Source organism: Streptomyces prunicolor (assembly GCF_045162825.1).
Taxonomy (GTDB): Bacteria; Actinomycetota; Actinomycetes; order Streptomycetales; family Streptomycetaceae; genus Streptomyces; species Streptomyces prunicolor.
Window position 1 is genome coordinate 1,840,211 of sequence record NZ_CP108676.1, and the last position, 55,640, is coordinate 1,895,850.

56 protein-coding genes and 1 riboswitch (2 of these 57 running past the window's edge) are annotated in these 55,640 nt (G+C 70.5%); of the genes, 15 read left to right on the forward strand and 41 right to left on the reverse strand.

Translation table 11 applies throughout. The annotated features are described in order from the left end of the window. A protein-coding gene (locus tag OG588_RS08175; RefSeq protein ID WP_405946707.1) for a PLP-dependent aminotransferase family protein crosses the window boundary here: on the reverse strand, positions 1-1,330 show its 5' portion. The gene continues 173 nt to the left of window position 1, outside the view; only the first 1,330 of its 1,503 coding nucleotides appear in the window; it begins with the start codon at positions 1,328-1,330; its stop codon lies off the left edge, out of view. Positions 1,331-1,394: 64 nt separating this feature from the next. On the opposite strand from OG588_RS08175, the gene OG588_RS08180 reads away from it, so the two are divergent. The 4 genes from OG588_RS08180 to OG588_RS08195 all read left to right on the forward strand — a co-directional run bounded on the left by OG588_RS08180 (position 1,395) and on the right by OG588_RS08195 (position 4,868). Continuing rightward, positions 1,395-2,084, forward strand: coding sequence for a YitT family protein (locus tag OG588_RS08180; protein ID WP_405946708.1), 690 nt, complete (start codon positions 1,395-1,397; stop codon positions 2,082-2,084). Then, positions 2,081-2,848 (forward strand): glycerophosphodiester phosphodiesterase, encoded by a 768-nt coding sequence (locus OG588_RS08185; RefSeq protein ID WP_405946709.1) that lies wholly within the window; start codon positions 2,081-2,083, stop codon positions 2,846-2,848. The genes OG588_RS08180 and OG588_RS08185 overlap by 4 nt, the downstream gene beginning before the upstream one ends. Before the next feature lie 40 nt (positions 2,849-2,888). Continuing rightward, positions 2,889-4,238, forward strand: coding sequence for an MFS transporter (locus tag OG588_RS08190; RefSeq protein WP_405946710.1), 1,350 nt, complete (start codon positions 2,889-2,891; stop codon positions 4,236-4,238). A gap of 255 nt (positions 4,239-4,493) precedes the next feature. Continuing rightward, a complete protein-coding gene (locus OG588_RS08195; RefSeq protein ID WP_003977404.1) occupies positions 4,494-4,868 on the forward strand; it encodes an RNA polymerase-binding protein RbpA in 375 nt (124 codons plus the stop codon). Between the two features lie 116 nt (positions 4,869-4,984). Here the strand turns inward: OG588_RS08195 and fxsA are convergent, their stop codons facing one another. From fxsA to OG588_RS08215, 4 genes are all read right to left on the reverse strand, one after another. Beyond that, positions 4,985-5,542: an FxsA family membrane protein gene (gene fxsA / locus OG588_RS08200; RefSeq protein ID WP_393049405.1), complete on the reverse strand. Its 558-nt coding sequence runs from the start codon at positions 5,540-5,542 to the stop codon at positions 4,985-4,987. A 72-nt stretch (positions 5,543-5,614) separates the two neighbouring features. Beyond that, a complete protein-coding gene (locus OG588_RS08205; protein WP_405946711.1) occupies positions 5,615-6,427 on the reverse strand; it encodes a polyprenol monophosphomannose synthase in 813 nt (270 codons plus the stop codon). Positions 6,428-6,959: 532 nt separating this feature from the next. Next, on the reverse strand, positions 6,960-8,561 hold the full coding sequence (locus tag OG588_RS08210) for an amidohydrolase (RefSeq protein WP_405946712.1): 1,602 nt from the start codon (positions 8,559-8,561) through the stop codon (positions 6,960-6,962). A gap of 47 nt (positions 8,562-8,608) precedes the next feature. After that, on the reverse strand, positions 8,609-9,049 hold the full coding sequence (locus OG588_RS08215) for an Lrp/AsnC family transcriptional regulator (protein ID WP_026150833.1): 441 nt from the start codon (positions 9,047-9,049) through the stop codon (positions 8,609-8,611). Positions 9,050-9,318: 269 nt separating this feature from the next. On the opposite strand from OG588_RS08215, the gene OG588_RS08220 reads away from it, so the two are divergent. Beyond that, a complete protein-coding gene (locus OG588_RS08220; protein WP_405946713.1) occupies positions 9,319-9,753 on the forward strand; it encodes a hypothetical protein in 435 nt (144 codons plus the stop codon). A 10-nt stretch (positions 9,754-9,763) separates the two neighbouring features. Here OG588_RS08220 and OG588_RS08225 read toward each other — a convergent pair whose 3' ends face one another. Together OG588_RS08225 and OG588_RS08230 are read right to left on the reverse strand one after the other, a co-directional pair. After that, a complete protein-coding gene (locus tag OG588_RS08225; protein ID WP_405946714.1) occupies positions 9,764-10,858 on the reverse strand; it encodes a phosphotransferase family protein in 1,095 nt (364 codons plus the stop codon). A gap of 78 nt (positions 10,859-10,936) precedes the next feature. After that, a complete protein-coding gene (locus OG588_RS08230) occupies positions 10,937-12,037 on the reverse strand; it encodes a hypothetical protein (RefSeq protein WP_405946715.1) in 1,101 nt (366 codons plus the stop codon). 141 nt (positions 12,038-12,178) lie between these two features. Here OG588_RS08230 and OG588_RS08235 point away from each other — a divergent pair, with 141 nt between their 5' ends. Continuing rightward, entirely contained in the window at positions 12,179-12,421 is a 243-nt protein-coding gene (locus OG588_RS08235) for a hypothetical protein (RefSeq protein ID WP_405946716.1), read from the forward strand. 74 nt (positions 12,422-12,495) lie between these two features. Here the strand turns inward: OG588_RS08235 and OG588_RS08240 are convergent, their stop codons facing one another. The 4 genes from OG588_RS08240 to OG588_RS08255 form a co-directional block, all read right to left on the reverse strand. Further along, positions 12,496-13,677: an acyl-CoA dehydrogenase family protein gene (locus OG588_RS08240; RefSeq protein WP_405946717.1), complete on the reverse strand. Its 1,182-nt coding sequence runs from the start codon at positions 13,675-13,677 to the stop codon at positions 12,496-12,498. Between the two features lie 230 nt (positions 13,678-13,907). Continuing rightward, positions 13,908-14,567 (reverse strand): TetR/AcrR family transcriptional regulator, encoded by a 660-nt coding sequence (locus OG588_RS08245; protein WP_405946718.1) that lies wholly within the window; start codon positions 14,565-14,567, stop codon positions 13,908-13,910. A gap of 65 nt (positions 14,568-14,632) precedes the next feature. Next, the gene (locus OG588_RS08250) at positions 14,633-14,779 is read right to left on the reverse strand and encodes an SCO1431 family membrane protein (protein WP_405946719.1); all 147 of its coding nucleotides are present in this window, start codon (positions 14,777-14,779) and stop codon (positions 14,633-14,635) included. Between the two features lie 116 nt (positions 14,780-14,895). Then, positions 14,896-16,263 (reverse strand): peptidase C39 family protein, encoded by a 1,368-nt coding sequence (locus tag OG588_RS08255; RefSeq protein WP_405946720.1) that lies wholly within the window; start codon positions 16,261-16,263, stop codon positions 14,896-14,898. A gap of 236 nt (positions 16,264-16,499) precedes the next feature. Between OG588_RS08255 and OG588_RS08260 the strand changes: the two genes are divergently transcribed. Together OG588_RS08260 and OG588_RS08265 are read left to right on the forward strand one after the other, a co-directional pair. Beyond that, complete coding sequence (locus OG588_RS08260) at positions 16,500-17,120, forward strand: uridine kinase (protein WP_405946721.1); 621 nt, start codon at positions 16,500-16,502, stop codon at positions 17,118-17,120. Positions 17,121-17,554: 434 nt separating this feature from the next. After that, positions 17,555-19,420, forward strand: a complete 1,866-nt coding sequence (locus tag OG588_RS08265) for an AAA family ATPase (protein ID WP_393049373.1) — start codon at positions 17,555-17,557, stop codon at positions 19,418-19,420. A gap of 373 nt (positions 19,421-19,793) precedes the next feature. Here OG588_RS08265 and OG588_RS08270 read toward each other — a convergent pair whose 3' ends face one another. From OG588_RS08270 to OG588_RS08315, 10 genes are all read right to left on the reverse strand, one after another. Then, on the reverse strand, positions 19,794-20,870 hold the full coding sequence (locus OG588_RS08270; RefSeq protein WP_405946722.1) for a hemolysin family protein: 1,077 nt from the start codon (positions 20,868-20,870) through the stop codon (positions 19,794-19,796). After that, positions 20,867-22,201, reverse strand: a complete 1,335-nt coding sequence (locus OG588_RS08275) for a hemolysin family protein (protein WP_366097376.1) — start codon at positions 22,199-22,201, stop codon at positions 20,867-20,869. Before OG588_RS08275 ends, OG588_RS08270 begins: the two co-directional genes overlap by 4 nt. Before the next feature lie 175 nt (positions 22,202-22,376). Next, a complete protein-coding gene (locus OG588_RS08280; protein ID WP_405946723.1) occupies positions 22,377-22,820 on the reverse strand; it encodes a PH domain-containing protein in 444 nt (147 codons plus the stop codon). Positions 22,821-22,846: 26 nt separating this feature from the next. Next, positions 22,847-23,704: an ATP phosphoribosyltransferase gene (gene hisG / locus OG588_RS08285; RefSeq protein ID WP_019059679.1), complete on the reverse strand. Its 858-nt coding sequence runs from the start codon at positions 23,702-23,704 to the stop codon at positions 22,847-22,849. 71 nt (positions 23,705-23,775) lie between these two features. Next, the gene (locus OG588_RS08290; protein ID WP_018534786.1) at positions 23,776-24,048 is read right to left on the reverse strand and encodes a phosphoribosyl-ATP diphosphatase; all 273 of its coding nucleotides are present in this window, start codon (positions 24,046-24,048) and stop codon (positions 23,776-23,778) included. 33 nt (positions 24,049-24,081) lie between these two features. Beyond that, positions 24,082-24,567 carry a 6,7-dimethyl-8-ribityllumazine synthase gene (gene ribH, locus OG588_RS08295; protein WP_019059681.1) on the reverse strand — a complete coding sequence of 162 codons (486 nt, stop codon included), beginning with the start codon at positions 24,565-24,567 and terminating at the stop codon, positions 24,082-24,084. 21 nt (positions 24,568-24,588) lie between these two features. Continuing rightward, on the reverse strand, positions 24,589-25,878 hold the full coding sequence (locus OG588_RS08300) for a bifunctional 3,4-dihydroxy-2-butanone-4-phosphate synthase/GTP cyclohydrolase II (RefSeq protein ID WP_405946724.1): 1,290 nt from the start codon (positions 25,876-25,878) through the stop codon (positions 24,589-24,591). Further along, entirely contained in the window at positions 25,875-26,519 is a 645-nt protein-coding gene (locus tag OG588_RS08305) for a nicotinamide riboside transporter PnuC (RefSeq protein ID WP_405946725.1), read from the reverse strand. Before OG588_RS08305 ends, OG588_RS08300 begins: the two co-directional genes overlap by 4 nt. After that, the gene (locus OG588_RS08310; RefSeq protein WP_405946726.1) at positions 26,516-27,118 is read right to left on the reverse strand and encodes a riboflavin synthase; all 603 of its coding nucleotides are present in this window, start codon (positions 27,116-27,118) and stop codon (positions 26,516-26,518) included. The genes OG588_RS08305 and OG588_RS08310 overlap by 4 nt, the downstream gene beginning before the upstream one ends. A gap of 149 nt (positions 27,119-27,267) precedes the next feature. Further along, positions 27,268-27,401, reverse strand: a riboswitch (FMN riboswitch). A gap of 237 nt (positions 27,402-27,638) precedes the next feature. Beyond that, complete coding sequence (locus tag OG588_RS08315) at positions 27,639-28,886, reverse strand: ROK family transcriptional regulator (RefSeq protein ID WP_405946727.1); 1,248 nt, start codon at positions 28,884-28,886, stop codon at positions 27,639-27,641. A gap of 159 nt (positions 28,887-29,045) precedes the next feature. On the opposite strand from OG588_RS08315, the gene OG588_RS08320 reads away from it, so the two are divergent. Then, positions 29,046-30,257 carry an MFS transporter gene (locus OG588_RS08320; RefSeq protein WP_405946728.1) on the forward strand — a complete coding sequence of 404 codons (1,212 nt, stop codon included), beginning with the start codon at positions 29,046-29,048 and terminating at the stop codon, positions 30,255-30,257. Here the strand turns inward: OG588_RS08320 and OG588_RS08325 are convergent. From OG588_RS08325 to OG588_RS08335, 3 genes are all read right to left on the reverse strand, one after another. Further along, complete coding sequence (locus tag OG588_RS08325) at positions 30,217-30,675, reverse strand: acyl-CoA thioesterase (protein WP_405946729.1); 459 nt, start codon at positions 30,673-30,675, stop codon at positions 30,217-30,219. The genes OG588_RS08320 and OG588_RS08325 overlap by 41 nt on opposite strands. A gap of 144 nt (positions 30,676-30,819) precedes the next feature. Next, positions 30,820-32,085 carry an alginate lyase family protein gene (locus tag OG588_RS08330; protein WP_405946730.1) on the reverse strand — a complete coding sequence of 422 codons (1,266 nt, stop codon included), beginning with the start codon at positions 32,083-32,085 and terminating at the stop codon, positions 30,820-30,822. A 134-nt stretch (positions 32,086-32,219) separates the two neighbouring features. Next, positions 32,220-33,338 (reverse strand): glycoside hydrolase family 6 protein, encoded by a 1,119-nt coding sequence (locus OG588_RS08335; RefSeq protein ID WP_405953072.1) that lies wholly within the window; start codon positions 33,336-33,338, stop codon positions 32,220-32,222. Positions 33,339-33,478: 140 nt separating this feature from the next. On the opposite strand from OG588_RS08335, the gene OG588_RS08340 reads away from it, so the two are divergent. After that, a complete protein-coding gene (locus tag OG588_RS08340) occupies positions 33,479-34,165 on the forward strand; it encodes a DUF5995 family protein (RefSeq protein ID WP_365987554.1) in 687 nt (228 codons plus the stop codon). 80 nt (positions 34,166-34,245) lie between these two features. After that, positions 34,246-35,175 (forward strand): LLM class F420-dependent oxidoreductase, encoded by a 930-nt coding sequence (locus tag OG588_RS08345; protein ID WP_405946731.1) that lies wholly within the window; start codon positions 34,246-34,248, stop codon positions 35,173-35,175. A 40-nt stretch (positions 35,176-35,215) separates the two neighbouring features. Here OG588_RS08345 and OG588_RS08350 read toward each other — a convergent pair whose 3' ends face one another. Further along, positions 35,216-36,913, reverse strand: coding sequence for a flavin monoamine oxidase family protein (locus OG588_RS08350; protein ID WP_405946732.1), 1,698 nt, complete (start codon positions 36,911-36,913; stop codon positions 35,216-35,218). Between the two features lie 65 nt (positions 36,914-36,978). Then, the gene (locus OG588_RS08355; protein WP_405946733.1) at positions 36,979-37,767 is read right to left on the reverse strand and encodes a carbon-nitrogen hydrolase family protein; all 789 of its coding nucleotides are present in this window, start codon (positions 37,765-37,767) and stop codon (positions 36,979-36,981) included. A 223-nt stretch (positions 37,768-37,990) separates the two neighbouring features. Between OG588_RS08355 and OG588_RS08360 the strand changes: the two genes are divergently transcribed. Further along, on the forward strand, positions 37,991-38,866 hold the full coding sequence (locus OG588_RS08360; protein ID WP_405946734.1) for a DUF1963 domain-containing protein: 876 nt from the start codon (positions 37,991-37,993) through the stop codon (positions 38,864-38,866). An 85-nt stretch (positions 38,867-38,951) separates the two neighbouring features. Here OG588_RS08360 and OG588_RS08365 read toward each other — a convergent pair whose 3' ends face one another. Genes OG588_RS08365 through OG588_RS08385 form a run of 5 tightly spaced genes read right to left on the reverse strand, consistent with a single transcriptional unit; the run spans position 38,952 to position 44,409 of the window. After that, positions 38,952-40,427: an HAD-IA family hydrolase gene (locus OG588_RS08365; RefSeq protein ID WP_405946735.1), complete on the reverse strand. Its 1,476-nt coding sequence runs from the start codon at positions 40,425-40,427 to the stop codon at positions 38,952-38,954. Positions 40,428-40,469: 42 nt separating this feature from the next. Beyond that, positions 40,470-41,549, reverse strand: a complete 1,080-nt coding sequence (locus tag OG588_RS08370; RefSeq protein WP_398852749.1) for an ABC transporter ATP-binding protein — start codon at positions 41,547-41,549, stop codon at positions 40,470-40,472. Positions 41,550-41,552: 3 nt separating this feature from the next. Beyond that, the gene (locus OG588_RS08375; protein ID WP_318015143.1) at positions 41,553-42,371 is read right to left on the reverse strand and encodes an ABC transporter permease subunit; all 819 of its coding nucleotides are present in this window, start codon (positions 42,369-42,371) and stop codon (positions 41,553-41,555) included. Then, entirely contained in the window at positions 42,356-43,255 is a 900-nt protein-coding gene (locus tag OG588_RS08380) for an ABC transporter permease subunit (RefSeq protein ID WP_019059702.1), read from the reverse strand. Before OG588_RS08380 ends, OG588_RS08375 begins: the two co-directional genes overlap by 16 nt. Then, a complete protein-coding gene (locus OG588_RS08385) occupies positions 43,252-44,409 on the reverse strand; it encodes an ABC transporter substrate-binding protein (RefSeq protein ID WP_405946736.1) in 1,158 nt (385 codons plus the stop codon). Before OG588_RS08385 ends, OG588_RS08380 begins: the two co-directional genes overlap by 4 nt. A gap of 212 nt (positions 44,410-44,621) precedes the next feature. On the opposite strand from OG588_RS08385, the gene OG588_RS08390 reads away from it, so the two are divergent. Together OG588_RS08390 and OG588_RS08395 are read left to right on the forward strand one after the other, a co-directional pair. Beyond that, complete coding sequence (locus OG588_RS08390) at positions 44,622-45,362, forward strand: GntR family transcriptional regulator (RefSeq protein ID WP_405946737.1); 741 nt, start codon at positions 44,622-44,624, stop codon at positions 45,360-45,362. 36 nt (positions 45,363-45,398) lie between these two features. Beyond that, the gene (locus OG588_RS08395; protein WP_405946738.1) at positions 45,399-45,893 is read left to right on the forward strand and encodes a hypothetical protein; all 495 of its coding nucleotides are present in this window, start codon (positions 45,399-45,401) and stop codon (positions 45,891-45,893) included. Positions 45,894-45,903: 10 nt separating this feature from the next. Here the strand turns inward: OG588_RS08395 and OG588_RS08400 are convergent, their stop codons facing one another. From OG588_RS08400 to OG588_RS08420, 5 genes are all read right to left on the reverse strand, one after another. Beyond that, on the reverse strand, positions 45,904-46,356 hold the full coding sequence (locus OG588_RS08400; RefSeq protein ID WP_019059706.1) for an Lrp/AsnC family transcriptional regulator: 453 nt from the start codon (positions 46,354-46,356) through the stop codon (positions 45,904-45,906). A gap of 10 nt (positions 46,357-46,366) precedes the next feature. Then, entirely contained in the window at positions 46,367-47,845 is a 1,479-nt protein-coding gene (locus OG588_RS08405) for an amino acid permease (protein WP_405946739.1), read from the reverse strand. A gap of 248 nt (positions 47,846-48,093) precedes the next feature. After that, positions 48,094-48,489 (reverse strand): hypothetical protein, encoded by a 396-nt coding sequence (locus OG588_RS08410; RefSeq protein WP_393049298.1) that lies wholly within the window; start codon positions 48,487-48,489, stop codon positions 48,094-48,096. Between the two features lie 15 nt (positions 48,490-48,504). Next, a complete protein-coding gene (locus OG588_RS08415; protein WP_405946740.1) occupies positions 48,505-49,029 on the reverse strand; it encodes a GNAT family N-acetyltransferase in 525 nt (174 codons plus the stop codon). Positions 49,030-49,238: 209 nt separating this feature from the next. After that, entirely contained in the window at positions 49,239-50,681 is a 1,443-nt protein-coding gene (locus tag OG588_RS08420) for a GuaB1 family IMP dehydrogenase-related protein (RefSeq protein WP_405953073.1), read from the reverse strand. Between the two features lie 206 nt (positions 50,682-50,887). Between OG588_RS08420 and OG588_RS08425 the strand changes: the two genes are divergently transcribed. Continuing rightward, on the forward strand, positions 50,888-52,465 hold the full coding sequence (locus OG588_RS08425) for a hypothetical protein (RefSeq protein WP_405946741.1): 1,578 nt from the start codon (positions 50,888-50,890) through the stop codon (positions 52,463-52,465). A 9-nt stretch (positions 52,466-52,474) separates the two neighbouring features. Here OG588_RS08425 and OG588_RS08430 read toward each other — a convergent pair whose 3' ends face one another. The 5 genes from OG588_RS08430 to rpe form a co-directional block, all read right to left on the reverse strand. Next, positions 52,475-53,086 (reverse strand): hypothetical protein, encoded by a 612-nt coding sequence (locus OG588_RS08430; RefSeq protein ID WP_405946742.1) that lies wholly within the window; start codon positions 53,084-53,086, stop codon positions 52,475-52,477. A gap of 35 nt (positions 53,087-53,121) precedes the next feature. After that, the gene (locus OG588_RS08435) at positions 53,122-53,439 is read right to left on the reverse strand and encodes a barstar family protein (RefSeq protein WP_405946743.1); all 318 of its coding nucleotides are present in this window, start codon (positions 53,437-53,439) and stop codon (positions 53,122-53,124) included. Next, positions 53,436-53,831 (reverse strand): ribonuclease domain-containing protein, encoded by a 396-nt coding sequence (locus OG588_RS08440; protein ID WP_405946744.1) that lies wholly within the window; start codon positions 53,829-53,831, stop codon positions 53,436-53,438. Before OG588_RS08440 ends, OG588_RS08435 begins: the two co-directional genes overlap by 4 nt. 82 nt (positions 53,832-53,913) lie before the next feature. Beyond that, complete coding sequence (locus OG588_RS08445; protein WP_405946745.1) at positions 53,914-54,960, reverse strand: sugar-binding transcriptional regulator; 1,047 nt, start codon at positions 54,958-54,960, stop codon at positions 53,914-53,916. Between the two features lie 78 nt (positions 54,961-55,038). Continuing rightward, positions 55,039-55,640, reverse strand: the 3' portion of a protein-coding gene (rpe, locus tag OG588_RS08450) for a ribulose-phosphate 3-epimerase (protein WP_393049284.1). 85 nt of this gene lie beyond the right edge of the window; the window shows 602 of its 687 coding nt (coding positions 86-687); its start codon lies beyond the right edge, outside the window; it ends in the stop codon at positions 55,039-55,041.

Below are 55,640 nucleotides of genomic sequence, written 5' to 3' on the forward strand. Positions count from 1 at the left end.
ACGGGACCCGCAGGCCCACCCGCTCCCCCATCTCGGCGAGCCGTGAGCCCGACAGTCCGCCGGTGCGCACCCACAGCGTGAGTCCGCCCTTGGGCACCTCGAACTCCCAGTCGGGCAGCTGCCGCCGGAGCGCCCCGACCAGCGCGTCCCGGTTCTCACGGGCCTGGCTACGACGGATCTCCACCGCTTGTTCCCAACCGCCGGTGCTGAACAGCCAGTTGACGGCAAGCTGTTCCAGCACGGGGGTGCCGAGGTCGGCGTAGGCGCGGGCGGCGACCAGGCTGCGGATCACGTCGGGGGCCGCGCGGACCCAGCCGATGCGCATGCCCGCCCAGAAGGCCTTGCTGGCGGAGCCGACGGTGATCACCGTCGAACCGGCCGGGTCGAAGCCACAGACCGGGCGCGGCATGTCGACGTCGTCGTCCAGCCACAGCTCGGTCATCGTCTCGTCGGCGACGAGCACGGTGCCGGCCGAGCGGGCCGCGTCCACGAGTTGACGCCGCTGGTCGTCGCCGGCCAGGGCGCCGGTCGGGTTGTGGAAGTCGGCGACGACGTACGCGATCCGGGGCGCGGCGTCGCGCAGCACCTGCCGCCAGCGGTCCATGTCCCAGCCGGAGAGCCCGTCGGCCATCGCCACGGGCACCAGCCGGGCACCCGCCTCCCGCATCAACTGGAGGATGTTGGCGTACGAGGGCGACTCGACGGCGACCCGCTCGCCGCGCCCCGCGAAGAGATGGCAGATGGCGTCGATGGCACCCATCGCACCGGTCGTCACCATGATCTGCTCGGGCATGGTCGGAATCCCGCGCAGGGTGTACCGCTCGGCGATCATCGCGCGCAGCGCGGGCAACCCCGCCGGATAGTCGCCGTGCGTGTGGGCGTACGGCGGCAGCTCCTCCAGGGCGCCCTGCACGGCCCGGGTGAGCCATGGCTCGGGCGCGGGCAGCGAGGCGCAGCCGAGGTCGATCACCGAACCGAGTGCCTCCGGGGGCAACGGCTCCAACCCGCGCGCGGGGAGTGGATTACCAGCCGGTACGGAGGTCCAGCTGCCGGCCCCGCGCCGCGACTCCAGGAACCCCTCGGTGCGCAACGCCTCGTAGGCGGCGGCAACGGTGGTGCGACTCACGGACAGCGCGAGCGCCAACTCCCGCTCGGCGGGCAGCCGGGCGGCCACCGGGACGCGCCCCTCCAGGACAAGCAGCCGGATGCCGTCCGCCAGCGCGCGATAGGCGGGCGGGCGGCGAGTACCTGGCCCTGCCGGCCGGTCCTGCTGGGAGTTGAGCAGCCGGGCGAGCTGTGCGGCGCCCATCGCCGAGGTCCACTGCGCCATGGAAACCAGTCCACCTTCCCGGAATTGGCCATGGATGGCATTCATTCTCAAGCCACAGAGTGTCATGTGTCAGGCCACTACCACCACCAGGGGGCACCTCTTGTCCACGCGGAACCGTCTCGGGCGACGGTTGGTCCAGCTGTATGTCGGACTCGCGCTCTACGGCGCCAGTTCCGCGCTCCTGGTGGTGTCGGGCCTGGGCCTGGAGCCCTGGAACGTGCTGCACCAGGGCCTCGCCGAACTCACCGGCCTGACGATCGGCGTCGTCTCGATCATCGTGGGCGCGGCGGTGCTGCTCCTGTGGATACCGCTGCGCCAGCGCCCGGGGCTGGGCACGGTCTCCAACGTGTTCATGGTGGGCCTCGCGATGGACGGCACGCTGGTCCTGGTCCCTGACGCACACGGTCTGGCCGCACGGATTCCGCTGCTGCTGGCGGGCATCGTGCTCAACGGGGCCGCCACCGGGCTCTACATCTCCGCGAACTTCGGTCCGGGGCCGCGCGACGGGCTGATGACCGGCTTGCACCGGCGCACGGGCCGCTCCATCCGCCTGATCCGGACGGCGATCGAGGTCGCGGTCGTGGCCACCGGCTTCGCGCTCGGCGGCACCGTCGGCATCGGCACCCTGCTGTACGCGCTGGCGATCGGACCGCTGGCCCAGCTGTTCCTGCGCGTGTTCGCCGCCCCGTCGGCATCCGGTGGCAGCACGGTCGTAGCCACCGGGTCACCAGAACGGGCGATACTGCCCCGGTGACCACGCTCATACGTCATCCGTACCTCGACCACCCCGGCCCGATCCCCTTCGCCCACCGGGGCGGGGCGGCGGACGGCCTGGAGAACACCGTGTTCCAGTTCCGCCGGGCGGTGGAGCTGGGCTACCGGTACATCGAGACCGACGTCCATGCCACGGCGGACGGGAAGCTCGTCGCCTTCCACGACGAGACCCTGGACCGGGTGACCGACGGCGCCGGCCGGATCGCGGACCTGTTCTGGTCGGACGTGAGCCACGCGCGCGTGGCGGGCAAGGAACCGGTGCCCCTCTTCGAGGAGTTGCTGGAGACCTTCCCCGAAGTGCGCTGGAACGTCGACATCAAGGCGGAGCCGGCGCTGCGCCCGCTCCTGGACCTCCTGGAGCGCACCGGCTCCTGGAACCGCGTCCTCGTCGGCTCCTTCTCCGAGAAGCGCGTGGTCCGCGCCCAGCACCTTGCAGGGCCGCGCCTGGCCACGTCGTTCGGCACGCGCGGGGTGCTGAACCTGCGGTTGCGGTCCTGGGGCGCCCCTCTCCCGGTGCGCCGCTCGGCGGTCGCCGCACAGGTGCCCGAGGAGCAGTCGGGCGTCCCCGTGGTTGACCGGCGCTTCGTCAGCGCCGCCCACGCGCGCGGGGTGCAGGTCCACGTGTGGACCATCAACGAGGCCGATCGCATGCACCGGCTCCTTGACCTGGGAGTCGATGGCATCATGACCGATCACATCGACACACTGCGCGAGGTCATGGTGGAGCGGGGCGTCTGGGCCTGAGCCCCCGGGGCGACGCGTGCACGGGGAAGCGAGGGCACGGGTGGGTACCGACACCCTGCGGTCACCGGCGGCCGACGAGGCAGCCGAGCGGCGGCGCGAACAGCGCGGCTGGTATTTCTACGACTGGGCCTGCTCCGTCTACTCGACGAGCGTGCTCACCGTGTTCCTGGGCCCCTACTTGACCTCGGTCGCGAAGTCGGCGGCGGACCCGGACGGGTTCGTGCATCCCCTGGGGATACCGATCCGAGCGGGATCCTTCTTCGCCTACACCGTCTCCGCGTCCGTCATCGTGTCGATCCTCGTCATGCCCCTCGCGGGCGCGGCGGCCGACCGCACAGGCCGCAAGAAGCCCCTCCTGGCACTCGCCGCCTACGTGGGCGCGACCGCCACCACGGGCCTGTTCTTCCTGGACGGCGACCGCTATCTGCTGGGCGGCTTCCTGCTGATCGTCGCCAACTCGTCGGTGGCCGTCTCGATGGTCGTGTACAACTCCTACCTTCCGCAGATCGCCCCTCCGGAGGAGCGCGACGCGGTCTCCTCCCGGGGTTGGGCCTTCGGCTACGCGGCCGGCTCCCTGGTCCTCGTCCTGAACCTGATCCTGTTCACCGCCCACGACTCCTTCGGCCTCTCCGAGTCGATGGCCGTCCGCATCTGTCTCGCCTCGGCAGGGATCTGGTGGGGCGCCTTCACCCTCGTACCGCTGAAACGGCTGCGCGACCGCGGCCGTACGACTTCCGAGGCGCCGACGGCGCAGGGCTGGCGGCAGCTCGCGGCGACCGTGCGGGACATGCGTGGCAAACCGCTCACGCTGTCCTTCCTGTTCGCCTATCTGATCTACAACGACGGCATCCAGACGGTGATCTCCCAGGCGTCCGTGTACGGCTCCGAGGAGCTGGGCCTGAGCCAGTCCACGCTCATCACGGCCGTCCTGATGGTTCAGGTGCTGGCGGTCGCGGGCGCGCTCGGCATGGGGCGACTCGCCCGGACCTACGGGGCCAAGCGGACGATTCTCGGCTCGCTCGTCGCGTGGACGGTGACGCTGGGCGCCGGGTACTTCCTGCCCGCCGGAGCGCCCGTCTGGTTCTTCGTGCTGGCCGCCGGGATCGGCCTCGTCCTGGGCGGCAGCCAAGCGCTGTCCCGGTCCCTGTTCTCCCATCTGGTGCCGCCCGGGAAAGAGGCCGAGTACTTCTCGGCGTACGAGATGAGCGATCGGGGCATGAGCTGGCTGGGACCACTTCTGTTCGGGGTGACCTACCAGCTGACCGGAAGTTATCGGGACGCGATCATCTCCCTGGTGGTCTTCTTCGTGGTCGGATTCGTGCTGCTCGCGCGGGTTCCGGTGGCGCGGGCGATCAGCGACGCGGGGAATCCTCTTCCCGAGAGGATTTAGCGCTGGAGGCGAAAGGGCGGTAGTGTACGCGTTTGGCCTGCCTGGCGTACCGTTACTGCGCGTCAAAGATGACGAATCGCTGGGTGACATCTGCTAGCAGATGTGACAAACCGGGCGCTGGTGGGTACAACAAGGGGCGGCTACGACGGCGACGCATGACCCCGTACGGGAATCTTTACCGCCGACCGGACGTTGACCGGATGACGACGACAGCGACACCTGTCCTGTGGGCGACAAGCCCGGGAGGCACGATTCATGAGTGAGCGAGCTCTTCGCGGCACGCGCCTCGTGGTGACCAGCTACGAGACGGACCGCGGTATCGACCTGGCACCACGCCAGGCCGTGGAGTACGCATGCGAGAAGGGACATCGCTTTGAGATGCCCTTCTCGGTCGAGGCGGAGATTCCGCCGGAGTGGGAGTGCAAGGTCTGCGGGGCCCAGGCACTCCTGGTCGACGGCGACGGCCCTGAGGAAAAGAAGGCCAAGCCCGCGCGTACCCACTGGGACATGCTGATGGAGCGGCGCACCCGCGAGGAACTCGAAGAGGTCCTTGAGGAGCGTCTTGCCGTTCTCCGCTCCGGCGCGATGAATATCGCGGTTCACCCGAGGGACAGCCGCAAGTCGGCCTAGTCCTGAAGGTGCGGAGCGGTTCTACCGCACAAGGCACAAAGCAAGTAAGCGCGGGCGCCGTACGAATCTGTACGGCGCCCGCGCTTTTGCCTGTCCGCGTTCTGTCTGCGTCCGGATCAGCGGGTGAGCGGCGGACGCGGGCCCTGCGGGGCGTCGCTGCCGGGCTCGTCCCGGATGACCTCGCCCTGGACCACCTTGCCGTCCGGGCGGTGCATACGGGCCTGCTGGAAGGCGTCTCCCAGGGTGCCGGGGGCGGCCTTGCCGAGCTTCCGCTCGACCACGCGCTCCGCGTAGCGCGCCAGGGCCTTCTGGACCGGCGGGATCAGCAGGAGGAGGCCCAGGGCGTCCGAGATCAGTCCGGGGATCATCAGCAGCAGACCGCCGAGCATCATCAGGCCGCTGCCACCGCCGCTGGCCGGGGCGGTGCCCTGCTGCACGGCCTGGCTCAGGTTCTGGAAGGCCCGCCGACCGGCCCTCTTGATCACCACGGCGCCGAGCACGAACCCGGCGAGCAGCAACAGGAAGACCGTAAGACCGCTCGACGCGCCCGCGACCACCGTCAGCAGCCAGATCTCCAGCACCAGCCACACGGCGATGCCCAACGGCAGGAACGTACGCAGCCGGGAACGCGGAGGCCGGGCGGCGGAGGAAGGGGTGGGTGCGCCAGTCGTCATACGTCCAGTGTGCCTGGGCCCGGCTCAGGGCGGGATAAGCGGACGATCAACGAGGCCTGTGAAGTCGTAGGGCTACGGCTGTGAAGGCTTTCTCCCGGTGTTCCCGCGGCCGCGGAGTTTGCCCACGCGCTCGCCCACGCCCCACGTCGTGACCCGCCACAGGGCCTCTACGAGGATGTCGCGGCTCATCTTGGAGTCGCCGAGTTCGCGCTCCACGAAGGTGATGGGGACCTCGACGACGTGGTAGCCGGCCCGGACCGCGCGGCGGGCCAGGTCGACCTGGAAGCAGTAGCCCTGGGAGGCCACGTCGTCCAGGCCGAGGCCTTCGAGGGTCTCGCGGCGGAAGGCGCGGTAGCCGCCGGTGATGTCGCGCAGCGGCAGGTCGAGGGCCACGCGCGAGTAGAGACTGCCGCCGCGGGAGATGAACTCCCGGGACTTCGGCCAGTTCACCACCCGGCCGCCGGGCACCCAGCGGGAGCCGAGCACCAGGTCCGCGCCCTTGAGCGCGGTGAGCAGCCGGGGCAGCTCCTCGGGCTGGTGGGAGCCGTCGGCGTCCATCTCGATGAGGACGCCGTAGCCGTTGTCCATGCCCCAGTGGAAGCCCGCCAGATAGGCGGCACCGAGGCCTTCCTTGCCCTTGCGGTGCAGCACCTGGACCTGTTCGTCCTCGGCCGCCAGCTCGTCGGCCAGCTTGCCGGTGCCGTCGGGGCTGTTGTCGTCCGCCACGAGGACATGAGCCTCGGGGACCGACTGCCGCACCCGACGGACGATGGACTTGATGTTCTCCGCCTCGTTGTAGGTCGGGATGATCACCAAGGCCGTGCCGAGCGGGCCGAACTTCCGCCCCTGGGCCTGTGCCGCGAGGGCTCCGTCGCCGTCGTTCACTGCTGCCCCTTCATGTCCGTACGCAGGCGTCCACCATAGTGGCCGCGGCCTGGGCTGACGTGCCAGGCCGTTCGTACGCTGGTGTCGATTCAACAAGAACGGGGTAAGAACGCGCTTTTCGGCACCTATGTGCTGCGGATGGGGGCCCGGCGCCCTTCGGGCCGACCTGGGACCCGCCGGCTGCGGGTCGACCAAGGCCGTTGTCTACTGGACGTCCGGGCCCCACCCGGGTCACACCAGCCGACCGGCCGGAACGTTCCCTCGCCGTGGCGCGGGCGCTGAGCCTGGCACCCAGTGACGGTGCCCGGTACGGCACACCGTCCCTGACCCAGCGGCGCTTCGGCGATTGTTCGGAGGTTCCCCGGTCGGGCGTCCGGTGGTGGACTCGGACGAACCTACCGGCCCCCTCCGGCCGCCTGTCAACAGCCGTTTGACCTGCTCTTTCTCCCTCAACCGGCTGGTCAGGGCAGAGGATGCGCAGGTCGCGCGACAGGGCGGCGGCCGTGGATCGGGCGCGCGCCACCCCGGGAGATCACTCGCCCGGCCGTACGAACACCGTCCGTCCGCCCACGACGGTCCGCAGACAGACCGGAAGGTCGCCGCCGGGCGTCAGGTCGGGCAGTCCGGGTGTGCCGGAGCGCGGGTCGGTCGACCAGCGCGCGACCCGGTCGTCGGGCGCCTGCACCACCAGGGCGTCGGTCCGCCAGACGGCGTAGTCGGCGGGCGCGCCCGGGACCAGGACACCCGCGTCGTCGCGTCCTACGGCCCGCCAGCCGCCCCGCGTATGCGCGGTGAACGCGGCCCGCACCGAGATCCGATGTTCAGCCGTTCGGTGGAACGCGGCGGCGCGGACCGTGCCCCACGGGTCGATCGGGGTGACCGGGCTGTCGGAGCCGAAGGCGAGCGGGACACCGGCCCGCAGCAGGGCCGCGAAGGGGTTCAGGGCGCGCGCCCGCTCCACGCCGAGCCGCTGGGCGTACATGCCCTCCTCGCCGCCCCACAGCGCGTCGAAGGCGGGCTGCACGGAGGCCGTGAGGCCCAGCTCGGCGAAGGCCGCGATGGTCTCCGGGGTGAGCAGCTCGGCGTGTTCGACGCGGTGGCGGGCGGCGCGGACGCGGCCCAGGCCGACCTTCTCGGCGGCTGCCCGGAAGCCGTCGACCACCGCGGTCACGGCGGCGTCCCCGATGGCGTGGAAGCCCGCCTGGAGGCCCGCCTCGGCGCAGGCGACGACATGGGCGGCGACGGCGTCCGCGTCGAGGTACGCGATGCCGGTGTGTCCGGCGTCGGTGTACGGCTGGTGCAGACAGGCGGTGTGCGAGCCGATGGAGCCGTCGACGAAGAGGTCACCCGCCGCTCCTACGGCGCCCAGCTCCCGCGCCTTCGCCACGTCCTGCTCGGCCCAGTAGCCGACGACGCGCGGCCCAAGCTCCTCACGGGACAGCCGCAGGAGGCCCGTGAAGTCGTCCTCGGAGGAGATGTCCGGTCCCGCGCACTCGTGGACCGATCCGACGCCCAGGGAGGCCGCGTGGGCCAGGGCGGTGCGCTGGGCCTCGACGCGCTGCTCGGGCGTGATGGCGGCGAGCGCGGTGGCGCGTACGGCGTGGTGGGCGTCGGCCGTGAGGGGGCCGTCGAGCGCGTCGAAGCCGGGCACCAGGTCGAGCAGGGCCGTGGTGACGACCGCGGAGTGGACGTCGATGCGGGAGAGGTAGAGCGGGCGTCCGCCGGTCGCCGTGTCGAGTTCGGCGCGGGTCGGCGGGCGACCCCCGGGCCAGCGGGCGGCGTCCCAGCCGTGGCCGAGCAGGACGCGGTCGGCCGGGCGGGCGGTGGCGAAGTCCCGGACCAGGGACAGGGCCGCCTCCAGGGAGGGCGCGTCGGAGAGGTCGAGGCCGGTGAGCGCGAGGCCGGTGGCCGTCGTGTGCACGTGTGCGTCGGTGAACGCCGGGGTGACCAGCGCGCCGTCCAGGTCGACCACCTCGTCGACACCGTCCGCGAACGCGTCGGCGGCGCCCTCGGAGCCGACCCAGGCGACCTGACCGCGCTCCACGACCATCGCGGTCGCGAACGGGTCTGCGGGGCTGTGGACTTCGCCGCGGCGGAGCAGGACGGTTGCCGGTTCGGGGGTGCGCTCACTCATGGGGAACAGTCTCGCGCCTCACCGGCGACGCCCCGCACGCAGGTCGGTCAGATGCGGGGCGGGCGGGCCTCGTACGGCGTCGAGAGCACCACCGTGGTCCGGGTCGAGACACCGGCCAGGCCGCGCAGCCGGGCCAGCAGCTCCTCCAGTTCGTGCGGGGTGGAGACCCGCACCTTGAGGATGTAGTTCTCGTCGCCCGCGACGCTGTGGCAGGCCTCGATCTCGGGGACGTCGGAGAGGCGGTCCGCGATGTCGTCGGGGGCGCTGGGGTCGAACGGTTTCACCGAGATGAAGGCGGTCATGGGCAGACCCACCGCCTCCGGGTCGACGACCGCGGCGTACCCGCGGATGACGCCACGCTGCTCCAGCCGGCGCACCCTCTGGTGCACGGCCGACGTGGACAGGCCCGTGGCCTTGCCCAGGTCTGTGTAGCTCATCCGCCCGTCCTTGACGAGCAGCTGCACGATTTGTCGGTCCAGCTCCTCCATGACGCAAGAACCTACAGTGCGGCTGATCTCCTCCGATACCTCGGCGGCGCAGGTCATACCCGGTTCGTGATGTGGCCGAGAGCGGCTTGTGAGCCTGCCGGGGACAAAAGTGCCGCCTCGGGCATCTGCGGGCGGCATGTGACGAACGCCACAGTCCTCGAACGGTCTCCGTGATGGTCTCGTGATTACCGCGGAGACGGGACGGGAAGTGCTTGCTGTGGTCGAGGCCGCAGCGCCTTCACGGCCCAGCCCAGTAGGGGGAGAAACCCATGCAGAGTGTTAAGCGCCCTGGACGCACCGCGCCCAAGCGGCCGCAGCTCGTCGTCGAGTCCGAGCCGGAGGGCGTCGAATCCGACGACTTCGACGCTGACGAGCTCGACGCGTACGACACCTTCGAGATGTTCCGGGTGATCTGCCCGGACTGCGTGCAGCCCATCGCGCTCCTCGCGGACGAGGAAGTCCTGCCGGAGCACGCGCTGTGCGCCTCGCCGTGGAACCCGTTCGGGCTGACGGTCTGCGCCGGTACGGGCCGTGAGGCGTCCGACGCCCGGTCCGCCGACGAGTCCGCGGAGCCCCAGGAGCAGGACACCGCGCTGCTGTTGACGCTCCCTCAGGGCCTCGACTGGCGGACGCAGCCCTTCTCGCACGTCGGCGGCCCCAGCTCGCGCCCGATGCGGGTGCCCGTCATGCGCCGCGCCGCCTGAGCGCACTCGCTCAACCCCAGTAGCTGCCCTGCACCATGGCCCGCAGGCTGCCGTGGTGCAGGATCAGTGTGTCCGGATCCGCCGGGACGGCCACCTCTCCGAAGTGCACCTGCCGGTAGGCGATACGAAGCATCACGATGGCGTGCCGCAGGGCCGCGTACAGGGTGTAGAAGTCCATGTCGCGCGGGGTGTGGCCGGTGAGTTCGGCGTACCGGGCCTCCACCCGGTCCCGGTGGAAGAACTCCGGCAGCCCCGGCTGGCCGAAGGCGACCGTCAGGTCCTGGAAGAAGCGGTGCAGATAGACGGTCCAGCCGAGGTCCACCTCGCGCGGGGCCGGGGCCGCCATCTCCCAGTCGAGGACGGCGACGGGGTCGAACCCGTCGTAGACGACGTTTCCGATGCGCGCGTCGCCCCAGTTGAGGACCGGTTCGCCCGGGTCGGTGGGCCAGAGTTCCGTCAGCCGCTCGAAGGCGCTCTCGATGAGGGGGGAGCGGGCGAGTCCGTCAACCACCCATGCGTAGTAGGCCCGTTGGGACGCGACGTGGCGGTGGAGCGCGTCGCCGTCACCCGAGAGGGTGAGGAACTCGGCCTCGGACAGCGGGACTTGGTCGTGAAGGCGGGCGACGATCCCGACCGAGGCGGCCTCCAGATGTTCTCGCTCCGCGTCGGTCGCCGCGTGCAGCCAATTGCCCTCGTACGTATACGGCATGACGTCCGGCGGTACGCGTCCCTCGGCGCGCTCCATGACGAAGAACGGCGCGCCGAGCGGGCCGGGGTCCTCCTCCAGCCAGCGGACCGCCGGTACCGGGAGGTCCGTGCGGTCGGCGACCAGGCGCATCGTGCGGAACTGGCGGGCCAGGTCGTAGACCGGGAAGACGGTGTACGCCGCCGGGTCGGCCGCGAGTCTCAACGCGCAGGCGTGGAGCGGGGGTTCGGGGTGGTCGATGTCGAAGAGCAGGGTCTCGCTGGACATGCCGTTCGAGGAGGGGACCCTGATGTCCACGGCCTTGGCGCCGGGCAGGCGGGTGTCGAGCCAGGCGGTGAGGCGGTGGGCGAGTTCCTCGGGGTCGCGGGTGGTCGTGCGGGGGCGAGGTGCTGTCGCCATGTCGTCTCAACTCCCTTACGGGGCGGTCCACATCACCTCGGCTCCCTACGACGCCACCGAGATGTCGCCTCAACCGCCTTACGGGGCGACCGAGTCGAAGCCGGTGAAGCCGCTCGGGTCGTGGCGGCCGAAGGAGCCGTGCTCGAAGATGCCGTGGCCTGTCATGCCGTCGAGGCGGAAGCGGGCCGCGTGGTCGGTCACGCCGTAGGCCGCGAGCGGGGCGGGCCGGGTGAGGTCGTAGGTGCGTCGGTCGAGCCACCCGGGACCGCGCCAGGTGCCGTGCTGCCAGTCGTCGGCGGGTGGGTAGCCGGCGCCGATCGCGAGAGGTGAGGAGGTCAGGATCTCCACTTCGAGGTCCTGGGGCTTGCGGGCGTCGCCGAGGTGGAGGAGGGCGCGCTCGGGGTGGCGGGTGCCGGAGCGGTAGGTGATCTCGGCCTGGGGCCAGCCGAGTTGGCGGTCGCGGTGGCCGGGGCGGACGACGGTCGCCTCGTTCAGGGTGCGGTAGCCGTCGGCGTCCTCCTGGACGATGACCATGAGGAAACGGTCCTCGAAGCGGACCGGGCACCAGATCCAGTGGAAGCCCTCGGTCGGGTGGGCCTCGGCGAGCCGGCCGCCCTCCTCGCCGGGGATCGGCCGCACACCCCAACTCCGGTCACGGGTACCGGTCCAGCCGTCGGCGGAGACCCGGAACTCCTCGCCGCCGGCGCGGATCACGCCCTCCACGCCGCCCGCCTGGACGAAGCGGCGCCCTTCGAGGGTGAGCCGGTCGCCGCGGTACTGGACGTGGTGGGGTTCCCAGAGGGCCGGGAACTCGGCGGTCCACGTGAGGTCGTACGAGAGGGAGTTGTCCTCGCAGCGCAGGCGGAGTCGGTGGAGTGGTTCCTCGACCTCGATGCGCAGTGGGCCTACGGCGAGGTGCATGCGGTCGTCGCCGAGGGCGTCCGAGGCGCGCACCGCGTGGAGTACGTCTCCGGTGCGGAGGGTCGCGTAGGCGTCGATCACCCCGACGTTGGGGTAGACGCCGAGGCCGAGGATGAGCAGGGCGCGGCCCTCGTGGTCGAACACGTGGAAGATACAGCGGTCGTAGGCGTTCCGGTCACCGGTCGCCACGTGCTTCATCGACAGCGGGACCTGGTGCACGGGGTACTCGTCGAGGGGCACGGGACGGTCGTCTGCCACGGCTAACCTCCCCTGAGGACAGTCGAGGTGACGGTACGTCAGGTGGCGTGCGGTGGCCAGAGCCGGGAGCCGTACGCCGGTGAACTCACGCTCGAATAAACGCACCGGTGACTTGTCGACATGCCCTTGCGTTGCCTCGGTATGACCCCCACCTATGCACCGACCGGGCGTCAGCGCCGGATCTTCGTCCCCGCACCCGCGGAATCGGTTCCGCCGGCGCCGCCGCAGCCCCAGGATCCGCCCATCTACCGCGATCTCATGCGGAGTTGGGCCGACCGGGGCCGCGCCCTGCCGGGGCGTCACGACCCGGAGTGGGCGCGGTTGGCGGCGCCGCCGACGGGGTCTGCCCGGTGGATCAGGGCGGAGGGGATCAACGACGTCTGATCGGCGACGGGGTCTTCCCCTACGAGGTTGTTCGGGGCAGGGAGACTGGCCGCCGACGGCTCAGACCCCAAGCGTCAGCCGGTTCGGTGGGCTTCCGGACCCGCCAAATGGCGGGCGATGACCATCCGTTGGATCTGGTTCGTGCCCTCGACGATCTGTAGGACCTTGGCCTCGCGCATATAGCGCTCGACCGGGAAGTCCGCGGTGTAGCCGTAGCCGCCGAGGATCTGGACGGCGTCGATGGTGGCCTTCATCGCGGTGTCGGTGCAGTGCAACTTGGCCATGGCGGCCTGTTTGGCGAACGGGCGGCCCGCGTCGCGCAGTCGGGCCGCCGCGAGGTAGAGGGCACGGCCCGCCTCGATCTGGGTGGCCATGTCGGCGAGCATGAAGCGCAGGCCCTGGAAGTCGGAGATCGGGCGCCCGAACTGCTGTCGGCCGCTCGCGTAGGCCACCGCCTCGTCCAGCGCGGCCTGGGCCAGGCCGATCGCGCAGGCCGCGATGCCGAGCCGGCCGGAGTCCAGCGCGGACAGGGCGATCGCGAAGCCCTGGCCCTCCTCGCCGATGCGCCGCTCGTCGGGGACGCGGACGCCGTCGAAGTGGACCTGGGCGGTGGGCGAGCCCTTCATGCCCATCTTCCTCTCCGGTGCCGCGCCGACCAGGCCGGCCGCGTCGCCGGGCACCAGGAAGGCGCTGATCCCGCGCGCACCGTCCTCGCCGGTGCGGGCCATGACCGTGTAGAAGTCGGCGATTCCGCCGTGGGTGATCCAGGCCTTGGTGCCGTCGATCACCCAGTCCTCGCCGTCGCGCACCGCCTTCGTACGCAGGGAGGCCGCGTCGGAGCCGGAGGCGGGTTCGGAGAGGCAGTAGGCGCCGAGGAGGCCGCCGCCGAGCATCGCGGGCAGGTGCTCGACCTGCTGCTGCTTGGTGCCGTAGTTGGCCAGCGCGTGACAGGACAGGGAGTGGACGCTGACGCCGAGGCCGACCGTGAGTCGGGCCGCGGCGAGCTCTTCGAGGACCTGGAGGTAGACCTCGTACGGCTGGTCGCCGCCGCCGTACTCGGAGTCGTACGGCAGGCCGAGCAGCCCTGACCGGGAGAGCAGGGTGAAGACCTCGCGCGGGAAGATCCCGGCATCCTCTTCCTCGGCCGCCCTCGGGGCGATCTCGCGCTGTGCGATGTCGCGGGCCAGCGAGATCAGATCCCGGGCCTCGTCCGTGGGCAGTTGCCGGTCCACCGGCGGCTGGGCGCGGTCGGGCATGGCGACGCTCTCCTCCCTGTCGGGCACATCGGCGGGCGTACGCCTGGGGTCGAGGCGACGTGGCCGGGTACCGCACGGATGCGGCCGCTGCTCCCGCTTCCGGGTCTCGGAAGCGGCTGACCAGCGGCTCTGCGCTGTGAGTATGCCCGATCGGAGGTCTCGCGTCACCAGTTAACGACCGCTTACTTCAAGAGTAGCCCGGTCGTCCGGAACTGGTCGGGAAGGATGGTTCAGCCGTCCCGGCGGGCCGGTGACGGCGCCGGATGGGCGGGGTCCAGTTCCTCGATGGCGCGCAGGGTGCCGCCGAGGGTCTTCACGAGGATTTCGCGCATCGTCTCGCGGGACAGGTCGGAGGTGCTGATCCACTCCAGGGTCGCGCCCTCGACGCTGCACACCCAGCCGAACAGGCCCATGCGTGCGATCCGGGAGATGTCGGTACGGCCGTACGCCCCGTCGGCGATGGTCGCGACGATCGCCGCGCGCACCCCGTCACGGATGGCGTGCACCTCGGTGTCGAAGCCGACGCCGCCGCTCACGATGGTGCGGTACGCGGCCTGGTTGTGCTCGGCCCAGCGCAGATAGCTGTCCATCGTCCGCTGCACGCGGTCCAGTTGGGGCAGTTCGAGACCGCTCGCCGCGAAGGTCACCAGGTCGGCGACCGAGTCGTTGATGATCGCCAGGTAGTAGCCGCGCTTGGACTGGAAGTAGTAGTAGATCAGCCCTTTGGCGACATGGGCCTGCCGCGCGATGTCGTCCATGGACAGCGCGTCGTAGGACGTGTCGGCGAACAACTTCCGGCCAATGGTGATGAGTTCGGCGCGGCGCGCCAAGGAACGCTCGGTACCGCGCGCCCGGGGACGCGCCACGTCAGGCTGCTGACTGATTTCCAATTTCGACTCTGGCTCTCCAACTGGGCTGGGTCAACCGCAGTATGGCAGGTCGGGTATGCGTCAGGTCACAGCAGGCCGATTTGGGTCACAAGCATCGCGATCACCACGACCAGGGTCCAGCCCACGATGTGCTCGACGATCTTCGGGCCGTCGCTCTTGGGGCCGCCGGTACGGGCACGGGTGCGGGCGGCGCTTGCTGAGTGTGCGGTCATGGTGGCTCGCAGAGGTCGGATGTGTGGTGGACTCCCCCGGTCTGTCCACCTTGCCATCCATATCGTCTTTCGCGCCGGAGACCTTGGTCACAGGGACCTCGGTCTCCGGCACGGGCTCAGCGCACGCCCACGGCCGCGAGTGCCGTGCGCTGGCGGGCGGTCGGGTGCGCCGGGAAGTAGAGGTAACAGACGCCGCCGGTACCGGAGGAGAGCTTGCCGGAGGCGTTGTACCGCTTGGTGCGCAGCCAGATGTTCTCGAACTCGCGCCGGTCGTAGACACGGCGGACGGCCGGATCGCTGGGCGAGAACGGGTCGTTGGCGATCACGTCGCCGTCCGCGGTGAAGCCGATCACCGTCATCAGGTGGCCGGAGGTGCCGTAGCCCGCGCCCGTCAGTTCGCTGCTGAGGAACGACTGGGACGTTATGGCCGGGATGCCCGCCGCGATCAGCGTCTCCAGGTCGGTGAGCGAGCCGAGCCGCGTGACCACGCCCTGGAGGTCCTTGAACGTGGCCGCGTAGGCGACGTTGAACGGCCAGTTGCCGCAGCCCTCGTACTGGTGGTCATAGGTGAAGCGGGCCGCGTTGTCGACTTGCGGGTCTGCGAACGCCAGGTTCACCCAGGCCAGTTGCTCCGGGGTGAGCCGGCCGCCCCAGTACTCGATGATCATCTGCGAGGAGGTGGGGCTGCACCAGGCCTCGCCGCCGTTGTCGTACTCGGGGTACTGGCCGATGTGGATCTCCTGCGAGTAGCGCGGGACGGTCAACTCCCGTGCCAGACCGGGAGTTGAGGCCGGCACCGTGAAGCGGTCGGGAATGTCCGAGCCCATCGCGCCCAGCCGCCAGACGACGGGGGTGAGCTTGGTGCCGGGCTCGCGGTAGAGGGTCAGGCGGAGTCGGTACGACGCGAGGCGCAGCCCTGTCGTGGCGTCGCCGATCGCGAAGGTGTCCGTCCAGATCGTGGACTTGCCGTCCGTCTGGTCGTCGACGGAGGTCCGCTTGATGTCCTGGTCGCCGGCCGCCCAGCGGCCCATCACGTACCAGGGGGTGTCCGTGCCGTCGGAGTACGTGCCGTGCAGTTCGACCTGGAGCCAGGTGCCGGCGGGGGTGTGCGCGTTCCAGGAGGCGATGGTCTCCGTGGCGGGGACGGAGAGCCGGTGGACGGGGGACGTCCAGGTCGCGTACTCCCAGGCCGCCGTCTTCTGGGTGTGCGGGTCCGTGTAGTCGACGCTGCCGAGGGCGGCGGCGATCGCGAGGCCGGGGCGGGGGCCCGCTACGGCGCGGGTGCCCTGGGCGGTGCCGCGGCACCAGTCGTCGTACGTGGTCCACGCGTGGTTGTCGACCATGCGTGACGGGGCGCCGTCGGAGTCGGCGGCCTCGGTGGCACTCGCGGTGGCGGCGACCGCCGGGCCCGGACCGCTCACCACGGCGGCGGCGACCGCGGCGGCCAGCACGGTTCTGCGGGACGGCTGTTCGGCTCTGCTCATGGGCGGAAGACCCCCGGGTTTTCCGAGTCGGGACAGATCCAGTCGGGACGGATCCCATGGACGACTGTGCGCCCACTATGAGCACATACGGCACTCCGCTGCCAGCACTTCGAACCTCGCCACACCCACCAATATTGGTATCGACCAGTGGCATGACCTGGGGCGGGAGTCACGACTCCCTAGACTGTCCCGGTGACCTGCGACATCGCCCGCCCCACGACCTCCCGGGACCAGCCATGCACGACCTCGCCCACCGTCTGAGCCAGCTGCCCCCGTCCTGCGGCCCGGTCCGGCTTGTCGGTGTCGACGGGTACGCGGGGTCCGGGAAGTCCACGTTCGCCGGGCGGCTGGCCGAGGCTCTGGGCGGCGCCCCGGTACTGCACCTGGACGACCTCGCCAGCCACGAGGAACTGTTCGGCTGGACCGGCCGCCTGCTGAGCCAGGTGATCACCCCGCTCGGCCGCGGCGAGACCGCGCACTACGCCCCCTACGACTGGCACGTCCGACGCTTCGCGGCGCCCCGCGCGCTGCCGCCCGGGCCCGTGGTCCTCGTCGAGGGCGTCGGTGCCGGGCGGCGGGAGGTGCGCCCGTTTCTCGCGGGGCTGCTGTGGATGGAACTGCCCCAGGAGGAGGCCTGGGCGCGGGGGCGGCTGCGGGACGGGGCGGAGCAGCGGGACTTCTGGGACGGATGGGTCGAGGCGGAGCGCGAACACTTCGCCAAAGACCCTTCGCGCCCCCACGCGGACTTCCTGGTACGGCAGTTGAGCAAGGGGTACGAGGTACTCCCGGGGACCTGCGGGACGATTGGACCGGACCACGCCATCACCCACGGTGACGGATCGCCCGCAGTGTGCTGAACTTGTGAAGACCCTTCCGCTCGAACTTCCTTGAGTGCCTCAACTCGGCTTGACCCAGGGGCCGTACAGGTCTTACGTTCTGAATGTGCGGCCGGTTCGAAGCCGCCCAGAGTCGCGAAGCCCCCGGTTGTTCCCCCGTGATCGGGGGCTTCGTTCTGCTCCCAGCACGTTTTCCGGCCGCTACGAGCCGTGATTTGCTCACCCTGGGTCACCGTCCTGAGTGCGCCCCATCTGCTCCCACCTCGTCAAACGGCCTGTGCGGCACCCTTCGATGGGCGACTGCCCCGCAGGTACGATGCCCAGGGTGCGACCGACGGACGGCTGCTTCGCGCACCACGGCAACTCCCGTCCGCGGCACAGCGGTTCGACCCAGACTGCCGACGGGCGCCGGCCCGGCGGTGAATCAACGGGGGCACGGTTTGTGGGGGGACGTGATGGACTTCGGCACGCAGGGCCCCGAGGCCCCGGCCGACCTCGCGTGGCTGCGAGGCGTGGACGCCTACACGATGGGCGCTTATCCGCAGGCGGAGGAGGAGTTCCGCACGGCGGTACGGATGGATCCCGGGATGGCCGACGGCTGGCTCGGGCTGCACGCGCTGCGGGTCGACACGACGACCGCGTTGCTGCGGATGTACCGGCACCGTGAGCGCTTCGGGGAACAGCGCACCAGGCACCGCCGTACGCTCAACTCCTGGTACTGGCTTGGCTGGTGGGTGCAGCCCGTGCTGGAGAGTCCGCGTGATCTGCTGCTCGCGCACGCCTCGCACTGGCTGGACGGCCGCCATGTGCCGGAGCTGGACCGGGCGTTGGCGGGGCTGCCGCCCGTGGACACCGACCACCAGGTGCGCTTCCTGCACGCGTGCCGGGCCTATCTGGTCAAGGACTGGGAGCAGCTGGTCCGGCACACGGATCCGCTGATCAACGATCAACTCCTGGGCATCGAGGCCGGGTTGTTCGGCGGGATGGCCCGGGTACGCCTGGAGATGTACGGCCAGGCCGAACCGCTCCTCTCCTCCGCGCTGATGCGCTGCCGCAGTGAACAGCCTCAGCGCAAGGAGTTGCGGTACTGGCTGGCGCGGGCGCATGAGGGCACCGGGCGCAGTGCGGCCGCGCTGCCGCTGTACCGGGCGGTGTACCGCGTGGACCCGGCGTTCATGGACACCTCGGCGCGGCTGGCCGCGATCACCGACTCCGACGGGTACGACGGCTCCGAGGACGTGACCGACCTCGCGGCGATCACGCTCTCCGGTGGGCAGGACGCGTTGGAGGGGCCGGACGGGCTCGATCCGCTGTTCGGGGCGGAGGGGCGGGATCTGAGGCTGTCCGAGCCCGGTCTGCCGCCGACCGGGCCGCTGCCGTCCGCGGGTGACTCGGTGCGGGAGAAGACCTCGAATCCGGTGCTGCCGCTGCCCACGGGGCCCACTGACCCGGTCTTACTGGAGGAGGCGCTCAACGAGCTTGAGCGCATGGTGGGGTTGGAGCCGGTCAAGCGCCAGGTCAAGGCGTTGTCGGCCCAGTTGAACATGGCTCGGCTGCGGGCCGGGCAGGGGTTGCCGGTCCAGCCGCCGAAACGGCACTTCGTCTTCTCCGGGCCCTCGGGTACCGGCAAGACCACCGTGGCGCGCATTCTCGGGCGGGTCTTCTACGCCCTCGGGTTGCTCGGCGGGGACCATCTCGTCGAGGCGCAGCGGGCCGACCTGGTCGGTGAGTACCTCGGCCAAACGGCCGTGAAGGCCAACGAGTTGATCGACTCGGCGATCGGTGGCGTCCTCTTCGTCGACGAGGCGTACTCGCTCTCCAACTCCGGTTACGGCAAGGGGGATGCGTACGGCGACGAGGCCTTGCAGGTGCTGTTGAAGCGGGCCGAGGACAATCGCGACCACCTCGTGGTGATCCTGGCGGGCTATCCGGAGGGCATGGACCGGTTGCTCGCCGCGAACCCCGGGTTGTCGTCCCGTTTCACGACCCGCGTCGACTTCCCTTCGTACCGGCCGCTTGAACTCACCTCTATCGGCGAGGTGTTGGCGGCGGAGAACGGTGACGTGTGGGACGAGGAGGCGTTGGACGAGCTGCGGTCGATCGCCGGGCACGTGGTCGACCAGGGGTGGATCGACGAGCTCGGTAACGGGCGGTTCTTGCGGACCCTGTACGAGAAGAGCTGTGCGTATCGGGATCTGCGGTTGTCGGTGTATCCCGGGATGTTGTCGCGGGATGATCTGTCCACTTTGCGGTTGCCGGATCTGATGCAGGCGTATGGAGAGGTGTTGTCGGGGCGGGGGCCGGGCTCTGCCGGGATGTGAACTGCGGTACGCGTGAGCTCGGTTGGATCCGTCTCTTCGCGGCTGCGGGTGCGTTGTGGCTGGTCGCGCCCACGCGGCGGAGCCGCAAATCGACACAGCCCCGCGCCCCTTGGGTGGGCGCGGGGGCCGGTGTCGGTCAGGCGCCGCCGGCTTTGAGGCCTGGACATCCACTGTCGGCTTCCAGGCGTCAGGCACCAGGCACCAGGCACCAGGCACCAGGCACCAGGCACCAGGCACCAGGCAGGCAACGTCCGCTTCAGACCTCAGGTCAGACACCGGCGACTTCAGACCTCAGGTCAGACACCGCCAGCTCCAGGCGCCAGCCACTCACCGCCGGCCTCAGGCCCAAGCCAAACACCGCACGCTTCAAGCCTCAGCCGGCCACCGCCTGCTTGAGTTCCGCCGTCCGCGGCTGTGCCGGTGCCGGGACCTCTCGGTGGGCCGGGTCTGTTACCTCGCCCACCAATAGCTCCAGGACGTCCTCCAGGGCGACCAGGCCCAGGACCTTGCCGGAGGCGTCCGCCACCTGGGCCAGGTGGGTTGCCGCTCGGCGCATCACCGTGAGGGCGTCGTCCAGCGGGAGTTCGGAGCGGAGTGTTGTCATGGGGCGCCAGATCTGTTGGGGGACCGCTCGCTCCGACTCCTCCAGGTCCAGTACGTCCTTCACGTGCAGGTAGCCCATGAACGCGCCGGTCTCCGCGGCGATCGGGAAGCGGGAGTAGCCGGTGCGGGCCGTGAGGGCGACGATTTCGCCCGGGGTGACCGAGGGGCTGACCGTAACCAGGTTCTCGCGGCGCAGGAGGACGTCCGTGACCGGGCGGGAGCCCAACTCCAGGGCGTCTTCCAGGCGTTCCTGTTCCTCCGGGTCGAGGAGGCCGGCCTGGCCCGAGTCCTCCACCAGGCGGTTGAGCTGTTCGCTGGTGAAGACGGCCTCGACCTCGTCCTTGGGTTCGACGTGGAAGAGGCGCAGGATGCCCTGGGCTACGGCGCCGAGGGCCACGGTGATCGGCTTGCAGACGCGGGCGAAGGCGACCAGGCCGGGGCTGAGCCACATCGCGGCCTTCTCCGGCGCGGCCATCGCGAGGTTCTTCGGGACCATCTCGCCGATGACGAGGTGGAAGAAGACGACCGCGGCGAGCGCGAGGATGTAGCCGAGGGGGTGGATCATGCCCTCGGGCAGGTGCATCCACTCGAACACCGGCTCCAGGACGTGTGCGACCGTCGGTTCGGCGACCGCGCCGAGCGTCAACGAGCAGACGGTGATGCCGAATTGGGCCGCCGCCATCATCTGCGGCAGCCGCTCAAGGCCGTAGAGGACCTGTCGGGCGCGGGCCGTGTTGAGGGGTTCGATCTGGCTGCGGCGGACGGAGACGAGGGCGAACTCGGCGCCGACGAAGAAGCCGTTGGCGAGCACCAGGAGGACGGCGAAGAGGAGTTGGAGGACGGTCATCGGGCCGCCTCCATCACGTTCACCGCAGGGGTCGTGCGGACCAGGCGGACTCGTTCGGCGCGGTAGTGGCCCACCTGGCGGACCGAGAGCCGCCAGCCTGGGAGTTCGGCCTTGTCGCCGGGGGCCGGGATGCGGCCGAGGAGGTCGGCGACCAGTCCGGCGACCGTCTCGTACGGGCCCTCGGGGACGTCCAGGCCTATGCGTTGGAGGATGTCGACCCGGCAGCTGCCGTCCGCGTCCCAGGCCGGCTTGCCGTCCTCCGGTGGGGCCGCGGCGAGTTCGGGGACGTCCTGGTCGTCGTGCTCGTCGCGGACCTCGCCTACGAGTTCCTCGACGATGTCCTCCAAGGTGACCACCCCGGCCGTACCGCCGTACTCGTCGACCACGACGGCGATGGGCTGTTCGCTGCGCAGCCTGGCCAACAACGGTTGCACGGGCAGGGTCTCGGGGACCAGTACCGGGGACTTGGCGATGCTGGTGACGGAGGTGCGGAGGCGGTCGTGCGAGGGGACTGCCAACGCGTCCTTGAGGTGGACCATGCCGACGATCTCGTCGATCTTCTCGCGGTAGACGGGGAAGCGGGACAGTCCGGTGGCCCGGGTCAGGTTGACCACGTCCTCGGCGGTCGCCGACGACTGGAGCGCGCTGACCTTCACGCGCGGGGTCATCACGTGCTGCGCGGTCAACTCGCCCAGCGACAGTGTCCGTACGAAGAGGTCGGCGGTGTCCTGCTCCAGCGTGCCGGCCTGTGCCGAGTGCCGGGCCAGGGAGACGAGTTCACCGGGGGTGCGGGCGGAGGCCAGTTCCTCGGTGGGCTCTACGCCGAGGGCGCGGACGAGCTTGTTGGCGACGGTGTTCAGCGCGGCGATCACCGGGCGGAACAGTTTCGCGAAGGCGTGCTGTGGTGCGGCGACGAAGCGTGCGACCTGGAGCGGTCGCGACACCGCCCAGTTCTTGGGCACGAGCTCGCCGATCACCATCTGTACGGCGGAGGCCAGCAGCATGCCGACGACCACGGCGACGCCGGAGACGGCGCCCTCGGGGATGCCGATCGCGCTGAACGGGCCGTGCAGCAGTTCCGCCAGGGCCGGTTCGGCGAGCATGCCGACGACCAGGGAGGTGATGGTGATGCCGAGCTGGGTGCCGGAGAGCTGGAAGGACAGCTCTTTGAGCGACTCGACGACCGTGGCGGCCCGTCGGTCGCCCTCGGCGGCGGCCTTCTCGGCCTCGGGACGCTCCACGGTGACGAGCCCGAACTCGGCCGCGACGAAGAAGCCGTTGGCCAGAATCAGCAGGATCGCCGCTCCGAGGAGCAACAAGGGGATGGTCATGCCGCCGCCTCGATATGTCGGGAGGGGGCGGCGCAGGTACTACAGGACGATCCGTCCATCGCTGGAGGGAATCACTCCTCGGGTCGCAGGGTGCCTCTGAAGACAGGGGGAACATCGGTGGCGGAGGCGGGAACGAAAAACGCCACCGACAACAGATTAATCAAGACATGGCCCTCTACGGCAGATCCCTCAGCGACCGGTCCTCGGCGAGCGCCCGCAGAGTGCGCGCGTCGGCGATGGCCCGCTCCTTGGCGATACCGGGCTGGATGCCCAGTGCGGGCTGGCTGGTGCCGTCGCTGAGGTTGAGGAACACCCAGGGATCGCCGGGGCGCAGATTCACCTGGAGGATCTCGGCCCACTCCAGATGGCGCCTGCTCACGATGTTCACGACGGTGACACCGGACTCGTCGGCGACGACCTTCACCCGTGCGAGCAGGGCCAGTACGGCGAAGAGGACGGCCCCCGTGAAGACGAAGCTGAGCTTCTCCCCCGGGGTGAGCTGCTCCAGCAGCATCGCGACGGTCGTGATGACGACGAAGATCGCGACGCCCGCGGTGAGCAGCACGGCACGGGTGCGGCCCGGCCGGAACGTGATCGGCAGGGCGGGGAGTTCGGACATGGTCGGCGTGATCCTCGGTGTGTTCCTCAGAGACGGCAGGCGTGGATGGCCGTCGTCAGGATGGCCCGGGCGCCGATGTCGTACAGGTCGTCCATGATCCGCTGCGCTTCCTTGGCGGGGACCATCGCGCGGACGGCGACCCAGCCCTCGTTGTGCAGCGGGGAGACGGTCGGGGACTCCAGGCCGGGGGTGAGCGCGACGGCCTTCTCCAGCTGCTCGACGCGGCAGTCGTAGTCCATCATCACGTACGTCCGGGCGACCAGGACGCCCTGGAGGCGGCGCAGGAACTGCTGGACCTTCGGCTCCGCGGTGTCGTCCGTCGGGGCGTCCTTGCGGCGGATGACGACGGCCTCGGACTTCATGATCGGGTCGCCGAAGACCTCAAGTCCCGCGTTGCGCAAGGACGTTCCGGTCTCGACGACGTCCGCGATGACCTCGGCGACGCCTAGTTCGATGGCGGTTTCCACGGCACCGTCGAGGTGGACCACGGCGGCGTCGATGCCGTTGTCCGCGAGGTGCTTGGCGACGATCCCCTCGTAGGAGGTGGCGACCGTCTTGCCCTTGAGGTCCGCCATGCTGCTCGCCGCGCCCGGCTTGGAGGCGAAGCGGAACGTGGAGCGGGCGAAGCCGAGCGGGAGGATCTCCTCGGCGCTCGCGGCAGAGTCGATCAGCAGGTCGCGGCCGGTGATGCCGATGTCGAGGCGGCCGGAGGAGACGTAGATCGCGATGTCGCGCGGGCGGAGGTAGAAGAACTCGACCTCGTTGACCGGGTCGACGATCCGCAGTTCCTTGGACTCCCGGCGCTGCTGGTAGCCGGCCTCATGCAGCATGTCCGCCGCAGGTCCTGACAGGGAACCCTTGTTGGGGACGGCGATGCGCAGCATGAGGTCGGCTTCCTTCGCGTGAAAAGGGGTGAGGAAAGGGGCGAACTGTCGAAAACGGTTCTGAAGGGGTTTTACAGGTGGGCGTAGACGTCGTCCAGCGAGATTCCGCGGGCGACCATCATCACCTGGACGTGGTAGAGCAGCTGCGAGATCTCCTCGGCGGCCGCTTCCTTGCCCTCGTACTCGGCGGCCATCCAGACCTCGGCGGCCTCTTCTACGACCTTCTTGCCGATGGCATGGACGCCCTTGCCGACCAGCTCTGCGGTGCGGGAAGTGGCGGGGTCGCCGGTGGCGGCCTTCTGCTGGAGCTCGGTGAAGAGCTCCTCGAACGTCTTATTGGACATGATGTCCCAACACTACAGAGTTGCGGGCACACCTCATCGCCAGGGTTCGGATACTGAGCGGAGGGTGGCCGCCGTGGCGACCGCCGCCGTCACCGCCTCGTGCCCCTTGTCCTCGTTCGAGCCCTCCAGGCCCGCCCGGTCCAGGGCCTGCTCCTCGGTGTCGCAGGTCAGGACGCCCATGCCGACAGGGACGCCGGTCTCGACCGAGACCTGGGTGAGGCCCTGGACCACACCCTGGCACACGTACTCGAAGTGCGGGGTGCCGCCGCGGATGACGACACCGAGGGCGACGATCGCGTCGTAGCCCCGACCCGCCAACACCTTTGCCACGACGGGGAGTTCCCAGCTGCCGGGGACCCGGAGCAGGGTCGGCTCGTCGATCCCCAGGTCGTGCAGGGCGCGCAGCGCGCCGTCCACCAGACCGTCCATCACCTTTTCGTGCCACTGCGCCGCGATGACGGCGACCCGCAGGTCTCCGACGTTGCGTACGGACAGTTCGGGTGCACCCTTGCCGCTCACGTCTCTCCTCAGTTCCTGTTCTTACTGGTTGCCGCAGGTGGACACGGGGGCCGTGTCCAGCCAGGGCAGGTCGTGCCCCATCCGGTCCCGCTTGGTGCGCAGGTAGCGGAGGTTGTGCTCGCCCGCCTGTACGGGCATCGGCTCCCGGCCGGTGACCTTGAGGCCGTGCCGGACGAGCGCGTCGGTCTTGTCGGGGTTGTTGGTCATCAGGCGCAGGCTGTGGACGCCGAGATCCTCCAGGATCTGCGCGCCGGCGCCGTAGTCCCGGGCGTCGGCGGGCAGGCCGAGCTCCAGGTTGGCGTCGAGGGTGTCCCGGCCGCGCTCCTGGAGTTCGTACGCCCGGAGCTTGGAGAGCAGGCCGATGCCGCGTCCCTCGTGACCGCGCAGGTAGACGACCACTCCCCTGCCCTCCTCCTGGATGCGCTCCAGGGAGGCCTCCAGCTGGGGGCCGCAGTCGCAGCGCAGGGAGTGGAAGACGTCGCCGGTGAGGCACTCGGAGTGGACGCGGACGAGGACGTCCTCGCCGGTGCCGATCTCGCCGTGGACCAAGGCCACGTGCTCCACTCCGTCCACGGTGGAGCGGTAGCCGTAGGCCGTGAACTGGCCGTGGCGGGTGGGGAGTTGAACCTCGGCCTCGCGGCGGACGGTGGGCTCGGCGGTCTGGCGGTAGGCGATCAGGTCCTCGATGGAGATGATCGTCAGGCCGTGCTTGCGGGCGAAGGGGATCAGTTCGGGGAGGCGGAGCATACGGCCGTCCTCGCCCGCGATCTCGACGATCGCGCCGGCCGGGCGCAGGCCCGCGAGGCGGGCGAGGTCGACGGCGGCCTCGGTGTGGCCGTTGCGGACCAGCACGCCGCCGGTGCGGGCGCGCAGCGGGAAGATGTGGCCGGGGCGGACCAGGTAGTCGGGCTCGGCGTTGCCGCTCGCCAGGACCTGAAGCGTGGTCGCGCGGTCGGAGGCCGAGATACCGGTGGTCACACCGTGAACGGCGGATGCGTCCACGGAGACTGTGAACGCGGTTTTCATCGACTCGGTGTTGTCCTCGACCATCTGCGGGAGCCGGAGCCGGTCCAGCTCGTCGCCCTCCATAGGGGCGCAGATCAGGCCGCGGCACTCGCTCATCATGAACGCGATGATCTCGGGGGTGGCCTTCTCGGCGGCGATGACGAGGTCGCCCTCGTTCTCGCGGTCCTCGTCGTCGACGACCACGACGGGGCGGCCGGCCGCGATGTCCGCGATGGCCTGCTCGACCGGGTCGAGGGAGAAGTCCTCGAAACCGTCGGTGCTGTACAGGATCGGTGCCGCTGTCATGCCGGCGCTCCTTCCAGGACGGGCTGCGGTGCCTTGCGGGAGCGCAGCCACCAGTCGCGCATGCCCCACAGGACGAGCGCGCCGTAGATGACGTAGACGAAGCCGGAGAAGGCGAAGCCGTTGGCGAAGTTGAGGGGGACGCCGACGAGGTCGACGAGGAGCCAGGCGAACCAGAACTCGACCATGCCGCGGGCCTGGGCGTACATCGCGACGACGGTGCCGACGAAGATGTAGGCGTCGGGCCACGGGTCCCAGGAGAGGGACGGGTACGCCTTGAAGAGGGCGGCGACCGCTACGGTCCCGACGGCGGCGGAGGCGGCCAGGATCGCGCGTTCGCGCCAGGTGGCGAAGCGGGGGGTGATGTGGCCGTCTGCGGAGCCGCCGCTGCCGCGGTTCCACTGCCACCAGCCGTAGACCGCGACGACCATGACGACGACCTGCTTGCCGGCGCTGCCGGAGAGGTGGGCGGTGGCGAACGCGGCGAAGAGGATGACCCCGGAGACGAACTGGGTGGGCCAGCTCCATATGGACCGCCGCCAGCCGAACGCGAGGCCGATCAGTCCGATGACGTTGCCGATCATGTCCGACCACTTGATGTGCTGGCCGAACAGGACGAAGGCCTCGGAGTTGAGCCAGTTCACGGGGTCACCTCGCGTGAACCCATCAGCCGCTCCACGTACTTGGCGATGACGTCGACCTCGAGGTTGACCGGGTCGCCGGGCTGCTTGTGGCCCAGCGTGGTCAGGCCGAGGGTGGTCGGGATGAGGCTGACGGTGAAGTAGTCCGGGCCCGCGTCGACCACGGTGAGGCTGATGCCGTCGACGGTGATGGAGCCCTTCTCGACGACGTAGCGCGTGAGGTCGGCCGGGAGCGAGATCTTGACGATCTCCCAGTTCTCGGACGGCTTGCGCTCGATGACCTCGCCGGTGCCGTCGACATGTCCCTGCACGATGTGGCCGCCGAGGCGGGCGCCGAGGGCCATGGGACGTTCGAGGTTGACCCGGGAGCCGACAGCGAGATTGGCCAGGCTGGAGCGGTTCAGGGTCTCGGCCATGACGTCGGCGGTGAACTCGTCGCCCGCGAAGTCCACGACGGTCAGGCACACGCCGTTCACGGCGATGGAGTCGCCGTGCTTCGCGCCCTCGGTCACGACAGGGCCACGCAGGCGGAAGCGACACGCGTCGTCGAGGGTCTCGACAGCGGTGACTTCACCCAGCTCTTCGACGATTCCGGTGAACACTTCCCGGGTCCTCCTGCCACATCGGGGCACGGACTCCGGGGCCTGTCGAGGACGACAGAATGAAACGAACGGAAGCATTGGGACGACGCCGGACAGACCCCGCCCACACAGGACGAGCCGATACGGCGGCGCGCACGAATGCCCGCCCGCCGCGCACTGCCTCCCATCCGGACTTTAACCGTCGGTCCAGGAATTCCACCTGGTCAACCGGCCGCTGAACTACACGGACGGGTCGCGGACTGTAACCGCCGGTTCGGACTTTCACCGACCCCGGAGTGCGCTGCTTCTGGTACACGGCCAGTGTGCCACGCCCGGCAAGGGTCCATCCAGGTGAGTGGTGTGGGCTGGCTCACAGACAGTGCCGCTGGACTTCTCAAGCGGCCCCTACCTGCTGGATCATCTGGTCTAGTCCTTTTCGGATCTCCGGAGGGGACACCCCTGGACCGGTCCGGCGGTGGTGACGACGGCCCTTGCCCACCGCCGGGCCACTCAGACCAAGTGCGACCGTGCGCCCGGCCCGCTACCCGAACAGCTCGCCCTGCGCTCCGTCCTGTGCGGTCAGCAGGGCCCCGCGCAGGACGGCGGCGCCGCCGAGGACGCTGGGGCGGACCTCCGCGGGCAGGGGTGACATGCGGGTGATCCGTTCGGCCACGCGTACGGCGAGTTCGTCGCCCCCGGCCTGCCCGACCTCACCGCCGAGGACCACGCACCCGGGGTCCAGCAGCGCGACGACCGACGCGACACCGAGGGCGAGCCGGTCGGCGAGGGTGTCCAGAAAGCGGGCGGCGCAGGCGTAGTTGGGAGCGGGGGCACTGTCGGGGGTGGCTGCGGCAGCCGCGTCCCTCCCGGCACCCGGCTCACTCCCACCCACCCCCGTGACCGCCCACCGGACAACCTCCGCCGCGCTGCTCCCCTCGGCGCCCTCGACCCCCAACACCCCGCACTCCCGCGCCAGTTCAAGCACGGCCCCGGCCCCCGCCAGCGAGTGAAACCCGCCCTCGCAGTCCGTCGCCGAAGGCAGCCCCCGCGTCCCCGGCACCGGAAGGAAGCCGACCTCGCCCGCACCCCCGGACGCGCCCCTGCGCACGGCGCCGTCCAGGACCACCGCCGCGCCGATGCCCATGCCGAGCCAGAGCAGGACGAACGTGTCCCGGTCGTGGGCCGCGCCGTCACGTTGCTCGGCCAGGGCCGCGAGGTTGGTCTCGTTCTCGACGACGACGCGGGTGTCCGGGAGGCGTTCGTGGAGGGCGGCGACCAGGCGGCGGTGCCAGGCGGGCAGGCCGCTGGTGTCGCGGAGTTCGCCGGTGGTGGGGTCGATGAGGCCGGGGGCGCCGACGCACACCGTGTGGAGGTGTTCCGCGCCCGCCTCCTTGGCCGCGCGTTCCACCAGCGCCACGGCCTGCTCGACCGCCGGGCCCGTGCCCGAGTCGTCGTCGATCGGTACCGACGCCTCCGCGAGCACCCGGCCGACCAGGTCGGAGACGAGCACGGAGACGCCCTCCAGCCGGACGTCCAGCGCGGCCAGGTAGGCACGATCGGCGACGATGCCGTACAACCGGGCGTTCGGGCCGCGCCGTTGCTCCCCCGATTCGCCGACCATCTCGATCAGTCCGGAGGTCGTGAGGCGTTCGACGAGGTCGGCGACGGTCGGCCGGGAGAGTCCGGTGAGCTGCTTCAACTGCCCTGCCGTCAGCGGGCCTTCCTGCTGCAGCAGTCGCAGGGCGAGCCGGTCGTTGATGGCCCGGGCGGTGCTCGGGGATGCGGGCATGCCGGGAATCCTCCCAGATCGAGGGGGTGCATCGGGCGGCCGGTATTTCGCTATCTATCAGGCAGGGTTCCTGATAGTTTACCCGGCGCGAGCGGGCCGAGAACCCGCGAGCAGGGATTTTGACGGCGGCGGGGACGTGACCAGCAGGAGGGGCCGAAAATGAGCGAAGTGGTCTACGACCGACGTGAGGTGAAGCGCGCCCGGTACGCCGTGGCGGCCGTCTTCGCGGTGCACGGCGCGGTCACCGGCTCGTTCGCGACCCGGGTGCCGTGGATCCAGGAGCACGCGCACGTCACCGCCGGCTGGCTCGGTTTCGCCCTCGCCTTCACGGCGTTCGGCGCCTCCTGTTCGATGCCGCTGGCCGGCCGGATCACCCACCGCTTCGGCAGCCGCAACGCGCTACGCGGGCTGATCGCCCTGTGGACGATGTCTCTGATCCTGCCGTCCCTCGCACCGAACCTGGTCACCCTGTGCCTGGCGATGTTCACGTACGGCGCCAGCGCCGGCATGGCCGACGTCGCGATGAACGCGCTGGGCGTCGAGATCGAGGGCCTGCTCGGCAAGTCGATCCTCTCCGGGCTGCACGGCATGTGGAGCGCGGGCGCCCTGATCGGTTCGGCGGGCGGCACCCTCGCCGCGCACCTCGGCTCGGACGCGCGCGTGCACCACCTCATCGCGGCCGTGACCCTCACCGTGCTCGGCGTGACCGCCTGCCGCTGGGTGCTCGACATCCAGCCGGGCGTGGACGAGGAAGCGCCACCCCGGTTCGCGCTGCCGCCCAAGTCGGCGCTGCTCATCGGCACGGTGGGCTTCTGCGCGGTGTTCGCGGAGGGGGCGAGCCTGGACTGGTCGGCGGTGTTCCTGAAGGACCAGTTGGGCACGTCGGCCGGACTCGCGGCGGCCTCGACGACCGGCTTCATGCTGACGATGGCGGTGGCCCGGATGGTGGGCGACGGGGTGGTGAACCGCTTCGGCTCGGTGCGTACGGTCCGCGCGGGCGGGGTGCTGTCCGTGTTCGGCGGGCTGCTGATCGTCCTCGCGGAGAACCCCGCGCTGACGATGATCGGCTTCGCGCTGCTGGGTCTGGGCATCGCCGTGGTCGTCCCGCTGTGCTTCGCGGCGGCGGGCCGCAGCGGCCCCAACCCGAGCCAGGCCATCGCGGGCGTCGCGACGATCACCTACACCTCGGGGCTTGTCGCGCCCAGCCTGATCGGCGGGGTCGCGCAGGCGACGAGCCTGGTCGTGTCGTTCTGCCTGGTCACAGTGTTGGCGGGCGGGCTCGTGATCTTCGCGGGCGTGCTGCGCGCCGGGGACCGGGACCGCCCGAAGGTCAGTCCGCCGAGCGCAGCAGTGTCCGGCCCACGGCCCTGAACGCCCCACTCCAGGACGCGGGGCGCAACGTCCCCGCGTCCAGCCGGACCAGCACCCGGGTACCGGTCGCGTACGTCGTCGATCCGTCCGCCGAGCAGAACCGGAAGCCGTAGGTCAGGCCGGTGTTCCCCAGCCGGTCGAGCCAGAGGTGGACGCCGTAGCCGCCCGGCTTCGTGACCGGCGCCTCGTAGCTGATCAGCAGTTCCTTCACCACGTTGCAGGCGTCACCGGCGCTCGCCCAGTCGCCGTCGAAGCGGACGCCGTGCTCCTGCCAGAGCTCGTTCCACGCCCGCTCGACGAGGAGCGGGTAGCGGGTGTTGTGCAGCATGCCGAGCGCGTCGAGGTCGTCGAAGTGGACGGTGACCGGTATGAGCCGGCCGTGCGACAGGGCAAGGGCGGACGGGGATTCGACGGTCACGGCGGGGCTCCCGAGCGGTGCTGGTGGGGCGGTGGAGACTGTGGGGACCGCCCCATTCTAAGCGACCGCTCAGGAGCCCCTGTCGGGAAGGCCCTGCTCAGGCGGGCCTACGGGAGACCCGAGGGAAGGGTCTACGGGGATCGGTCATCCGGCGATCGAGTCCAACTGCTCGGCCGCCGGACGCAGCGCCCACAGGTCACCGCCGGGCGGCGCCTCCAGCTTCGGTACGGCGGCCTTGGCGCGGGCGTCGCCCGCATCGGCCGCCGCGTGGACGACGTCGCTCGCCGCGTACCGGTAGAACTCCAGCTCCGGATGCGACCACGCGGCGGCGCCGGTCGCGGCGGGCAGCAGATAGTCCACCGCCTTCAACAGGCCCTGCCCGTCCGGGCCTTGGTAGCTCCACAGGTCCACGCCGACATGCCGGCCGATGGCCGCGAGCCGGGTGTACGCGACCAGGTCGAAGGTCGAGTAGTGCCAACTCCGCGTCCGCGCAAGCTCTTGCGGCTGACTCCCGTCGCCCGCGATCTGCGGGTCGACGCGCTTGGCGCGCGCGTCCAGCACGGTCCGCCGGGCCAGCGCCTTGTCGCCGGTCGCGTAGGCGAGGGCGGCCACCTGCATGTCGTAGAAGGTGCCATGGTTGTTGGCGGCGGCGCCCTCCTCCTTGCCGAAGGCGCTGTTCTTCAGCCAGCCGAGGAAGTCGGAGTTCCAACCGGCCATCGCCGTACGGTCGTTCCTCGTCCAGCCGGGGGCGCCGGTGCCGAGGATCGCGATGGCGTCGACGACGCTGGTGTACGACTGGGAGAAGTCGATGATGCCGATGGCGCGGCCGTCGTACTTGCACGGGATGAACTGGGCGTGGTTCAGGTTGGGGTTCATCTTCGTGGCCGGGTCGAGGAACCAGGTGGTCAGGACCTGGTCGGCCTTGTGCGCGTAGCGCTTGTCGCCGGTGTAGTACCAGGCGAGCGCGAGGTCGTACGTCGAGTCGAAGACCTTCTCCACGTCCTGGCGGTCGGTTCCCGTGTCGACCTCGGGGTTGCGCTGTCCGTCACGCTGGACGTACGGGCAGCCCCAGGGGTTGGCGGCGGTCGGGGTGGTCGTGGGCCACCAGTACGGGGCCTGACTCAGGTAGTCGTGAACATCGCCGCCGGGGGCGGGCTTCGGCTTGTCGACGACCGTCCAGGGGCCCTGGTGCAGCCAGTTGTCGGCGCGGGTCGTCAACTGCTTGACCGCGCGGCGGAGTTGGGGGTCACCGCGGTCCAGGCGGAGCTTGGTCTGCTGGAGGCGGGTGCCGTCGAGGACCGCGGTTCTCGGGACGGCGGGCGCCTGGTGCGCGGCGGCGGAGGGGACGAACAGGGCTGTCAGTACGGCCACGGCCGCGAGGAGGACACCGAGGCGGGGTCTGGCACTCACACTCCGACTCCAATCATATATATGAACGATGTTCATGAATGGAACCGTGCGAGCGTAAGACCGGGCAGCGGTCGTGACAATGGTCCGGACCGGATTCACGTACAGAGATGAAGTTCAGTGCGCGGAGATGAAGCTCAGCGCGCCAAGTCGTAGGCGTACGACGCCGTGAACGTGCCGGCCGCACCCTTGCAACCGTCCGACTCCCCCGGCAGCTTGACCCACAGATAGCCGTCGATCCGCGCCTCCCCGGTGTTCAGGGTCGGTGCCCGGCCGATCTTGCGGCCCGCCGGGTCGCACCACTGGCCGTCGGCCGGGGCGCCGTTGCCGTTGCGGCTGGTGTCGATGACCGCGCCGAGATCCGCGGGGCCGCCGAGGGCGTCGAGGACCTGGCGGTCGTAGGCGATCTCGGCCGAAGTGGCGTGGAAGTTCGAGACGTTGCTGAAGACGCCGTCCGAAGAGGCGGCGGAGGCCGCGCCCGCCTGCTTGAGCAGGGCCGCCTGTTGGGCGGCCGGGTTCCAGTCGGAGTGGCCCGCGTCGTAGTACACGCGGGCCTTCGGGTCGGCGGCCTTCAGGACGCGGCCCGCGCGGGCCAACGCCTCGAAGCGGTCGGCGCGTTGGGCCTCGGAGAGGCAGTCGGCCTGGGCTATGGAGTCCGGTTCGAGGATGACGACGACCTCCCTGGAACCCAGCCCCGCCGCGAAGTCGTCGATCCACCCGTCGTACGCGTCGAAGTCCGACGCCCCGCCCTCGGAGGCCCCGCCGCAGTCCCGGTCCGGGATCGCGTACGGCACGACGACCGGCACCCGGCCCTGAGCGGCGGCGCCCGCAGTGACCGCGCGGACCCGGGAGGTGATCGTCGACGGCGTGAAGTCCGCGAACCACACCGCCGCCGGCTGATCGGCGATCCGGGACTCTATGACCTCGGTACGGGGGTCGTCGGGGTGATCGCGGACCCAGTCGAGGACCTGCGACTCGGGGTGGCGGTAGAGGCTCGGGGAGACGCCCGCCGACCGCTTCCTGCCGGTCTTCGTGGGAGAGGGCACGGCGCTCTTCTTCGGCTTGGCCGAGGCGGACGCGGAGGAACTCGCCTTTGTGGAGGCGGGTGTTGACGGTACGTCAGGCAGGGGCACCAGCAGCGTCGCCCCGGTCGCGTCCGGCCGCGCCGCGTTCGCGCCGCGCTCGTCGTCCAGCGCCTTGATCATCCCGGTCACCGTGCCGACCGCGACCACGACCGACGCGGCCACCACCAGCACGCCGCGCCGGGCGGCCCGCCCCCGCCGCCGGCCACGCGAACCCGACACACTGCCCCCTCGCGCCGAACCCGTTCCCCCGTTCTGGGGAAGTGTCGGGCCCGGCGGCACCTCGGCCAGCCTAGGGCTGGGACGCTGCCTCCATGGGGCAATTGGCACACTTCACCACACCCGTGGACAAGGTCGTCTCCCGGCTGCGCGCGCTCGACGAGGAACTGCCCGCCCGGGACGGGATCGCGGTCTTCAACCGCGTCTACCTCGCCGTCACGGAGGCGGTCGACCGGAGCGTCGACGCCGGTCGGTTCGCCGACGCGCGGGCCGCGATCACGCTGGACGTACGGTTCGCCGAGCGGTACCTCGCGGCCGTGGACGCGGCGGCCAACGGGCGCCGCCCGCCCGCCTGTTGGCGACCGCTGTTCCAGCTCCGGCGCCATCCCGGCGTACGTCCGCTGCAGTTCGCCCTGTCCGGCATCAATGCGCACATCGGCCACGATCTCGCGCTCGCCGTCGTGGACGCCTGTCGTACGCTCGACTGCGAACCGGCCGAGCTGGAGGACGAGTTCGACCGCGTGGGCGATCTCCTCGTGTCGCTGGAGGAGCACATCCGCGAGGAGCTGATGCCGGGGCCCGACCTGTTCCAGATCGCCGATCCGCTCACGCATCTGCTCGGCTCGTGGAGTCTGGAGCGCGCCCGCGAGGCCACCTGGACGGCGGCACGGGCGCTGTGGGCGTTGCGTGGACTGCCCGATGTCGCCGAGGAGTTCACCGAACGGCTGGACGCGGCGGTGGGGCTCGCGGGCCGCATGATGCTGACGCCGTTGCGCGACTGATCCGGTCAACTCCCTTACCTACGTTGTACGTTCGAGGGCAGGACGGACAGCTGCGAACCTCGGGCGAAGGAGTACAGAGCATGCCGATCTCTCTCGGACTCGGCCTCCCCCAGATGCGCTGGTACGACCTCGGCAAGGACGTGGCCGACGTGGCCCGCACCGCCGAACGCATCGGCTACGAGAGCCTGTGGGTGTCCGAGCGCGCCCTGTTCCCCGAACCCGCCGCCCAGGGCCTGTACGGCATGGAGGGCGTGCCCTGGCCCGACCACTACCGGAGCATGGCCGAGCCGTTGGTCGTCCTCACGCTCGCCGCCGCCGCGACCGAGCGAGCCCGCCTGGGCACCAGCGTGCTGGTGGCGCCCCTGCACGTGCCGTTCCAACTGGCCAAGTCCCTCGCCACGTTGGACGCGGCGAGCGGCGGCCGGGTGGTCGCGGGACTCGGCACGGGCTGGTCCTACGAGGAGTACGCGGCCTCGTCGGTACGGCCGTTCGAGGAGCGCGGTCAGGCCCTGGACGAGCAGATCGCGGTGTGCCGGGCCGTGTGGGGCCCCGACCCGGTGTCGTACGAGGGCGCGTTGACGCGGATCGCCTCGGCGGTCGTCGGCCCCAAGCCCGTCCGTCCTATCCCGATCCTCCTCCCGGCGACCAGCGGGAAGGCACGGCGGCGGCTGGTCGACCGCGCCGACGGGTGGATACCGGTCGGCGTGGGCGCCGAGGCGGTCGCCGCCCAGTGGCGCGAGCTGCGGGACGTGGCCGCCGAGCGTGGCCGCACGGAACCGATCCCGAGCGTGCTGCGCGCCAACGCACGCTACAGCGCCAAGCCCTACGACGGCCCCGACCGGCCCCCTTTCCACGGCAGCGTCGACCAGATCGTCGAGGACCTCGCCGCACATGCCGCGATCGGCCTGGACGAGATCCTCGTCGACCTGCAGACCCGCACCCGCGACGCCCAGGAGCTCAAGGCCGTCGCCGCCGAGGTGTACGAGAAGGCGCGGGCGGCCGGGGTCTGAAGAACTCCGGCCGGTTCACCTCCGGCCGACTGAACTCCCCTCAGTCCTCCGGGAGTTCGACCGGCGCGATGTCGTCGTAGACGTCCCCCGGCCCGGGGTTGGTCGGGTCGGTCGTGCCGCCGAGCTGGTGCATGACGCCCCAGACCGCGTTCAGCGCGGTCTGGACGGCGCCCTCGGCCCAGCCGGCGGTCCAGGAGATGTCGTCGCCCGCTAGGAAGACGCCCCGCTTGTCCTCGGGCAGCCGGTCCTGCATGAAGTGGGTGAACAGGCGCCGCTGGTAGCGGTAGTGGCCGGGCAGGTTGGCCTTGAACGCGCCCATGAAGTAGGGCTCGTTCTCCCAGGAGACGGTCACCGGGTTGCCGATGACGTGCTTCCTGATGTCGACCCTCGGGTAGATCTCGCCGAGCGACTTCAGCATGACCTCCATCCGCTCGTTCGCGGACAGCGGCAGCCACTTGAGGCTGTCGTCGCACCAGGTGTACGAGAGGCAGATGACGGCGGGTTTGTCCGGGCCGTCGTCGAGGAGGTAAGTCCCGCGCGTCATACGGTCGGTGAGGGTCATCGACATGACGTCCCGCCCCGTCTCCTCGTCCTTGTCGAGCCAGAACGGCCGGTCGACGGGCACGAAGAGCTTGCTCGACTCCATGTAGTGGGTGCGCTCGATCGCGGTCCAGTGGTCGATCGGGAAGAGCGAGTCGTCGCAGGCGATCTTCGAGAGCAGCATCCAGGACTGGGCGGTGAAGATCGCCGCCTGGTAGGTGCGGATGTCGCCGTTCGCGTCCGTCACCGTGATGCCGTTGCCGGCGGTGCGGTGCAGCCGGGTCACGGCGGGGCGGGGTTCGCCGCCCACGTGCAGGGACGCCAGCGAGGTGCCGTAGGGCCAGTGGACGATCTTCTGCGGCTCGCGGTCCCAGAGGCGGAGCGGGAGTTGCTGGGAGCCGCCGACGATGCCGCGGTGGTGGTCGTCGGCCTCGGTGTAGACGACGCGCAGGATTTCGAGGATCGAGTTCGGGAAGTCGGTGTCCCAGCCGCCCGTGCCGAAGCCGACCTGGCCGAAGATCTCGCGGTGCCGGAAGGACTTGAAGGACTCGGAGTCGCAGAGGAAGCCGTAGAAGGTCTGGTTGTCGAGCTTCTCGACGAGCTTCGACCAGATCGCGCGGATGCGCGGGACGTCACGTTCGCGCAGGGCGCGGTTCATGTCGGAGAAGTCGGCGCCCTCTTCGAGGCAGGCGTTCCAGGCATGCATCACGTCGCGGTAGACCTGCGGGAGGTCGTCGACGGTGGTCGCGTAGTGCGACTCGCCCTTGAGGTCGACGACCGTCGAAGGGGTCGCCTCCGCAAGGGGGTTGGGGAACGGCCGGGTCTCAAGACCCACCAGGTCGATGTAGTGCTGGAGGGCGGTGGAGGAGGGCGGGAAGCGCATCGCGCCCATCTCGGCGGTGAGGGACGGGTCGCACCCGTCGAAGCCGACGGTCCGGAGTCTGCCCCCGATCTGGTCGGCCTCGTAGACGACGGGCTTGAGGCCCATCTTCATCAGCTCGTAGGCGGCCACGATGCCGGACAACCCGCCGCCGATCACCGCGACTTCGGTGCCGTGCTCGGTCGCGGGTATCTGGCCGAGGCCCGCCGGGTGGGCGAGGAAGTCGTCGTACGCGTACGGGAAGTCCGGCCCGAACATCGTGATCGGCGGCTGCCGCTCGTCGGCGTGCTGGACGGCGTTGGGCACCGTGGACGTCATGGGGTACGGACTCCTAGCGGAACAAGAACAATGACAAGTACAAGTGCGGGAACAGCAGGGGGGATTCAGGCCAGGGACCCGTAGAGGCCGGGGCGACGGTCCGTCAGATACGGGTTCGCCGCACGAGAGTTGGCCAGGAACTCGGGGTCCAGGTCCGCGAGGAGGAGTTCCTCGCCGCGGCCGGCGCGGGTGCGGGCGACTCCGTCGGGTCCGGCGAGGGTGGAGAGGCCGAAGAAGTCGAACTCCCCTTCCTGGCCGATGCGGTTGATGTACGCCACGTACATCTGGTTCTCCCAGGCCCGCACCGGGACCAGGGATTCGGCGACGAACTGGAACGGGTGCATGTTCGCCGTCGGCACGAGCAGCAGGTCGGTGCCCGCGAGGGCGTGCGCGCGGACGGGCTCCGGGAACTCGACGTCGTAGCAGATCATCAGGCCGACCGTCAGACCGTTCAACTCGGCCTGGACGACCGGCTGTTCGCCGGGTGTGAAGTGGGCGCGCTCGAAGTCGCCGAAGAGGTGGGTTTTGCGGTAGTTGGCGAGGCGGGTGCCGTCGGCGGAGATGAGCTGGGCCGAGTTGTAGACGGCGTCGCCGTCGCGCTCGGGGTAGCCGTAGGCGAGGGCAAGTCCGTGCCGGGTGGCGATCTCGGCAACGGCGTCCGCGGAGTCGCCGTCGGCGGGTTCGGCGAGGCGGCCGATGTCGTCGCCGATCGCGTATCCGGTGAGGAACATCTCCGGCGCGCCGAGCAGCGCCGCACCGCCGGCCGCGGCCCGGCCCGCGGCCTCGTCGAGGACCTTGAGGTTCTCGACGAGGGAGCCGGGGCGGCCGGAGCTCTGGAGGAGGGCGGTGCGCATGGGTGTTCCTCACCGGTACGAAAAGGTCGAAGAGCCACCTATCGGGGCCCACCTAGACGGTACGGCCGAGGGGCTGGGCCGGACAAGAAGGAGCCGTTGCGCGCCGGTGGGCGGTTCGTTGCGTGCGGGTGGGACGGGACGGCGATTCGTTGCGTGCCTGGTGGGTGCGGGGCGTTCGATTGCGGCGAACCGGCTGTCAGACCCCGGGCGTAGGTTTCCGCCCATGAATCCTGACCTGATCAACCGGCTCGCGCCGTTCCGGGCGGAAGCACTGGGGCGCGGGATACCGCCCGAGGACGTCGAGCGGTGGATCGCCACCGCGCGTCCGTCCGCGACTCTCGTCACCGGCGGGGACGGGCCGGTCGTCGGCAGGTTCGGCGGCCCGCTGCTGCTGCCCGCCGACGCGCCCGACCCCTGGTACCCGTTACTCGCCACCCTCGACTGCGCTGCCCTGCCCGAGGAGACGACGGGCCTTCAACTGCCCTCTGACGGACGCCTGTTGCTCTTCGGCTTCCCCGAGATGACGTACTACGGCAGTACGGCCGGTGAGGTCGTGCACATCCCCGAGGGGACACCCGTCGAGGAGCGGAACACGAAGTACGCCTGCGTCTACGGCGAGGAGGGGGACACGTTCTTCGACGGCGCGACGCTCGCCGTCTACGAGCAGTTCCCGCAGGAGGAACTGCGGCTGGCGCCCGATGTGTCTCTGCCGCACCACTTCCTGGCCCCCTCCCCGGAGCCCGGCGAGGAGATCGTCACGCTCCCCGGCCATCCCCGCGCCTGGGACCTGGCCGAGGTGTGGGACGAGACGTACGGCGGCATCGTCGTCGACGGCCCGCTGCACATCGGCGGGTACGCGTCCCACGAGTGCACGGAGACGGACCCCGTCACGGACGCGGCGGCGGAGGCGGAAGAGGCCCGTCGCCACCGAGCCGACGCCGCAGAATTGCCCGCCCCCGAGGAGTGGACCCTGCTAGCCCAATGGGACATAGGCCTCACCGGCCGCGAGGGCGCCACCCTGCACTGGGTGGTCCCGCGCCAGGACCTGGCCGAGCACCGCTTCGACCGTACACACGTGTCCTTCTTCTGGAACCCCTAAGGGCAGCGCCCCAAAGGGGCGCGGGGAACTGCGCGACCAGCCACGACGCACCCGCGGCCGACACACCGACCTTCCAGCGGAACGCTTAACGCCGGGGCACCGCGAACACCGTGAGGACAGCCGCGTGGTCCGACGGCCAGCAGTTGGCGGACACGTCCGGCCAGGGGCTCGGCGTGCCGACGACGACCGTTCGGGAGTCGAGCACGGTGAGCCCCCGGTGCAGGACGTAGTCGATGCGGTCCTGCGGTTCGGCGCGCCCGCTGCCGTCTTCGTTCACCGGGTGGATCGGCGACCAGGTGTGCCCGGGGTCGACGGCCGGGTCCGGGTGAACCTCCCGGTACGAGTCGCGCAACCCCGCGTCCGCCGCCGCCTTCGTCACCGGCCACTCCACGTCCGGCCAGTCCAGGTGCGAAGGGCTGTTGAAGTCGCCGACCAGCACGACGGGGACGGTGTCCTCGGCCACCACCGCGATCCGGCCGAGGGCATCCCGCATCTGGGCGAGCCGTACCTCCTCGTGGGCGATCAGCTCGGCGGCCGGGAGCCCGTCGTAGGCGGACTCGTAGGGGCCGTAGGGCGTGTAGTCGAGATGGCAGGTCCAAAGATCGACCTCACGCCCCTCCCCTACGGCGATGCGCACCCCGGCCGCTCCGTAGAAGCCGACGTCCGGGTCGCCGAAGCGGGCGGTGATCGGGTGGCGGCTGATCACGCCGAGGTTCTCGCCGGCGCGGTGGTGGTGCCAGCCGAGCGCCTCGGCGAGTTCCTCGGCGGCGGTACCCCCCGTCTCCTGGAGGCCGACCACGTCCGCGCCGGTCTCCGTGATCGCCTTGAGCTGCTTGGCGCGGTGGTCGTCGACCTTGCTGCCGCCGAGCCAGAGGTTCCAGGTCAACACGCGTAGCTCGTACGGCGATTCATGCGTCACCAGCGCGCGCAGGGCCGCCGGGGTGACCCCGACGAGGCTCTCCCGTACCGTCCGTCCGGGTGCCGCGTCGATCGGGGCCAGCGACGGTACGGCGAGGACCGCGCAGCCGGCCGCCTCGGCGGAGCTGACGCCGGTCTGGGTGTCCTCGACGGCCACGCAGGCCGCCGGGTCGACGCCGAGCGCGCGGCAGGCGGCGAGGTAGGGGTCGGGGGCGGGCTTGGTGGGCCCGGTGTCGTCGGCGGTGACGGAGACCGCGAAGCGGCTCGCGCCGAGGGCGTCCAGGACGGTGTCGGCGACCGCGCGGGGGGACGCGGTGACCAGGGCCGTGGGGACGCCGTCGCGGGCGAGGGCGTCGAGGAGGTCGAGCGCGCCGGGGCGGGGCACGATGCCGGTGCGGACGCGGGCGGCGAACTCCCGGTGCAGTGCGGCCGCGAGGTCCGCCGCCGACGCGCCCGTGGCCCGGGCGAGCCAGTCGGCGGTGTGCTCGACCGGGCGGCCGAGCACCTCCGGCTGGTCCGCGTCCGTCAGGGTTCTGCCCGCGACCTGCTCGACCGCCTCCCACCACAGTCGCTCGGTGTCGACGAGCGTTCCGTCCATGTCGAACAGGACGGCCTGGAGCGGGAGTTGGGCGTGGGGGGTCACGTTTCTCTCTTTCACTGCGGGTGCGCTACGGGCGGTTGGGCCCTACGGGTTGATGCGGTCTGCCACGAGTACCGGCCGTTCCGGCAGCGACACCTTTACGGCGACTCCGGCGCCCAGGGTGGTGGCCTCGTGCGTGGGCAGGTCGGCCTTGACCTCGGTGCCGTCGCCGAGCAGCACGCTGACGCGGACGACCGCGCCGAGGAACGCGGTGCCGACGACACGTGCGTCACCGGCCTCGTCGGCGTGCACGTCGATCGCCTCGGGCCGTACCAGCACGTCGACTTCGGGTCCTGCCGGTGCCTCGCCGTCGACGGGCAGCCGCTGACCGAGCACCTCCACGACCCCGTCCGAGAGGTGCCCCGGGAGGCGGCTCATCGTGCCGACGAACTCGGCGACGAAGGCGGTCGTGGGCCGGCCGTACAACTCGGCCGGTGCGGCGCACTGTTCGAGCTTTCCGGCGCGCATCACGGCGACCCGGTCGGCTATGGACAGCGCCTCTTCCTGATCGTGCGTCACGAAGAGGGTGGTGATGCCGAGTTCCTGCTGGAGGCGGCGGATCTCCTCGCGCAGGGACAGCCGCACCTTGGCGTCGAGCGCGGAGAGCGGTTCGTCGAGGAGCAGGACGCGCGGCTGGAGGGCGAGCGCGCGGGCCAGGGCGATGCGCTGCTGCTGGCCGCCGGAGAGCTGGTGCGGGAAGCTCTCGCCCTTGTCGCCGAGCCCGACAAGGTGGAGCAACTCGTTGGCGCGGAACCGCCGTTCGGCCTTGTTCACCTTGCGCATGCGCAGGCCGAAGGCGACGTTGTCGAGCGCGTTGAGATGCGGGAAGAGGCTGTACGACTGGAAGACCATCCCGGCGTCGCGGCGATGGGCGGGGACCTGGGTGACGTCTTTGCCGTCCACCAACACCTCGCCGGAGGTGGGGTGTTCGAACCCGGCGAGCATGCGCAGCGCGGTGGTCTTGCCGCAGCCGGAGGGGCCGAGCAGGGCCAGGAACTCGCCGGGCTGGACGGTCAGGTCGAGTCCGTCGAGGGCGACCGTGGGGCCGAACTCCCGGCGCAGGCCCCGGAATTCGACGGTGGCGGCGTTGTCCGTCGTTGTCTTCTCAAGCGTGGTGGCGGTCATGGTTCATCCCCGGGACGAAGCGGTTTTGTCACGTCCGCCGACACCGGCGAGCGTGAGGAGGAGTGCCCAGGTGACGACCAGGCTGAGCACGGAGACGGCGACGGAGAGCTGGGCGTTGGACCCGCCGACGCTGTAGATCCACACGGCGAACGGCTGGAAGCCGAGCAGCTGGGCCACGGTGAACTCGCCGAGCACCAGCGCCAGCGTGAGGAAGGACGCGTTGAGCAACGCCCCGCGCAGATTGGGCAGTACGGTCCGCACCAGCGCCTGCGGCCAGTTCGCGCCGCAGCTGCGGGCGGCCTCGACGAGGGTCTTCACGTCGATGGCACGCAGCCCGGAGTCCAGCGCCCGGTACACGAACGGCAGCGCCATCACGACATAGGCGAGGACGAGGATGAAGGGGAAGCTCGGGTTCTGGATGGCGACGAAGGTCTCGAACAGCGGGGTGCGGGACAGGTAGTCGGGGCCCCACTTGAGGACGGTGGCGATACCGGCGACGAACGCGATCGGCGGCACCACCAGCGGCAGCGAGCAGATCACCTCGACGACGGGACGCAGCCGGGGCGCGCCGAGCCGTAGCGCGACCATGGCGGGCACCATCAGGAGCAGGACGACGGCGATGGTGGCGGCGGCGAGTTCCAGCGAGAGCACCAGGCTGGAGGTGAAGCCGTCGGCGGAGACGATCTGGGTGTAGGCGTCGAAGGTGACGCCCTCCCCCGGCACGTCGACCGTGAAGACCACGGACGCGGCGAGCGGGACCAGGAAGTACAGGGCGGCGAGGCCGAGGACGACCCACCGCCAGAGGTTCAGGCGTCCAGCCATCGCGCGCTCCGTCGTTGCAGGGGCAGGTACACGGCCATGACCAGGCCCGCGACCAGGACCATGTCGAGGCTCATCGCCAGCGCCACGTTCTCCTGGCCGACCAGCACGTTGCCGGAGATGGCGTCGGCGATCTGCAGGGTGATCAGCGGGATCGAACTGCCCACCATGGCCGCGGCGGTGGCGTACGCGGCGAACGCGCTGCCGAAGAGGAGGACGAATCCGCCGAGCAGGGACGGCGCGAGGACCGGCAGGGCGACGTGGCGCCAGTACTGCACGCCGGTGGCGCCGTTGTTCTGGGCGGCCTCGCGCCACTGGGTGCGCAGGCCCTCCAGGGCCGGGGTGATGGTGAGGACCATCAGCGGGATGAGGAAGTACAGGTAGACGAGGACCAGGCCCCAGAAGCTGTAGAGGTCCCAGCCCTTGTCCTTCAGGCCCAAGTGGGTCGTCAGCACACCGGCGTTGCCCAGCGTCGCGACGAACGCGAAGGCCAGCGGGACACCGCCGAAGTTGGCGAGGACGCCGGACGCGGTGAGCACGGCCTCGCGCAGCGCGCGGAAGCGGGAGGTGACGACGACCTGCGCGAGCGGCAGCCCGAGCAGGGTGCCGAGGGCGCCCGCGAGCGCGGACAGCTTGACGCTGCCGATCAGCGCGGTGAGGTAGGCGCCCTTGAGTGATTCGGTCAGGTTGGCGGTGCTGTACGAAGTGGCGCCCGTCGTCTGGTTCTTGACGGTGAAGGCGCCGTTCAGCATCGCGACGGCGGGCACCCCGAAGGCGACCGCGACGAACACGAGCAGCGGGACCACGGCGATCCAACTGGGGACGCGGCGCCGCCGCTTCGAGGAAGCGGCGGCGACCACATCGGCCCGCGTGAGCGTGGCCGTCATCCGGAGACGGCCTTCGCCCAGCCCTGCGCGATGACCGTCTTGGCCTTGCTCTGCTGGGCCTCGGTCGGGAAGGACGGCGTGCCGGTGACCTGCGGGAGCTTGGCGGCGGCAGTCTTGTCGAGCGTGCCGGCCGACTCCATGGAGGTCATCAGCGCCGGACGCGCGTACCCCTTGAGCCACAGGTTCTGGCCCTCGGCGCTGTACAGGTACTCCTGCCACAGGCGCGCCGCCGCCGGGTGCGGGGCGTCCTTGTTGATGGCCTGCGAGTAGTACTGCGCGTACTGGCCGTCGCTCGGGATGGAGACCTTCCAGTCGACACCCTTGGACTTGAACTCGTCGGCGTAACCGGCGTTCAGGTAGTCCCAGTCGATGGAGATGGGCGTCTCGCCCTTCTCGACGGTCGCCGGGGTCGACTCGACGGGCGTGTAGTTGCCGTTCTTCTTCAGCTTGGCGAAGAAGTCCAGGCCGGGCTGGATGTCGTCGAAGGAGCCCTTGTTGGCGAGCGCCGCCGCATACACGCCGCCGAACGCCGAACCCGACTTGGTGGGGTTGCCGTTGAGGGCGACCTGGCCCTTGTACTGGGGCTTCAGCAGGTCCGCGAAGGTGGTCGGACAGGTCTTGACGCGCTTGGCGTCGCAGCCGATGGAGATGTAGCCGCCGTAGTCGTTGAACCACTGCCCCTTCGGGTCCTTCTGGCCCGCGGGGATCTGGTCGAAGGAGGCGACCTTGTACGGCGCGAGCAGGCCCTGCTGGGCGGCGCTCAGCGCGAAGGAGGAACCGAGGTCGAGGACGTCGGGCGCACGGTCCTGGCCCTTGCGGGAGGTCACGGCGTTGATCTCGTCCTGGCTGGAGCCGTCCGGGTTCTCGTCCGTGATCTTGATGCCGTACTTCTTGGTGAAGCCGTCGATGAGGGCACCGTAGTTGGCCCAGTCGCGGGGCAGCGCGATGGCGTGCAGCGTGCCCTCCTTCTTGGCCGCCTTCACCAGGGCGTCCATGCCGCCGAAGTCGGCGACGGAGGTGGCGGTGGCGGCGTTCTTGCCGTCGGCGGTGGTCGACGAGTTGGTGGGAGCGGCGCCACAGGCGCTGAGGGCAAGCGCGGCGACGACGGCGAGGGATCCACCCAGGACGGCGTTTCTCGGCGGGGACACGGTCACGGTCTCTCCAGGGGTGCGCACGACGGTTTGAGCAGAGCGGAGAACTTGTCTGAACAAGTTGGCCTCAGTACGCCCGCCGATGGTGTCTTGTTCGTAAACATTGGCGAAACCGTGACCCCTTATTCACTGCACACTCCTGGCTGACACGGATCACCAAGGGAACTCGACTACGCTGCTCACGCTGTGCACAGTGGCCAATTCGGAGGGGAAGCATGACGGCGCGACACGAGGAGATCGCCGACGAGCTGCGCCAGGCCATCGACCGCGACGAGTACACAGTCGGCAGCCTGCTGCCCGCGGAGACGGACCTCGCCGCGCAGTACGGCGTCTCGCGCGGCACGGTCCGCCAGGCCGTCGCCGCCCTCACCGCCGAGGGACTGATCGGCTCCCGTCAGGGCGCCCGCCGGGTGGTGCTGGCCAGCCGCCGCAGCCAGAGCTTCGCGGAACTGCGCAGCTTCGCCGAGTGGGCCCGCGCGATGGAACGCGCGGCGACCGGACACGTCGTCACGCAGGAGTACCGCCCGGCCACTGCCGAGGACGCCGTACGCCTCCAACTCACCGCGGGGACACCCGTGTTGCACGTCCTGCGGGTGCGCGGCCTGGACGGCGAGCCGGTCCTCCTGGAGCGGACGGTGTACGCCGACTGGATCTCCCCCGCCGTCGAGGCGATCGAGCCGGAGTGCCCGTCGGTCACTCAACGCCTGTACGACGACACGGGGTTGGTCTTCGCCTACGGCGAGCACGTCATCGACGCGGTCGCCGCGGGCGCGCAGGACGCGGAGTTGCTCGGCATCCGCCGGACCAGTCCGCTGCTGCGGGTGCGCCGGGTGACAACGACCCGTGAGGGACGGCCGGTTGAGTGGTCGGACGACCGCTATCGCTCGGACGCGGTGAGCTTCAGCGTGCACAACTCGATAGGGAACAACGCGCTGGCGCGCAAGACGGCGGAATGACAGCCTCCGGCCCCGGGTCGAGAGCCTCGGGCCGCGATGTGGGACAGTCGTAGCGAGGGGGACGGGTCCTACGTCATGGAGGTCCTGATGGAGATCGCCGCGTTGCCCAGTGTCGGCGAACAGACCACGGTCGTGGCGGCGGAGCCCGACGCCGCGTGGCGCGGCCTGAGCCAGGTGATGGGCCACTCCTCCGCACGGGCGACCCTGTACGCGCACCTGGTCCGCGCCGCCGACCGCGAGACCTCCGGGCCCCGGCCCCTCGCCGAGGGTTCGACGTTCGCCGGTTTCCACGTGACCTCGGCGGTCCCGGGGCGCGAGCTGGTCGTCGAAGGCAGCCACCGCTTCTCGTCGTACGCCCTGATCTTCCACGTCGAGCGGACCGGCCCGGGGCGCTCGCTGCTGCGGGCCGAGACCCGGGCCGCCTTTCCCGGCCTGGCCGGGGGCCTCTACCGGCGGCTCGTCATCTCCAGCGGCGGGCACGTGATCGCCGTACGCCGGCTGCTGTCGTCGGTCCGCCGCCGGTCCGAGTAGCCCCCGCGGCTCAGGTCGGCGAGCCCGACGAGAAACGCCGGAGCAGTGGCGACAGCACCAGCACCGACTTCGTGCGCTCCACGAACGGCTCCCCCGCGATCCGCTCCAGCACCCGCTCGAAGTGCCGCATGTCGGCGGCGAAGACCTGGACGACCGCGTCCGCGTCGCCCGTGACCGTCGATGCGGCCACGACCTCCTGGTAGCGCTCCAGGCCGCGCCGGATGGTGTCCGGGGAGGTGTTGTGCCGGCAGTAGATCTCGACGAACCCCTCGGTCTCCCAGCCGAGCGCCGACGGGTCGACCCGTACGGTGAAGCCGGTGATGGCGCCGGTGGCCCGCAGCCGGTCCACGCGCCGCTTCACGGCGGGCGCGGACAGGCCGACGAGCTGCCCGATGTCCGCGAAGGAGCGGCGGGCGTCCTCGGCGAGGGCGTGCACGATGCGTTCGTCGAGTTCGTTCAGCACGGTGGATCGATCACTTCTCGGGTGGTGCGGTGGGTGCCAGTCGGGAGCGGCGGTGGCCGTATACGAAGTAGAACACGAGCCCGACGGCCATCCAGATTCCGAAGACCACCCAGGTGACGGCCGAGAGGCTGCCCATCATCCACACACAGAGCGCGAAGCCGACGGCGGGCAGGACCGGCGACAGCGGTACGCGGAAGGTGCGGGACATGTCCGGGCGGGTCCGGCGCAGCACCACGACGGCGATGTTGACCAGCGCGAAGGCGAAGAGCGTGCCGATGCTGGTCGCGTCCGCGAGCTGCCCGAGCGGGATGGCGGCCGCGAGGACCCCGCAGAACAGGGACACGATGACGGTGTTGGCGCGCGGCGCCCCGGTCTTCGGGTGGACCTTGCCGAACACCTTGGGGACCAGCCCGTCCCGGGACATCGCGAAGAGGATGCGGGTCTGGCCGTAGAGCACGGTCAGGACGACGCTCGCGATGGCGATGACCGCGCAGGCGGCCAGCAGGGTGCCCCAGAAGGACTGGCCGGTCACGTCGCGCATGATCTGGGCGAGGGCGGCCTCGGAGTCGTTGAAGCGGCGCCAGGGCTTCGCGCCGACGGCGACGGCCGCGACGAGGACGTACAGCGCGGTGACGATGACGAGGGACAGCATGATCGCGCGGGGCAGGTCGCGCTGCGCGTTCTTCGCCTCCTCACCGGCCGTGGAGGCGGCGTCGAAGCCGATGTACGAGAAGAAGAGCGTCGCCCCGGCCGCGCTGACGCCGGCCATGCCGAGCGGCATGAAGTGGTCGTAGTTGCCGGACTTGAAGCCCTGGATGCCGATCGCGCAGAACAGCACGAGCGCGGCGATCTTCACGCACACCATGACCGTGTTGGCGCGCGCGGACTCCTTGGCGCCGCCGAGCAGGAAGGCCATGGCGAGGAGTACGACGATCAGCGCCGGGAGGTTGAAGATGCCGCCGTCGCCGGGCGGGGCGGACAGGGCGTCCGGGATGGTGACGCCGATGGTCCCGTCGAGCAGTTCGTTCAGGTACTCGCCCCAGCCGACGGCGACGGCGGCGACCGAGACGCCGTACTCCAGGACCAGACACCAGCCGCAGATCCAGGCGATCAGCTCGCCCAGCGTGGCGTAGGCGTACGAGTACGAGGAACCGGCTACCGGGATGGTGCCCGCGAGTTCGGCGTAGGAGAGGGCCGAGAAGAGGGCGGTGAGGCCGGCGATCACGAAGGAGAGGGTGACGGCGGGACCGGCCTTGGGGACGGCTTCGCCGAGGACGACGAAGATGCCGGTGCCGAGGGTGGCGCCGATGCTGATCATCGTCAGCTGCCAGAGCCCGAGCGAGCGCCGGAGCGACCCTCCCTCGCCCTGGCCGCCCTCGGCGACCAGGAGGTCCACGGGCTTGCGGCGCATCAGACGCGCGCCGAGCCCCGGGGACGGTGGGGCGGCGGTCCGGCCTCGGTGGTGCTGGGGTGCGCCTTGGTCGAGCACGCGGGGGCTCCTTGTCGCTGCCGGTCATGGCGGCAGGGACGGGCGGCACGGAGGGGCCGCCGAGCGGGTGTCCTGCCGCGCGCTGGGTACAGCGCTTGACCCTACGAGGCCGCGCGTCCCGGTCGTAATGCGGCAACCTTGCGCGTCTTCGCAAGATCGTTGCGTTCGTGGGACGCGGGTGTTGATTCGTTGCGCGGTGGGTGTGGGGCGTTGCGCAACGCCTGGCACAGCTCGCGTCAGAGTCTGGTTCAGCCCTCGTCCGGCTCCCCCGCGAGGGCCCGCGCCGCGGCCAGGTCCTCCTCGTCGAACCCGATCCGCCCGGGCTGCCCGAACACCTCCGCCTGCGCGTCGATCCACCGCGTGTGCGCCTCCCACGCGGCCTGCTTGCTCATGCCGAGCGCGGCCCCGATCTGCGTCCAGGACGCACCGGCCTCACGGGCCGCGCGGACGGTGAGCTGACGGCCGTAGGCGGCCTTGCGGGCGACGACCTCGCTGAGGGCGAGCAGTTCCAGCGTCTCGGTGCGGTCGAGGGCTTCCGCGTCGCTGCCGAAGCCGGCGAGGGACTCGCGGGTGCGGAGGTTGTCGAGGCGGGCGACGGCGGTGAGGAGGGTGTGCTCGGGTTCGATGCTCTGGGGTGTCGTCATGGGTGCAGCGTTGCGTCAGGGCCGCTTGACGTCAAGAGGGCCTGACGGCAGTTCCTTGGTGAGGAAAGTGCAGGGGTCCACGCACTCGCGGGTGACCCCGTCGAGGTCCTCGTACGACCACCGGTCCACGTAATCCGTCAGGCGCCGGTAGCCGAGCCGCGCGTACAGGTCGGCGGCCCTCGGGTTGTCGGCCGCGACACCCAGGCCCAGGACCGTACGGCTGCGCTCGCGGGCCAGTTCCTCGGCTCGCCGGATCAACGCGCCGCCGATCCCGCGCGAGCGCAGCTCCGGGGGCCAGACGCCGAGACCGTTGAGTTCCGGGCAACCGGGCAGGGCGGCCCGCACCTCCGGGGCCGCACAGCCGTCCCAGACCACCTCCGCGTGCCCGACGGGCCGACCGTCGATCCAGGCGACCAGATAGGTGCCCCCGCCCGTCCCCTGCCGCGCGAACCGCCGGGCATGGGACGAGACGGCCCCCGGCGAGCCGATGAACTCGTCGAGCAACGCCACGTCGGCGGCCCGGCACACGGCGATCTCCATACGCCCGACGGTAGCCGCCGGAGACGCCGACGGCCCCTGTATATCCCGGGCGCCGGGACAACAGGGGCCGTACGGAAGGGAGTTGGTCGGGTCCAGCCCACGTGCGACGGCTAGCCCAGGACGGCAACCGCCGCAGCGCGCCCACGGCCCCCACGACATCCCGGCACCGGTTTCGCCGGGACAACAGGGGCCGTGGAAAAGGAAGTTGGTCAGCTCCAACTGGCGTGCAGCGGCTTGCCCTCCGCGTAGCCCGCCGCGCTCTGGATGCCGACGATCGCGCGCTCGGCGAACTCCTCCAGGGAACCCGCGCCGGCGTACGTGCAGGAGGAGCGGACGCCCGCGATGATCGAGTCGATCAGGTCCTCGACGCCCGGGCGGGCAGGGTCGAGGTACATGCGGGAGGTGGAGATGCCCTCCTCGAACAGCGCCTTGCGGGCGCGGTCGTAGGCCGACTCGTCCGACGTGCGGTTGCGGACCGCGCGGGCGGACGCCATGCCGAACGACTCCTTGTAGAGGCGGCCGTTGGCGTCCTGCTGGAGGTCGCCCGGGGACTCGTACGTGCCCGCGAACCACGAGCCGATCATCACGTTCGACGCACCGGCGGCGAGGGCCATGGCCACATCGCGCGGGTGGCGGACCCCGCCGTCGGCCCACACGTGCTTGCCGTACTTCTTCGCCTCGGCGGCACACTCCATGACGGCCGAGAACTGCGGCCGGCCGACGCCGGTCATCATGCGGGTGGTGCACATCGCGCCGGGGCCGACGCCGACCTTGATGATGTCGGCGCCCGCCTCGATCAGGTCCTTGACGCCCTCGGCGGCGACGATGTTGCCGGCCACGATGGGGACCTGCGGATCGAGCGCCCGCACCTGCTTGATCGCGCTGATCATCGACTCCTGGTGGCCGTGGGCCGTGTCGATGACGAGCGTGTCCACGCCCGCGTCCAGCAGCTGCTTGGCCTTCTGCACGAAGTCGCCGTTGATGCCGACGGCGGCGGCGATGCGCAGCTTGCCGTCCGCGTCGACGGCCGGCGAGTACAGCGTGGCGCGCAGGGCGCCCTTGCGGGTGAGGATGCCGGCGAGCTTGCCGTCCTTGTCGACGGCGGGGGCGTAGCGGCGGTTGGCCGCGTCCAGCTTGTTGAACGCCTCGCGCGGGTCGATGTCCGCGTCGAGCAGCAGCAGGTCACGGGACATGACCTCGCCGAGCTGCGTGAAGCGGTCCACACCGGTCAGGTCGGCGTCGGTGACGACACCGACCGGGCGCTGGTCCTCGTCGACGACGACACCTGCGTTGTGCGCGCGCTTGGGCAGCAGGGCCAGCGCGTCGGCGACGGTCTGGTGCGGGGCCAGCCGGATCGGGGTGTCCAGGACGAGGTGGCGGCTCTTCACCCAGGCGACGACCTCGGTGACGACCTCGATCGGGATGTCCTGCGGGATGACGACGAGGCCACCGCGCCGGGCCAGCGTCTCGGCCATCCGGCGCCCGGCGATGGCGGTCATGTTGGCGACGACCAGCGGGATGGTGGTGCCCGTGCCGTCCGGGGAGCTGAGGTCCACGCCCTGACGCGATCCGACCGCGCTGCGGCGCGGCACCATGAAGACGTCGTCGTACGTCAGGTCGTACGGGGGCTGGATGTCGTTGAGGAAACGCACGTGCTGCACATCCCAGTCGATCAGAGGTGGTCCCCGGACAGGTCAGCCAGGGGGAAGAGCACGTACTTCATTGTCCCATGTCGGGCGTAATGCCATGCCTCGGATCATCGTCCAGGCAGGTCGACGGCCCCTTGGAGGAATGCCCAGGAGAGCGTCCCGGATGCGTGCGCGGGCAACCTTCGGGGCAGCTCGCGCATCGAACGGGCATGGCTTCCCAGCGCATGATGTTCGGGGCGGCGCTCGCCGCCGTGGTGCTCGCCCTGGCGTCCGGCCCGGCCGCCGTGGCCGCTGATCCGTCTCGCCTTCCCACGAAGGTTCCCACGACGGTTCCCGCGAAGGCCCACACGACGATCCAGGCGGACAAGCAGCTCGACGTGGGCTCGGCCGCGCAGTCGGTCCACGTGATCTGGAACTACTCGGACCCCTCGGTGAACCTTCCCGCGCCCGCGGAGCAGACGCTCGTCATCGATGCCCGGGGCCTCGCGGGCGTCGCGCGCATCGCGGTCGTCGACCCGAGGTGCACCGCCCACGGGCAGGTCTTCTCCTGCGCCAACCAGAACACCTCCCAGCTGACGAACCTGGACTTCACCGTGCGGGCGGACCCGGACGCCGCCCGCGGCGCCACCGGCACGATGAAGTACACCGCCTCCGCCGGCCACGGAGCCCCCGGCACGGCGCGGGTGAAGGTGGTCGTCGGCGTCCCCGACCTGGTCGTCGGCAAGGTGCCGGAGGTGACCCACGCCAGGATCGGCTCCCGGATCGACGTGCCGCTCCGGCTCCGCAACACCGGGGACCGGGCCACCGACCGGCGCATCGCGGTGCACTGGGTGGGGGCGGGAGGTCTGGTCTTCGACCGGAAGTTCTCCAACTGCGGTTACAGCACCGGCACCGACCTCGCCGCACCCGACAGCCCGACCTCCGTCACCTGCGTCTTCCCGGCCCCCGTGGCCGCGGGCGCCACCGTCGAGCTGAGCAGCCCGCTGACCGCCGCGATCGACGCGCACGTCCTGACCGGCGAGATCAACTACACGGCCGAGCTGCTCCAGCCCGGCGCACGACCCGAGGACCGACCCGACGCCGAACTCGAACCGGGCACCGGCCCGGCGCTCACCCTGGTGCCCGCGTCCGGAACGGGAGAGGGCTTCGAGAGCGGCGCCACGGGCCGCGTCGGCGTCCTCGCCGACAACTCCGCGGATCTGGCGGCCACGGCCACGGCGAAGCCCGCCGCCGGTGCGGACGGATGGACGCTGAACCTCACCGTCGTCAACCACGGCCCGGCCGCCGTGTACGCGACCGGCAACGAGGCCGACAACGCATACGTCGCCGAGGTCGACGTGGTCCTGCCCCGGCACACGGTCGCGACCGACTACGAGCACGCGGAGTCCGAGGACAGCGCGTACGGCCCCTGCTTCCGCTGGGTCAGCGACACCGCGACGGCACCTTTCGAGGCGGGCCACCGGCACTACGTGTGCGTCGTGCCGTTCGGTATCGGGGCCGGCAAGAACGTGGAGTCCCGGTTGTCGGTGAAGCCGGACAAGAGCTACGACGGCGCCAAGGGCTCGGCGACCGTGCGCCCCGGCCCGGCCGGCATCGCCCTTCACGACCCGAACTCCGCCGACGACCACGTCACCTTCACCTTCAGCACGTCGACGGCACCGCCCGACGACACCACGGCCGATACCGGCGCGGACCGCACGGCACTCATCGCCGCCGGGGCGACCGGTGCTGTCCTGCTGGGCGCCGCCGCCCTCGTCGTCCACCGCCGCCGCAGGCGTTCGCACTAGAACGAGGGATCAGTACAGGAACCGGTGCAGCGGAGCCGACTCGGTCAACAGCATCGTGAGCCGGTGGGCGAGGCGCTGCCACGCCTCGTCCTGCGCGTAACTGAGTCTCACGTCCTCGCCGCCGCCCGCCTCGATCGCCGCGAAGAGCGTGGCCGTGTCGGCGTCGGGGGTGAGGTCCACCAGGGACAGCACCCGGGCCAGCGCGCCGACCAGGCCGACGGCGGTCTTCTCGGGCGTGAGGACGGTGCCCCGGACGGTGGCCACGACACCCGAGGGGTCGGGCAGGTCCGGCGGTGCCACGAGCAGCCCGGACAGCTCGCGCAGCAGCGCGTACAGCAAGTCCGTGTCCCCCGCGGGCAGTTCGACGATGCGCAGGCCCTCGTGTTCCCAACGGCCGTTCGGCGACCACACCTTGGGCCCTCGCGCCACCGCGTCGGTCAGCGTCTCCCGCACCCGCGTGAAGACGGCGGGCCCGTCCGCGAACAGCGCGTGCCCGCTCGCTCCGCCCACGGACTCGGCCAGGGGCGCCAGCAAGTGCTCTTCCACCCGGTCGCACTGCGCTTCGAGGTCCGGGTCCACGACCACGAGACGAACCGACGTGCGCTGCTCCTGTTGCTCCATACCGAACACTCTGCCAGCCGCCTCGGACAATCGGGCTAGAGCTTGGTTCCACCCAGCGCGAGCACGACCGAAAGCTCCGGCGTGCGGTCGACCGCGTCACCGAAGACGTCGACCGCGGTCTCCCACTCGTCCGGCCGCGCCTTGGCGTACGGCTGCCAGTTCCGTACGACGATCAGCAACCCCTGTTCCACCGCGCCCTCGGGCCACACCGTGTGGTCGCCGAGGCTGTCGGCGAGCGCGTCCCAGTTGCGGCCGAACCAGTCGGGCAGGGACAGCGCACGGGCGCAGCGGTCCATCAGGCCGGCCTTGTCCGTGACCCCGTCGAGGTCCAGTGTGACCGCGAGCTGTGTCATCTCAGTACCGTCCTGAACGACTTGTAGTGATCATCGGTGTAGTAGATCTCGCCGTCCTGCCCGGTGACAATGCGCCGGGCCCCGCGGTCGCGCGAGCCCGGCGTCCTGACGGTGTATTCGTGGTAGTAGCCGCGCTTTTGCTGGGGCAGCAGCTTCTCGTAGTTCCCGAAGACGACCCCGTCCTTGGCGTACGGGAAGGGGCCGCCCTTGTCGATGAGAGCGACGGTCTGCCGTGCCTCGGCGGGGAGTTGGGAGAGTTTGACGCTGGTCGAGTCGATGGCTGTGGTGCCGCTGGTCGCCGTAGCGGAACAGCCGACCGGCAGCAGTACGGCCAGACAGACGAGAAGCACCCGGCCGGCGAGAAACACTCGGGGGACGAACCGCAGCAGCATGCGCTTGATGCTGCCACGGCCGTCCCCGTACGACCCGTTGTCAGGACCCGTCGGTGTCGGTTCAGATCCCGTGGATGTCGGTTCAGATCCCGTCGGGGTCCGTCCGGCTGAGCGCCGACTTCGGCGGCGAACCGGCCGTCATCAGATAATCCGCCGCCGCGGTGTCCGTCACCAGGCTGGTGACCAGACCGGACCGCAGCACCGCGTCGATCGCCGCCGCCTTCCGCTGCCCGCCCGCGATCGCGACGACCTCGGGGATACGGCGCAACTGGTCCGCCTTGACGGTGATGCACCGCTCGCCCAGGTCCCGGCCGACCCGGCGGCCCTCGGCGTCGAAGAGGTGCGCGGACGTCTCGGCGGCGACGCCGAAGGACGAGTAGTGCGCCCGCTCCTCGTCGCTGAGCATGTCGTAGACCGTCGAGATGCCCGGCTCCCAGGAGCCGATGGAGACACAGGCGACCGTGACCTTGTCGAAGTACTCGAAGGCCCGGGCGATCCCCGTCTGGTGGCGCAACGCTTCTGCGGTGGCCGCGTCCGGCAGCAGCATCGGCGCGTAGATGGGATGGGCGTCGCCGCCCGACACCTGCGCGGCCCGCCGTACGGCCTCGACCGAGCCGCGCTCCGCGGTCCCGGCGTCGTACACGCCCGTCAGCTGGACCACCGTGCAGGGCGGCAGCCGGTCGAGCGCCGCCGCCATGTGGATGGTGGACCGGCCCCAGGCCAGGCCGAGCACATCGCCCTCGTTGACCAGCTCGCCGAGCAGGTCGGCCGCGACCTCCCCGAGGTTCTCGGGGTCGGGCGACTCCTCGCTGACCTCGGCCGGGGACTCGACCACGACGGCATGCCTCAGGCCGTACCGGGCACGCAGCGCGTCCGAGCGCTCCGCGTCCAGTTCGGCCGGTACTCGGATCTCGATCCGTACGAGATCCCGTTCGAGAGCGGTCTCCAGGACCCGGGCCACCTTGAAGCGGCTGACGCCGAACTCCTCCGCGATCTGGATCTTGGACTTGCCCTCGAGGTAGAAGCGGCGGGCCATGGCCGCCGCCTGCACCAGCTCTGCGGGTCCCATCCGCATGGCTGACCGGCCCGCCGACATACCCGACACGGCGTTCTCCTCACTGCTGTTCACACTCTGGGTTCGCCGTTCATCCTCGCAGATCCGGCGTACTTGATCAGCCTTGATGGCCGCCGTTCACATACCTGCCGCTCAGTGGTCGCACGCCCAGGATGCCTTGCCGATGGCCCCCTCCGCCTGTGTGCGCAATGCACGTACTGCCGCGGCCGGGTCGGATGCCCCGTACACCGCCGAACCGGCGACGAACACGTCCGCGCCCGCGTCCGCGCAGCGCTCGATCGTCGAGGCCGAAACTCCCCCGTCGACCTGCAGCCACAGCTCCAGTCCGTGCTTCTTGATCAGCTCACGGGTGCGGCGGATCTTCGGCAGCATGATGTCGAGGAACGACTGGCCACCGAAGCCCGGCTCCACGGTCATGATCAGCAGCATGTCGAGTTCGGGGAGGAGATCCTCGTACGGCTCGATCGGCGTCGCGGGCTTCAGCGCCATGGACGCGCGCGCTCCCTTGGCCCGGATCTCGCGGGCGAGCCGTACCGGCGCACCCGCCGCCTCGACGTGGAAGGTGACGGAGGAGGCACCCGCCTCGACGTACTGCGGCGCCCAGCGATCGGCGTCCTCGATCATCAGATGGCAGTCCAGGGGGGTGTCCGTCGCCCGGGCCAGCGACTCTACGACCGGTACGCCGAGCGTGAGGTTCGGGACGAAGTGGTTGTCCATGACGTCGACGTGGAGCC

What these genes read in the sequence shown, in the direction of transcription:
- OG588_RS08180 (WP_405946708.1), top strand. Translation starts at nt 1,395, where the DNA reads ATGTGTCAGGCCACTACCACCACCAGGGGGCACCTCTTGTCCACGCGG.
- OG588_RS08195 (WP_003977404.1), top strand. Translation starts at nt 4,494, where the DNA reads ATGAGTGAGCGAGCTCTTCGCGGCACGCGCCTCGTGGTGACCAGCTAC.
- fxsA (WP_393049405.1), bottom strand. Translation starts at nt 5,542, where the DNA reads ATGACGACTGGCGCACCCACCCCTTCCTCCGCCGCCCGGCCTCCGCGT.
- OG588_RS08210 (WP_405946712.1), bottom strand. Translation starts at nt 8,561, where the DNA reads ATGAGTGAGCGCACCCCCGAACCGGCAACCGTCCTGCTCCGCCGCGGC.
- OG588_RS08215 (WP_026150833.1), bottom strand. Translation starts at nt 9,049, where the DNA reads ATGGAGGAGCTGGACCGACAAATCGTGCAGCTGCTCGTCAAGGACGGG.
- OG588_RS08220 (WP_405946713.1), top strand. Translation starts at nt 9,319, where the DNA reads ATGCAGAGTGTTAAGCGCCCTGGACGCACCGCGCCCAAGCGGCCGCAG.
- OG588_RS08225 (WP_405946714.1), bottom strand. Translation starts at nt 10,858, where the DNA reads ATGGCGACAGCACCTCGCCCCCGCACGACCACCCGCGACCCCGAGGAA.
- OG588_RS08235 (WP_405946716.1), top strand. Translation starts at nt 12,179, where the DNA reads ATGACCCCCACCTATGCACCGACCGGGCGTCAGCGCCGGATCTTCGTC.
- OG588_RS08240 (WP_405946717.1), bottom strand. Translation starts at nt 13,677, where the DNA reads ATGCCCGACCGCGCCCAGCCGCCGGTGGACCGGCAACTGCCCACGGAC.
- OG588_RS08250 (WP_405946719.1), bottom strand. Translation starts at nt 14,779, where the DNA reads ATGACCGCACACTCAGCAAGCGCCGCCCGCACCCGTGCCCGTACCGGC.
- OG588_RS08255 (WP_405946720.1), bottom strand. Translation starts at nt 16,263, where the DNA reads ATGAGCAGAGCCGAACAGCCGTCCCGCAGAACCGTGCTGGCCGCCGCG.
- OG588_RS08260 (WP_405946721.1), top strand. Translation starts at nt 16,500, where the DNA reads ATGCACGACCTCGCCCACCGTCTGAGCCAGCTGCCCCCGTCCTGCGGC.
- OG588_RS08265 (WP_393049373.1), top strand. Translation starts at nt 17,555, where the DNA reads ATGGACTTCGGCACGCAGGGCCCCGAGGCCCCGGCCGACCTCGCGTGG.
- OG588_RS08270 (WP_405946722.1), bottom strand. Translation starts at nt 20,870, where the DNA reads ATGACCGTCCTCCAACTCCTCTTCGCCGTCCTCCTGGTGCTCGCCAAC.
- OG588_RS08275 (WP_366097376.1), bottom strand. Translation starts at nt 22,201, where the DNA reads ATGACCATCCCCTTGTTGCTCCTCGGAGCGGCGATCCTGCTGATTCTG.
- OG588_RS08280 (WP_405946723.1), bottom strand. Translation starts at nt 22,820, where the DNA reads ATGTCCGAACTCCCCGCCCTGCCGATCACGTTCCGGCCGGGCCGCACC.
- hisG (WP_019059679.1), bottom strand. Translation starts at nt 23,704, where the DNA reads ATGCTGCGCATCGCCGTCCCCAACAAGGGTTCCCTGTCAGGACCTGCG.
- OG588_RS08290 (WP_018534786.1), bottom strand. Translation starts at nt 24,048, where the DNA reads ATGTCCAATAAGACGTTCGAGGAGCTCTTCACCGAGCTCCAGCAGAAG.
- OG588_RS08300 (WP_405946724.1), bottom strand. Translation starts at nt 25,878, where the DNA reads ATGACAGCGGCACCGATCCTGTACAGCACCGACGGTTTCGAGGACTTC.
- OG588_RS08315 (WP_405946727.1), bottom strand. Translation starts at nt 28,886, where the DNA reads ATGCCCGCATCCCCGAGCACCGCCCGGGCCATCAACGACCGGCTCGCC.
- OG588_RS08320 (WP_405946728.1), top strand. Translation starts at nt 29,046, where the DNA reads ATGAGCGAAGTGGTCTACGACCGACGTGAGGTGAAGCGCGCCCGGTAC.
- OG588_RS08340 (WP_365987554.1), top strand. Translation starts at nt 33,479, where the DNA reads ATGGGGCAATTGGCACACTTCACCACACCCGTGGACAAGGTCGTCTCC.
- OG588_RS08345 (WP_405946731.1), top strand. Translation starts at nt 34,246, where the DNA reads ATGCCGATCTCTCTCGGACTCGGCCTCCCCCAGATGCGCTGGTACGAC.
- OG588_RS08350 (WP_405946732.1), bottom strand. Translation starts at nt 36,913, where the DNA reads ATGACGTCCACGGTGCCCAACGCCGTCCAGCACGCCGACGAGCGGCAG.
- OG588_RS08355 (WP_405946733.1), bottom strand. Translation starts at nt 37,767, where the DNA reads ATGCGCACCGCCCTCCTCCAGAGCTCCGGCCGCCCCGGCTCCCTCGTC.
- OG588_RS08360 (WP_405946734.1), top strand. Translation starts at nt 37,991, where the DNA reads ATGAATCCTGACCTGATCAACCGGCTCGCGCCGTTCCGGGCGGAAGCA.
- OG588_RS08370 (WP_398852749.1), bottom strand. Translation starts at nt 41,549, where the DNA reads ATGACCGCCACCACGCTTGAGAAGACAACGACGGACAACGCCGCCACC.
- OG588_RS08375 (WP_318015143.1), bottom strand. Translation starts at nt 42,371, where the DNA reads ATGGCTGGACGCCTGAACCTCTGGCGGTGGGTCGTCCTCGGCCTCGCC.
- OG588_RS08380 (WP_019059702.1), bottom strand. Translation starts at nt 43,255, where the DNA reads ATGACGGCCACGCTCACGCGGGCCGATGTGGTCGCCGCCGCTTCCTCG.
- OG588_RS08390 (WP_405946737.1), top strand. Translation starts at nt 44,622, where the DNA reads ATGACGGCGCGACACGAGGAGATCGCCGACGAGCTGCGCCAGGCCATC.
- OG588_RS08395 (WP_405946738.1), top strand. Translation starts at nt 45,399, where the DNA reads ATGTGGGACAGTCGTAGCGAGGGGGACGGGTCCTACGTCATGGAGGTC.
- OG588_RS08410 (WP_393049298.1), bottom strand. Translation starts at nt 48,489, where the DNA reads ATGACGACACCCCAGAGCATCGAACCCGAGCACACCCTCCTCACCGCC.
- OG588_RS08415 (WP_405946740.1), bottom strand. Translation starts at nt 49,029, where the DNA reads ATGGAGATCGCCGTGTGCCGGGCCGCCGACGTGGCGTTGCTCGACGAG.
- OG588_RS08425 (WP_405946741.1), top strand. Translation starts at nt 50,888, where the DNA reads ATGGCTTCCCAGCGCATGATGTTCGGGGCGGCGCTCGCCGCCGTGGTG.
- OG588_RS08430 (WP_405946742.1), bottom strand. Translation starts at nt 53,086, where the DNA reads ATGGAGCAACAGGAGCAGCGCACGTCGGTTCGTCTCGTGGTCGTGGAC.
- OG588_RS08435 (WP_405946743.1), bottom strand. Translation starts at nt 53,439, where the DNA reads ATGACACAGCTCGCGGTCACACTGGACCTCGACGGGGTCACGGACAAG.
- OG588_RS08440 (WP_405946744.1), bottom strand. Translation starts at nt 53,831, where the DNA reads ATGCTGCTGCGGTTCGTCCCCCGAGTGTTTCTCGCCGGCCGGGTGCTT.